Source organism: Xenorhabdus sp. TS4, from assembly GCF_014467265.1.
GTDB classification, from domain to species: Bacteria; Pseudomonadota; Gammaproteobacteria; order Enterobacterales; family Enterobacteriaceae; genus Xenorhabdus; species Xenorhabdus ehlersii.
On sequence record NZ_NKHQ01000006.1, the window covers coordinates 179257 to 236927 of the forward strand.

49 protein-coding genes, 1 other RNA gene and 1 pseudogene (1 of these 51 running past the window's edge) are annotated in these 57671 nt (G+C 41.1%); 18 read left to right on the forward strand and 33 right to left on the reverse strand.

Translation table 11 applies throughout. The features are described 5' to 3' along the window. Nucleotides 1-87 precede the first annotated feature (87 nt). Complete coding sequence (gene suhB / locus Xets_RS05025; protein ID WP_099132111.1) at nucleotides 88-891, forward strand: inositol-1-monophosphatase; 804 nt, start codon at nucleotides 88-90, stop codon at nucleotides 889-891. A 101-nt stretch (nucleotides 892-992) separates the two neighbouring features. Here suhB and Xets_RS05030 read toward each other — a convergent pair whose 3' ends face one another. After that, complete coding sequence (locus Xets_RS05030; RefSeq protein ID WP_099132112.1) at nucleotides 993-2222, reverse strand: 3-phenylpropionate MFS transporter; 1230 nt, start codon at nucleotides 2220-2222, stop codon at nucleotides 993-995. 87 nt (nucleotides 2223-2309) lie between these two features. Further along, nucleotides 2310-3563 (reverse strand): serine hydroxymethyltransferase, encoded by a 1254-nt coding sequence (gene glyA / locus Xets_RS05035; RefSeq protein WP_099132113.1) that lies wholly within the window; start codon nucleotides 3561-3563, stop codon nucleotides 2310-2312. Nucleotides 3564-3923: 360 nt separating this feature from the next. Here glyA and hmpA point away from each other — a divergent pair, with 360 nt between their 5' ends. The 3 genes and pseudogenes from hmpA to Xets_RS05050 all read left to right on the forward strand — a co-directional run bounded on the left by hmpA (nucleotide 3924) and on the right by Xets_RS05050 (nucleotide 6312). Continuing rightward, nucleotides 3924-5114, forward strand: coding sequence for an NO-inducible flavohemoprotein (hmpA, locus tag Xets_RS05040; RefSeq protein ID WP_187651245.1), 1191 nt, complete (start codon nucleotides 3924-3926; stop codon nucleotides 5112-5114). A 108-nt stretch (nucleotides 5115-5222) separates the two neighbouring features. Next, nucleotides 5223-5318, forward strand: a pseudogene (locus Xets_RS05045) (IS982 family transposase); the annotation flags it as partial. Between the two features lie 241 nt (nucleotides 5319-5559). Then, entirely contained in the window at nucleotides 5560-6312 is a 753-nt protein-coding gene (locus Xets_RS05050; protein ID WP_099132115.1) for a M48 family metallopeptidase, read from the forward strand. A 137-nt stretch (nucleotides 6313-6449) separates the two neighbouring features. On the opposite strand, the gene glnB is transcribed toward Xets_RS05050, so the two are convergent. The 6 genes from glnB to purL all read right to left on the reverse strand — a co-directional run bounded on the left by glnB (nucleotide 6450) and on the right by purL (nucleotide 16853). Then, entirely contained in the window at nucleotides 6450-6788 is a 339-nt protein-coding gene (glnB, locus tag Xets_RS05055) for a nitrogen regulatory protein P-II (RefSeq protein ID WP_045971762.1), read from the reverse strand. A 15-nt stretch (nucleotides 6789-6803) separates the two neighbouring features. Continuing rightward, nucleotides 6804-8426 (reverse strand): NAD+ synthase, encoded by a 1623-nt coding sequence (locus Xets_RS05060; RefSeq protein ID WP_187651246.1) that lies wholly within the window; start codon nucleotides 8424-8426, stop codon nucleotides 6804-6806. 173 nt (nucleotides 8427-8599) lie between these two features. Then, nucleotides 8600-9937, reverse strand: coding sequence for a two-component system response regulator GlrR (gene glrR / locus Xets_RS05065; RefSeq protein ID WP_187651247.1), 1338 nt, complete (start codon nucleotides 9935-9937; stop codon nucleotides 8600-8602). A gap of 2 nt (nucleotides 9938-9939) precedes the next feature. Continuing rightward, the gene (qseG, locus tag Xets_RS05070; RefSeq protein WP_244208825.1) at nucleotides 9940-10812 is read right to left on the reverse strand and encodes a two-component system QseEF-associated lipoprotein QseG; all 873 of its coding nucleotides are present in this window, start codon (nucleotides 10810-10812) and stop codon (nucleotides 9940-9942) included. 5 nt (nucleotides 10813-10817) lie between these two features. Next, the gene (locus Xets_RS05075; protein ID WP_187651248.1) at nucleotides 10818-12257 is read right to left on the reverse strand and encodes a sensor histidine kinase KdpD; all 1440 of its coding nucleotides are present in this window, start codon (nucleotides 12255-12257) and stop codon (nucleotides 10818-10820) included. 708 nt (nucleotides 12258-12965) lie between these two features. Continuing rightward, nucleotides 12966-16853 carry a phosphoribosylformylglycinamidine synthase gene (gene purL, locus Xets_RS05080; RefSeq protein WP_187651249.1) on the reverse strand — a complete coding sequence of 1296 codons (3888 nt, stop codon included), beginning with the start codon at nucleotides 16851-16853 and terminating at the stop codon, nucleotides 12966-12968. Nucleotides 16854-17118: 265 nt separating this feature from the next. Here purL and mltF point away from each other — a divergent pair, with 265 nt between their 5' ends. Next, nucleotides 17119-18627 (forward strand): membrane-bound lytic murein transglycosylase MltF, encoded by a 1509-nt coding sequence (gene mltF, locus Xets_RS05085; RefSeq protein ID WP_187651250.1) that lies wholly within the window; start codon nucleotides 17119-17121, stop codon nucleotides 18625-18627. Nucleotides 18628-18697: 70 nt separating this feature from the next. On the opposite strand, the gene Xets_RS05090 is transcribed toward mltF, so the two are convergent. The 3 genes from Xets_RS05090 to Xets_RS05100 form a co-directional block, all read right to left on the reverse strand. Further along, nucleotides 18698-20290 carry an Ig-like domain-containing protein gene (locus tag Xets_RS05090; protein ID WP_187651251.1) on the reverse strand — a complete coding sequence of 531 codons (1593 nt, stop codon included), beginning with the start codon at nucleotides 20288-20290 and terminating at the stop codon, nucleotides 18698-18700. A gap of 13 nt (nucleotides 20291-20303) precedes the next feature. Beyond that, nucleotides 20304-21665, reverse strand: a complete 1362-nt coding sequence (locus tag Xets_RS05095; RefSeq protein ID WP_187651252.1) for a hypothetical protein — start codon at nucleotides 21663-21665, stop codon at nucleotides 20304-20306. 86 nt (nucleotides 21666-21751) lie between these two features. After that, complete coding sequence (locus tag Xets_RS05100; RefSeq protein ID WP_187651253.1) at nucleotides 21752-22000, reverse strand: hypothetical protein; 249 nt, start codon at nucleotides 21998-22000, stop codon at nucleotides 21752-21754. Between the two features lie 487 nt (nucleotides 22001-22487). Here Xets_RS05100 and Xets_RS05105 point away from each other — a divergent pair, with 487 nt between their 5' ends. The 3 genes from Xets_RS05105 to Xets_RS05115 all read left to right on the forward strand — a co-directional run bounded on the left by Xets_RS05105 (nucleotide 22488) and on the right by Xets_RS05115 (nucleotide 30976). Further along, entirely contained in the window at nucleotides 22488-26963 is a 4476-nt protein-coding gene (locus Xets_RS05105) for an inverse autotransporter beta domain-containing protein (protein WP_187651254.1), read from the forward strand. A 265-nt stretch (nucleotides 26964-27228) separates the two neighbouring features. Next, the gene (locus Xets_RS05110) at nucleotides 27229-29178 is read left to right on the forward strand and encodes a hypothetical protein (protein WP_187651255.1); all 1950 of its coding nucleotides are present in this window, start codon (nucleotides 27229-27231) and stop codon (nucleotides 29176-29178) included. A gap of 292 nt (nucleotides 29179-29470) precedes the next feature. Further along, entirely contained in the window at nucleotides 29471-30976 is a 1506-nt protein-coding gene (locus Xets_RS05115; RefSeq protein ID WP_187651256.1) for a hypothetical protein, read from the forward strand. Nucleotides 30977-31114: 138 nt separating this feature from the next. On the opposite strand, the gene tadA is transcribed toward Xets_RS05115, so the two are convergent. From tadA to Xets_RS05135, 4 genes are all read right to left on the reverse strand, one after another. Continuing rightward, complete coding sequence (gene tadA, locus Xets_RS05120) at nucleotides 31115-31609, reverse strand: tRNA adenosine(34) deaminase TadA (protein ID WP_187651257.1); 495 nt, start codon at nucleotides 31607-31609, stop codon at nucleotides 31115-31117. Between the two features lie 48 nt (nucleotides 31610-31657). Continuing rightward, complete coding sequence (locus Xets_RS05125; RefSeq protein ID WP_187651258.1) at nucleotides 31658-32350, reverse strand: HD domain-containing protein; 693 nt, start codon at nucleotides 32348-32350, stop codon at nucleotides 31658-31660. Nucleotides 32351-32415: 65 nt separating this feature from the next. Further along, nucleotides 32416-33237, reverse strand: a complete 822-nt coding sequence (locus tag Xets_RS05130; protein ID WP_244589805.1) for a DNA-3-methyladenine glycosylase — start codon at nucleotides 33235-33237, stop codon at nucleotides 32416-32418. 171 nt (nucleotides 33238-33408) lie between these two features. Then, nucleotides 33409-34056 (reverse strand): hypothetical protein, encoded by a 648-nt coding sequence (locus Xets_RS05135; protein ID WP_099132124.1) that lies wholly within the window; start codon nucleotides 34054-34056, stop codon nucleotides 33409-33411. A 252-nt stretch (nucleotides 34057-34308) separates the two neighbouring features. On the opposite strand from Xets_RS05135, the gene Xets_RS05140 reads away from it, so the two are divergent. After that, nucleotides 34309-34569 carry a YfhL family 4Fe-4S dicluster ferredoxin gene (locus Xets_RS05140; RefSeq protein ID WP_099132125.1) on the forward strand — a complete coding sequence of 87 codons (261 nt, stop codon included), beginning with the start codon at nucleotides 34309-34311 and terminating at the stop codon, nucleotides 34567-34569. A gap of 2 nt (nucleotides 34570-34571) precedes the next feature. On the opposite strand, the gene acpS is transcribed toward Xets_RS05140, so the two are convergent. From acpS to Xets_RS05200, 12 genes are all read right to left on the reverse strand, one after another. After that, nucleotides 34572-34952, reverse strand: a complete 381-nt coding sequence (gene acpS, locus Xets_RS05145) for a holo-ACP synthase (RefSeq protein WP_187651259.1) — start codon at nucleotides 34950-34952, stop codon at nucleotides 34572-34574. Next, nucleotides 34952-35683: a pyridoxine 5'-phosphate synthase gene (pdxJ, locus tag Xets_RS05150; RefSeq protein ID WP_187651260.1), complete on the reverse strand. Its 732-nt coding sequence runs from the start codon at nucleotides 35681-35683 to the stop codon at nucleotides 34952-34954. The genes acpS and pdxJ overlap by 1 nt, the downstream gene beginning before the upstream one ends. A 68-nt stretch (nucleotides 35684-35751) precedes the next feature. Then, complete coding sequence (gene recO / locus Xets_RS05155) at nucleotides 35752-36489, reverse strand: DNA repair protein RecO (RefSeq protein ID WP_187651261.1); 738 nt, start codon at nucleotides 36487-36489, stop codon at nucleotides 35752-35754. 9 nt (nucleotides 36490-36498) lie between these two features. Further along, on the reverse strand, nucleotides 36499-37404 hold the full coding sequence (era, locus tag Xets_RS05160) for a GTPase Era (protein ID WP_099132129.1): 906 nt from the start codon (nucleotides 37402-37404) through the stop codon (nucleotides 36499-36501). Further along, a complete protein-coding gene (gene rnc, locus Xets_RS05165) occupies nucleotides 37401-38081 on the reverse strand; it encodes a ribonuclease III (RefSeq protein WP_099132130.1) in 681 nt (226 codons plus the stop codon). The genes era and rnc overlap by 4 nt, the downstream gene beginning before the upstream one ends. Before the next feature lie 228 nt (nucleotides 38082-38309). Further along, nucleotides 38310-39281 (reverse strand): signal peptidase I, encoded by a 972-nt coding sequence (gene lepB / locus Xets_RS05170; RefSeq protein WP_099132131.1) that lies wholly within the window; start codon nucleotides 39279-39281, stop codon nucleotides 38310-38312. Nucleotides 39282-39303: 22 nt separating this feature from the next. Next, nucleotides 39304-41100, reverse strand: a complete 1797-nt coding sequence (gene lepA / locus Xets_RS05175; RefSeq protein WP_099132132.1) for a translation elongation factor 4 — start codon at nucleotides 41098-41100, stop codon at nucleotides 39304-39306. A 229-nt stretch (nucleotides 41101-41329) separates the two neighbouring features. Continuing rightward, a complete protein-coding gene (gene rseC / locus Xets_RS05180) occupies nucleotides 41330-41794 on the reverse strand; it encodes a SoxR-reducing system protein RseC (RefSeq protein WP_187651262.1) in 465 nt (154 codons plus the stop codon). Beyond that, on the reverse strand, nucleotides 41794-42753 hold the full coding sequence (rseB, locus tag Xets_RS05185; RefSeq protein ID WP_187651263.1) for a sigma-E factor regulatory protein RseB: 960 nt from the start codon (nucleotides 42751-42753) through the stop codon (nucleotides 41794-41796). Before rseB ends, rseC begins: the two co-directional genes overlap by 1 nt. After that, the gene (gene rseA / locus Xets_RS05190; RefSeq protein WP_099132156.1) at nucleotides 42753-43400 is read right to left on the reverse strand and encodes an anti-sigma-E factor RseA; all 648 of its coding nucleotides are present in this window, start codon (nucleotides 43398-43400) and stop codon (nucleotides 42753-42755) included. The genes rseB and rseA overlap by 1 nt, the downstream gene beginning before the upstream one ends. Before the next feature lie 46 nt (nucleotides 43401-43446). Continuing rightward, nucleotides 43447-44022, reverse strand: a complete 576-nt coding sequence (rpoE, locus tag Xets_RS05195; protein WP_099132135.1) for an RNA polymerase sigma factor RpoE — start codon at nucleotides 44020-44022, stop codon at nucleotides 43447-43449. A 279-nt stretch (nucleotides 44023-44301) separates the two neighbouring features. Next, a complete protein-coding gene (locus tag Xets_RS05200; protein ID WP_099132136.1) occupies nucleotides 44302-45069 on the reverse strand; it encodes a tRNA1(Val) (adenine(37)-N6)-methyltransferase in 768 nt (255 codons plus the stop codon). 143 nt (nucleotides 45070-45212) lie between these two features. On the opposite strand from Xets_RS05200, the gene srmB reads away from it, so the two are divergent. Continuing rightward, nucleotides 45213-46553 (forward strand): ATP-dependent RNA helicase SrmB, encoded by a 1341-nt coding sequence (gene srmB, locus Xets_RS05205; protein WP_187651283.1) that lies wholly within the window; start codon nucleotides 45213-45215, stop codon nucleotides 46551-46553. 76 nt (nucleotides 46554-46629) lie between these two features. On the opposite strand, the gene Xets_RS05210 is transcribed toward srmB, so the two are convergent. Further along, nucleotides 46630-47673 (reverse strand): phospholipase, encoded by a 1044-nt coding sequence (locus tag Xets_RS05210; protein WP_244208824.1) that lies wholly within the window; start codon nucleotides 47671-47673, stop codon nucleotides 46630-46632. 184 nt (nucleotides 47674-47857) lie between these two features. Next, nucleotides 47858-48241: an autonomous glycyl radical cofactor GrcA gene (gene grcA / locus Xets_RS05215; protein ID WP_099132138.1), complete on the reverse strand. Its 384-nt coding sequence runs from the start codon at nucleotides 48239-48241 to the stop codon at nucleotides 47858-47860. A 335-nt stretch (nucleotides 48242-48576) separates the two neighbouring features. On the opposite strand from grcA, the gene ung reads away from it, so the two are divergent. Beyond that, the gene (gene ung / locus Xets_RS05220) at nucleotides 48577-49257 is read left to right on the forward strand and encodes a uracil-DNA glycosylase (protein WP_099132139.1); all 681 of its coding nucleotides are present in this window, start codon (nucleotides 48577-48579) and stop codon (nucleotides 49255-49257) included. Between the two features lie 66 nt (nucleotides 49258-49323). On the opposite strand, the gene grpE is transcribed toward ung, so the two are convergent. Then, nucleotides 49324-49905 carry a nucleotide exchange factor GrpE gene (gene grpE, locus Xets_RS05225; protein ID WP_099132140.1) on the reverse strand — a complete coding sequence of 194 codons (582 nt, stop codon included), beginning with the start codon at nucleotides 49903-49905 and terminating at the stop codon, nucleotides 49324-49326. A gap of 124 nt (nucleotides 49906-50029) precedes the next feature. Here grpE and nadK point away from each other — a divergent pair, with 124 nt between their 5' ends. The 3 genes from nadK (at nucleotide 50030) to bamE (ending at nucleotide 53171) form a co-directional block, all read left to right on the forward strand. Continuing rightward, entirely contained in the window at nucleotides 50030-50908 is an 879-nt protein-coding gene (gene nadK, locus Xets_RS05230; RefSeq protein ID WP_099132141.1) for an NAD(+) kinase, read from the forward strand. Between the two features lie 132 nt (nucleotides 50909-51040). Continuing rightward, the gene (gene recN, locus Xets_RS05235; RefSeq protein WP_099132142.1) at nucleotides 51041-52714 is read left to right on the forward strand and encodes a DNA repair protein RecN; all 1674 of its coding nucleotides are present in this window, start codon (nucleotides 51041-51043) and stop codon (nucleotides 52712-52714) included. Between the two features lie 112 nt (nucleotides 52715-52826). Then, nucleotides 52827-53171 carry an outer membrane protein assembly factor BamE gene (gene bamE, locus Xets_RS05240; RefSeq protein ID WP_099132143.1) on the forward strand — a complete coding sequence of 115 codons (345 nt, stop codon included), beginning with the start codon at nucleotides 52827-52829 and terminating at the stop codon, nucleotides 53169-53171. Nucleotides 53172-53222: 51 nt separating this feature from the next. On the opposite strand, the gene Xets_RS05245 is transcribed toward bamE, so the two are convergent. Together Xets_RS05245 and Xets_RS05250 are read right to left on the reverse strand one after the other, a co-directional pair. Continuing rightward, nucleotides 53223-53516, reverse strand: a complete 294-nt coding sequence (locus Xets_RS05245) for an RnfH family protein (protein ID WP_099132144.1) — start codon at nucleotides 53514-53516, stop codon at nucleotides 53223-53225. Next, nucleotides 53509-53943, reverse strand: a complete 435-nt coding sequence (locus Xets_RS05250) for a type II toxin-antitoxin system RatA family toxin (RefSeq protein ID WP_208638605.1) — start codon at nucleotides 53941-53943, stop codon at nucleotides 53509-53511. Before Xets_RS05250 ends, Xets_RS05245 begins: the two co-directional genes overlap by 8 nt. Before the next feature lie 157 nt (nucleotides 53944-54100). Here Xets_RS05250 and smpB point away from each other — a divergent pair, with 157 nt between their 5' ends. The 4 genes from smpB to Xets_RS05270 all read left to right on the forward strand — a co-directional run bounded on the left by smpB (nucleotide 54101) and on the right by Xets_RS05270 (nucleotide 57540). Continuing rightward, on the forward strand, nucleotides 54101-54583 hold the full coding sequence (gene smpB, locus Xets_RS05255; protein WP_047768254.1) for an SsrA-binding protein SmpB: 483 nt from the start codon (nucleotides 54101-54103) through the stop codon (nucleotides 54581-54583). A gap of 50 nt (nucleotides 54584-54633) precedes the next feature. Continuing rightward, nucleotides 54634-54997, forward strand: a transfer-messenger RNA (tmRNA) gene (ssrA, locus tag Xets_RS05260). Between the two features lie 514 nt (nucleotides 54998-55511). Continuing rightward, on the forward strand, nucleotides 55512-56795 hold the full coding sequence (locus tag Xets_RS05265) for an integrase domain-containing protein (protein ID WP_187651264.1): 1284 nt from the start codon (nucleotides 55512-55514) through the stop codon (nucleotides 56793-56795). Next, entirely contained in the window at nucleotides 56785-57540 is a 756-nt protein-coding gene (locus tag Xets_RS05270) for a hypothetical protein (protein ID WP_187651265.1), read from the forward strand. The genes Xets_RS05265 and Xets_RS05270 overlap by 11 nt, the downstream gene beginning before the upstream one ends. Nucleotides 57541-57563: 23 nt before the next feature. Here the strand turns inward: Xets_RS05270 and Xets_RS05275 are convergent, their stop codons facing one another. Next, nucleotides 57564-57671: the 3' end of a DUF927 domain-containing protein gene (locus Xets_RS05275; protein WP_187651266.1), read on the reverse strand. Its footprint extends 2760 nt past the window's final position; the window shows 108 of its 2868 coding nt (coding positions 2761-2868); its start codon lies beyond the right edge, outside the window; the stop codon is at nucleotides 57564-57566.

Sequence of the window (57671 nt, forward strand, 5' to 3'; positions counted from 1 at the left end):
ACACAGCATTAGTCATTTTGACGAACTACTGCTATAATGCGCGCCAATTTATTTCCCGTTCTTTAAAATTCTGGTGGAAGATACCCCATGCATCCGATGCTAAACATCGCTATACGCGCTGCGCGTAAGGCCGGCAACTACATTGCCAAAAGCTACGAAACTCCTGATGCTGTTGAAGCAAGCCAAAAAGGCAGTAATGATTTCGTTACCAATGTTGATCGTGGAGCAGAAAAGCTGATCATTGACATCATCCGTAAATCTTACCCTAAACATACGATTATCACCGAAGAAAGTGGTGATCACATAGGAGAAGAGGATGATTTCCAATGGGTTATCGATCCACTGGATGGCACAACCAACTTTATTAAACGTCTTCCCCATTTTGCTGTTTCCATCGCTGTGCGTATTAAAGGCCGCACAGAAGTATCCGTAGTTTATGATCCAATGCGCAATGAGCTGTTCACTGCAACTCGTGGGCAAGGCGCTCAATTGAACGGCTATCGCCTGCGTGGTACTAATGCTCGCGATCTGGATGGAACGATCATTGCAACGGGTTTCCCATTCAAAGCCAAACAACACACTATCCCTTACATGAATGTACTGGGTAAATTATTTGAGCGCTGTGCAGATTTCCGGCGCACTGGTTCTGCAGCACTGGATATGGCGTATGTCGCTGCCGGACGGGTAGATGGTTTCTTCGAAATTGGCCTGAAGCCATGGGATTTCTTGGGCGGAGAGTTGTTGGTACGTGAATCAGGTTGTATTGTTTCTGATTTCGTTGGTGGCCATAACTATGTCAACTCCGGCAATATCGTTGCAGGTAGCCCACGTATCGTTAAAGACATTCTGTCTGAAATGCGTGAAGAATTGACTGAAGCATTGAAACGTTAATTTGTTATTATTAAATAAATATAATTTGAGCAATGTTGTTTTTAGGGTACCTATCATCAGGTGCCCTTTTTTCTTACCTTCGTTTTTAATTAGCGCGAGAGTCAATGGGCTTCAACTTTTGGTCTCAGGAACAGGGCAGGCAACACAACCAGTGCCATCACCCAAAATATACCATTTCCTATCTGTTCATACATGAAACCAGCAATCATACTCATGACGGCAATACCGCCCCCCATTGCTACAGCAGAGTAAGTCGCCTGCAACCGGATGATTTCGTTTTCTTTTCTGGCGCCAATAAAACGCATCGCAGCCAAATGGCAGACTGTAAAAGTACCACAATGCAGGATTTGAATAATAATCAACACCGATAATTCGGTCGAGATTCCCATGAGCCCCCAGCGAACAACACCACAAATTCCTGACAATAACAGCAGATTACGGGCGCTCCAACGGCGGAATAATTGCTTGCTAAAAGTAAAGATAACAACTTCCGCCACCACGCCCAAAGACCAGAGATAACCAATGGTTGATGAGGAATAACCCGCTTGCGCCCAATAAATGGAGCCAAAACTGTAATACCCCGCATGAGCAGCCTGCAATAAAGTTACACAGAGTAAAAACTGCCACACTGATTTTTCGGATAAGAGTTCTTTAAAAGAAACGGCATTGATATTGGCGGCTTTAATCTTACCTGCCGGCATGATGGAAGGTTTCAACATCATTGCCAATGACATGGCTGTAACACTGAATAACAAAAAAGCAAGAATGATATGGTGTGTGCCAAATAACTCGCGACCGATCCAATGATTTAAACTGTCAAACGATATATTCCAGCCAAAATTCAGGCTGCTGATTGAGAAATTTATCCCATTGGCAGACATCAATATGCCCGCCAATGAAGAACTAATAACAAATGCAATCGAACCCCAAACCCTTACCTTGCCATAATCAAACGTAAACTGCTTTTGCCATGTTCCTGCCAAAGCATCTGATAAGGGAACGAGTGGTGAGAAGAATAAGTTGAAACCAATCATGATAAAGAAAAGCCATGCCCAATGGCTGTCGAATACAAAGCCAATGGTAAAAAGCAATGCCAACAATGAGAGGAGACGTAATGCTTTAATTAATTTAGCGGGGTCTTTTACCGTAGGAGAGATAACCAGACTGCCGACAAAGCGAGCTACCATTCCAACACCTAGCAATATCCCTATCATTGAGGCATCAATACCTTCACCTTTTAACCAGACAGACCAAAAAGGCAAGAATATGCCGTAAGAGAAAAAATAGGTGAAATAGCCCAAGCTCAACCAAAATGTCGATGGAACAACCATCCAAATGCCCCCGTTTTTGATACAAAAAACCCGCTCAAAACTTACGTTATGAGTCGGGCTTATTACTGATACTACATTTTATTTAAATTATGCGTAAACCGGATATTTTGCGCAGATATCCAATACCTTTTGCTTAACACTTTCAATGGTTGCTTCATCATTGATGTTATCCAGCACATCACACATCCAACCAGCCAGTTCACGGGATTCTGTTTCCTTGAAGCCACGGCGGGTAATTGCAGGCGTTCCGATACGGACACCAGAGGTGACGAATGGGCTGCGTGGATCATTAGGTACGCTATTTTTGTTAACAGTGATATTGGCACGCCCCAAGGCCGCATCAGCATCTTTACCCGTAATGTCTTTGTCCACCAGATCCAGCAAGAACAAATGGTTTTCGGTTTCCCCAGAAACCACTTTGTAACCGCGTTGCAGGAATACTTCTACCATTACTTTTGCGTTCTTAGCAACTTGATGTTGGTAGGCTTTGAATTCAGGCTCCATCGCTTCTTTCAATGCAACTGCCTTACCGGCAATAACGTGCATCAACGGGCCGCCCTGAGAACCAGGGAAAACAGAAGAATTCAGTTTCTTGTAAAATTCTTCATCGCCGCCCTTCGCCAAAATCAGGCCACCACGTGGGCCAGCCAATGTTTTGTGCGTTGTTGTTGTCACAACGTGTGCATGAGGAACTGGGTTTGGATAAACCCCTGCTGCAACCAGACCCGCTACGTGAGCCATGTCAACGAACAGATAAGCACCAATTTCATCCGCAATTTCACGCATCTTCGCCCAATCAACAACGCCAGAATAAGCAGAGAAGCCACCAATGATCATTTTAGGCTGATGTTTTTGCGCCTGGATGCGAATATCGTTGTAATCGATCTTACCTTTTTCATCAATACCATAGGGTACGATATTATAAAGTTTACCAGAGAAGTTAACTGGAGAGCCGTGAGTCAGATGGCCACCGTGCGCCAGATTCATCCCTAAAACTGTATCGCCGGGTTTTAGCAGCGTCATATACACCGCAGCATTTGCCTGAGAACCAGAGTGTGGCTGGACATTAGCATAATCTGCACCAAACAGCGCTTTTGCGCGGTCAATCGCAAGCTGTTCAACTACATCGACATACTCACAGCCACCGTAGTAACGTTTACCCGGATAACCTTCCGCATACTTGTTAGTAAGCTGAGAGCCTTGTGCCTGCATTACTCTTGGGCTGGTGTAGTTTTCAGAAGCAATCAATTCAATGTGTTCTTCTTGACGACAAACTTCCTGTTCCATCGCTTGCCACAGTTCGGGATCGTAATTCGCAATATTCATTTCACGCTTTAACATTTGGTTCTCCTGACTCAGCTACATCTCTAAAAAAATACCCCTGAGGGCCAGAATGGCACACAGTGTAAACTCTTTTTATCGAATGAGATAGTCTTGACAAAATAAATTACGCAAACGTTTGCATTACACCTTGGCAGCCTATTAGAAGCTAAATAACCTACTGTTTCGCTAATGATTACGGATTTATTACTGATATTTGTGATCCTGGTCGCGATTCATGGTAATTAAAATTCTATTTTTTTGATTTAAGGAAAGATAATTATCTTTTTTCAATTTGATATATTCCCAAACCCTATAAGTTGCATTTAAAATACAACTTATAGATTCCAGCATTATGTGAGAAAAATTCAGGAGATCCCCATGCTAGACAGTCAGGTTATCGCAACCATAAAATCGACCATTCCATTAATTGTTTCTACAGGTCCTAAGCTCACTGCGCATTTTTACGAACGTATGTTCAAGCATAATCCTGAATTAAAAGATATTTTTAACATGAGTCACCAGATCAACGGTGATCAACGTGAAGCGCTTTTCAATGCCCTTTGCGCTTATGCTGGCAATATCGATAATCTGTCAGCACTCTTACCTGCCGTAGAAAAAATCGCCCATAAACATGCCAGCCTCAGTATCCAACCTGAGCATTATCAAATTGTAGGTAAGCACCTACTGGCAACGATTGATGAAATGTTTCATCCTGGTGACGAAGTTCTTAATGCCTGGGGAAAAGCCTACAACGTATTAGCTAATGTCTTTATCAATCGAGAAGAGGAAATTTATCACAGCGGTGAATCCCTGGAAGGTGGTTGGCGTCATCTACGTCAGTTTCGTGTTAGCCGAAAACAACCACAAAGTGATGTCATCACTAGCTTTGAGTTTGTGCCTGTTGATGGTGGCAAGGTCATGGATTACAAGCCAGGGCAATATTTGGCGATCTATATAGAAGATCCAGCACTTGAAAACCGTGAAATCCGCCAATATTCGCTGACCGCCGCACCAAACGGAACCCGTTACCAAATTGCCGTCAAGCGTGAACCTCAGGGCAAAATTTCAAACCACCTGCACGATAAGGTACAGGAAGGGGATATTGTGATGCTGGCAGCACCACACGGTGATTTCTTCCTTGATGTGCAATCTGATACGCCAGTCACGCTGGTTTCTGCTGGAGTTGGTTTGACTCCGATGATGAGTATGCTGCAACACCTGCATAACCATAATCACGTTGGCTCAGTAAATTGGTTCCATGCCGCAGAGCATGGCGGCCATCATGCTTTTGCAAATAAGGTAAATGAAATTTCCCAATCTATGCCTAATTTGTATTCACAAGTTTGGTATCGTGAACCTAGGGACGTAGATCAGAAAGGCATACATTACCAACATACTGGGCTTATGGATCTATCCCTCGTGGAGAAAGCAATAACGGCAGAAGGAATGCAATTCTATTTCTGTGGACCAGTGGCTTTCATGCAACATATCGCCAAACAATTGCTGGCAATGGGCATTGATGAGCAACATATCCATTATGAATGTTTTGGCCCACATAAAGTCATTTAGTACGGTTTACCTAATACACCCGAATTCTGGATAAGAAATTGAACCAAAAGCCTGTTCCAAGATCAGTATGTTAGACCAATAAAATACCGACCTAAAAAGGAGCAGGTTATGGATAAATTAGTTGAAATTTTCTGTGATATCGATGATTTTTGCCGTTTTTTCCTTCCTCAATGGGAACAATGTTGTCTCGACAACGGGCGTCGTCGGTAAGAGAAAATGAGCTGGCATTTTAAGAACTCATTTAAATAAACGAAAAGCCATTTTGTTAAAATAATTTAAACTAAATTATTTTACTTATGATTTGATTATTTTTTAAAAATGTTACCGCATTCACATAATCATAAATATTAGAGTTTATTCCTATTGTTATTTTTAGCAAAATTCATAGTCTTTTAACGCTTTTAAAAAACTATAGTTGCGTGTATTGCAAAGGAAAAACAATATTATGAAAATTAAAGCTCTTGTTGCAGTCGCTGTTTCTGCTGCAATTCTGACAGGTTGTAAGAATATTGATCAGGGAATGCTGACTCATTCTGGAATGCAATTATTCCAAGCGGCAACACTAAGTGATTCTGATGTCAAACAGTTATCTAACCAAGCATGTAAGGATATGGATGCACAGAATAAAATTGCACCGGCATCCAGCCAATACACTAAGCGTCTGAACAAAATCGCCAAAGCATTAGGTAGCGAAGTTAACGGTACATCGGTTAACTATAAAGTTTATCTGACTAAGGATGTGAATGCATGGGCAATGGCTAACGGTTGTGTGCGTGTATACAGCGGCCTGATGGACATGATGAACGACAATGAAGTAGAAGGCGTTCTGGGCCATGAAATGGGTCACGTTGCACTGGGCCACACCCGTAAAGCAATGCAGGTTGCTTATGCTACAGTTGCTGCACGTACCGCAGCTGCATCAGCCGGCGGTGTCGCCGCGCAACTGAGCGATTCTCAGCTTGCAGCACTGGGTGAAAAACTGATCAACTCGCAGTTCTCGCAGCATCAGGAAAGTCAGGCTGATGACTTCTCTTATGATCTGATGAAAAAACGCAATATCAAAACTGAAGGTTTAGCAACCAGCTTCGAGAAACTGGCTAAACTGGGCAGTGGTGAAACCAGCATGTTTGATTCACACCCACCTTCACAGGAGCGCGCTCAACACGTTCGTGATCGTATCGCAGCAGATAAGAAATAATAAGTTCTGTACAATACAAGTAAGATAAGTGATAACGGATTGAAAATCGGACATCCCCGCACGTCATCTCACATTAGGGTGTGGGCTAACCGATAATATTCCCGTTATCACTTTTTCAGATGATTTTAGTGACTTAATTAAATCGCTTCTTCGTCCTGCTCACCGGTACGGATACGCACAACACGGGCAACATCGAAAACAAAAATTTTGCCATCGCCAATTTTGCCTGTTTGTGCAACCTGCATGATTGTCTCGACGCAGGTATCAACAATATCATCCGGTACGACAATTTCTATTTTTACCTTTGGCAGAAAATCTACCATATATTCTGCGCCACGATACAGTTCAGTATGCCCTTTCTGACGGCCAAATCCTTTCACTTCTGTCACGGTCATACCAGTGATACCCACTTCAGCCAGAGCTTCACGCACATCATCCAGCTTGAAGGGTTTGATAATTGCATCAATCTTTTTCATGAAGTTTTCCTGTAATTACCAATTGTTACGTCCGAAACCGGAAGTTATCGGGTAACGCCGATCTTTACCAAAATCACGCTGCGTAATGCGTGGGCCAATAGGTGCTTGGCGACGTTTATATTCATTAATGTCAACCAGTCGGATCACCTTGCGCACAATGGCTTCATCAAAACCTTCAGATACCAGATCAGCCACTGATTTATCTTTTTCAACATACCCTTCGAGAATCGCATCCAAAATGTCATATGGAGGAAGGCTGTCCTGATCCAGTTGATTTGGTGCCAACTCCGCTGACGGTGGACGATCAATCACACGCTGAGGAATAGCTGGGGATACTGTATTACGATATTTAGCCAATGCAAATACCATCGTTTTAGGGACATCTTTCAAAGCATTAAAGCCACCTGCCATATCACCGTACAGGGTTGAGTACCCTACTGCCGATTCACTTTTGTTACTGGTGGTCAATACCAGGCGACGACGCTTGTTAGACATTGCCATCAAAATAACTGCGCGGCAACGTGCCTGTAAATTCTCTTCTGTCGTATCTTTTTCTGTTCCCGCGAACATGGGTTCAAGCTGTGCCATAAACGCATCAAACATGGGTTCGATGGAAACAACGTCAAATTCAATCCCCAGCAATTCTGCCTGTTCTCTGGCATCGTGGATACTCATTTCTGAGGTATAGCGGAATGGCATCATGACCGCCTGCACGTGATCTTTGCCCAAAGCATCCACAGCAATCGCCAATGTCAATCCGGAATCAATCCCACCTGACAAACCAAGCAAGACGCCTTTAAAACCGTTTTTTTGCACATAATCACGTACAGACAGCACCAGCGCCTTATAAATTTGCGCCAGAGGGGGCAATTGAGGGATCGGATTTGCCATTGGTTCAATCTTCATCTCATTGAAACGGCATTGCTCAACCTGTTCCTCAAATGCCGCCATGCGATGGGTTATTTCACCATTGGCATCAAAGACCTTAGAACAGCCATCAAAGATAAGCTGATCTTGCCCACCCACCTGATTAAGATAGATAATTGGCAAATGAGTACGCTGACAGTGGGACTTAATTAATGTACTGCGGATATTCGGTTTTTCACGATTAAAAGGAGAGGCGTTAATCGACAAGATGATTTCTGCACCAGCCTGTTTCAAGGCATCAATTGGGGCATCAAACCACAAATCTTCACAAATCAACAAACCGAGGTTATAACCCTTGAATGGTATAACACAGTTTTGATCCCCCGCTTTGAAATAACGCTCTTCATCAAAAACGCCATAATTTGGCAGTAACTGTTTGAAGTAACGTGCCACAATTTCCCCTTGCCAAAACAGGGAAAGTGCGTTGTAAAGTTTGCCATCCTGTTGCCACGGATGCCCTACCAAAATACCAACCTGAGCGCTTGCTTGTTGCAAACGTACCAATTGTTCACAACAACGCTGATGTAAATCAGAGCGGAATAACAAATCTTCAGGAAAATAGCCAGACAGCGCCAGCTCAGAAAACATAACCAGATCAGCGCCTTTTGCCTGCTGCTCCCGAACTGTCTGCAACATACGTTCGCTGTTGCCTTCAATGTCTCCTACCAACCAATTTAACTGGGCAAGAGCGATATTAAGAGTACGACTCATAGAATGCGGCTCTCCTGGGCCATAAATCATCTATCTTCTTTACTGGATTTCAGCAGCAAAGCAATTCAATCTCTATACCCGGTGCTTTTCAAGCTGCTTGTATTTCGCAATCTGAAACTTAACGGGGTATATAATTTCCATTCAGTGTAAGAATTTCTGCGGTAGCAGAAAAGTTATTCCTTAAAATCGTTAGCATCCAGTTCGTGGCGTGCCAGCAATTTATAAAATTCTGTCCGGTTACGCCCTGCCATGCGGGCAGCATGGGTCACATTACCTTTGGTTATCTGCAACAATTTACGCAGATAATTCAGTTCAAACTGCCCACGGGCTTCCACGAATGTCGGCAATGCCGTATTTTCCCCTTCCAATGCCTGAGTAACCAGAGCATCACTAATGACCGGAGCCATCGTCAATGCCACACACTGTTCAATGACATTGACTAATTGACGCACATTACCCGGCCAACTTGCTGCCATCAGGCATTTCATGGCCGTGGTAGAAAAGCTGCGAACAAAAGGTTTATGGCGTTTGGCAGCATCACGTAACAGATGATTAGCCAATAGAGGAATATCTTCCGCACGTTCGTTCAAAGCAGGAATTTTCAAATTAACAACGTTTAATCGATAGTAGAGATCTTCCCGAAACTCATTACGCTGCATGGCCTTAGGCAAGTCTCGGTGAGTGGCAGAAATAATTCTGACATCAATATCGACATCCCGATTACTCCCCAATGGGCGAACTTTGCGCTCTTGTAACACTCTCAAGAGCTTAACTTGCAACGCCATCGGCATATCACCGATCTCATCAAGGAATAATGTTCCTCCTTGCGCCGCTAAAAATAGTCCTTCTCGGCTGCTGACAGCGCCCGTAAATGCACCTTTGGCATGGCCAAATAATTCAGATTCAAGCAATTGTTCAGGTAAGGCACCACAGTTAATGGCAATAAAAGGCTTCTTCACTCTGGGACTTACCCGATGAATAGCCTGAGCCAGAACCTCTTTACCAGTTCCACTTTGCCCGTTAATCAGCACACTCACATCGGATTGAGCCACCATCTTTGCCTGTTCCAATAGGCGCAGCATCAGAGGGCTACGGGTAACGATTTTCTCGCTCCATTGTCCATCAATGGCTGGTGTTGATAGTTCCAACGCATCATCAATGGCTTTATAAAGTGCGTCACGATCAACAGGCTTGGTCAGAAAACTAAATACACCTTGCTGCGTTGCTGCCACCGCATCAGGAATAGAACCATGTGCAGTCAGAATAATGACAGGCATACCGGGATGCTGTTTCTGAATTTCCACAAACAGCGCCATACCATCCATTTCATCCATGCGTAAATCACTGATCACTAAATCTACTTTTTCTCTCGCCAGTATGCGTAACGCCTCAAAACCACTCTCTGCGGTCGTGACACGAAAGCCTTCACTGGTCAAACGCATTCCCAATAGTTTTAGCAAGCCAGGATCATCATCAACTAAAAGAAGATGGGCGGAATTGCGTACTGTCATTATTATTCGGCTCCTTTTTCTTCTGATTTTTCTTCTGAAGGATTGGCTTCCGCTTTAGTATCCGCGTTTGTTGCGGGTTTGTCTTTCAGTTCTGCTTTATTATCCGATGAAGTGTTCGCATTAGGAGTAGCAACACTACTTTGTTCTTGTTTACGGGAGGAAAGTTGGCGTTCAATATCGGTCAGATTTTCTAGTTTGCGGGACATTGAATGAAGCTCATATTCTAAACGTGCTCGTGTTTCTTTCAGACGATCAATTTTGCTATCACTGTCAAACTGGAAGCGCTGGAATTTGACTCTTTCTTCAGCAAGATTAATTTTCAGATATTGCTGTTCACGCCACAATTGAAGTAATGGCCGCAAAGCGATAGGAAATTGTGCACTATACCGATTAAAGTATTCCACCGTTTTCCTGCGTTCAGCTAACACAGAAGTCGCCCTGCCAATTAAAATACTTTGCTTAAGCACTTGATGCCAATCAGTCGGAGTCTCTGGGGCAAAACGTTTCGCCGTCTCACGAGCTTCTGCCGAAGACAACCGATCCGTACAATCGATAAATCTCAACCAATAAAGTCCGTTTTCCATCGCCGCTGGCTTCGTGATGTCCCAGATTGAATCACAATCCTTAAGACGATAATCCGTAACACTCTGTTCTGGTAAGATAGACTGCGCCAGGGTTGTCAAATTGTCTGAGCCACTCGTTTTAACACATCCTGCCAGCAAATAGGGAACGAACAATAGCAATATGGCCCGCAAGCGCAGGGTCGAAACACGTGCCAAGATAGATGGCCTGACAGCCATTTTTTTCATTGGGTTAATCACAATATTTTGCTGTTCCGTCTCCGTCATAAAGCGGTAAGTAAACCTGTTATACATATTATTTAGTCATTCTCTGCGGTTAATGGCAGTTCAATTCGAAAACATACATCAGCAAATTCGGATTCTACCAGGCAAAGCTCCCCCTGCATTTGTTTAATGCAATCTTGCGCGATGCTCAAACCAAGACCGCTTCCTTTAACTGCACCTTTTCGTTGAAGTTTTCCTTGGTAAAATGGCTCAAAGATCATACTTTTCTCTAACTCTGGGATAGGCGTTCCTGTATTGGCAATGTCAATTTGAAGGTTTTCCCCCACTTGCCGACTAGAAATCCAAATGTTACCGGATTCAGCGCCATAGTGCACTGCATTGGAATAGAGATTATCAATCACCCGTGTTAATAAACCACGCTCCGCCCAACAATAATCCATATCTAATTGAATTTCTGTATAAATATTTTTTGTCCGTGCTGGCAATTGGTGTGATAATACGACACTATCCACAATTTCTTTTAAAGAAACAATCTGATGTTCGGCTGCGCCATCCGCTAATTTGCGGTTATATTCCAGTAATTGCTCAATAAGCTGCTGTAAATGCCTGCTACTGCTATCCAAGATACTGACAACTTCCCTTTGATCTGCCGTCAGAGGCCCTGCAATTTCGTCAGCCAATAGCTCCGTTCCTTCACGCATACTTGCCAGAGGGGTTTTCAGTTCATGGGAAATATGGCGTAAAAACTCATGACGCTGAGACTCAAGCCAGGATAAACGTTCACTCAGCCAAATAATGCGTTGAGCCAATGATCGTAATTCCCGTGGTCCTTTAAAGGAATCAATCTGATTTTCCAGTGATTGCCCTTCTCCAAGCCGATTGATCATCCGCTCAATGCCTTTTACTGGCCCAATGATCATACGCGTAAACAAGGCTATCAAGAAGGCGCTTAGCAAGAATAAAATAAGGCTCTGCCAACCGAAAAATTGCCCTTTATCGGCGATATCTTTTTGCAGTTGTTCACCACGGCTAAAAATAATATTACGGGTTTCCTGTACCAAAAGATTATTAGCCCTGGAGAATTCTTCAAGTAATTTAGATGAAGCCGCTTCTGGTGCTCCATTACTACAAGAAATTTTGCTCAAACCTGACAGTAATTCATTGAATTTCTTCGTATACTTTGTATTAGCTAACATCGCCATCTGATTACCAAGCATATTCATGTACTGCCGATACTGGCGTTGATAAAGCTTTTCTAGCCGACTATCGCCTAATACACAGTATTGGCGGTAACTACGTTCCATCTCAAGGGCGACTCCAACCATCGCTTCGCTACGGCGGGCATCCACCAGCGTTGAACGATTAATCTCAGCCGCTTGGGTACTAAGCTGATCAAGACTTTGATAAGCCTGATAAGCCAAAACTAATAGTGGCAATAATACCAGCCAGAAAGCCATGACAACCAATTGGCGCAATGAGCGTGGAAATAAACGCCATTTTTTCAAAGAAATCATCTCATAACCTGTAATTACATTGATGCTACAGTTACTTTTATCTTCTTATTGAAAATGGTCAGAATAATAGTTGAAAACAGCGGATAATTGAAATAATCGGTAAATTGGAATATGCAGATGCATACATAAACACAGCGGACAGGAACAATCTGCAATAATGATGGCGGGACAGTAACTTTTTACCATCCCGCCAATGAGGAACCTTCATGCTATTCAATGAACATGTAGGTGGTGCCTCACTCCACGTGTCGCCCTGTGTTTGATAAGGCCCGAAGGCGAGTATCATTAAGTTGGACGGTAGGCACCTTACTTCGGCGTCATTCTGGGCTTTATGTGGATGTTCCCACCTCATTGCGGGCCGACATAAAAAGATGAATGAGCAACTGCTCCATATTATGCATATTACATGCCAACTTGAAAAATTATTTTTAACCAGTTGATATAATTGGAAATAAATAAAAATGTATATTTACTGCATTTTCTTATCGATACTTCTTCATATTTGATATGGATTAGTGTCGCTTATTTATGACATATTACTATCTAAAAATATTTTTCAATTTATATCAAATAATTAAACGTCTCTTTTTTGAGACACCATAAAACACCATTGTCGCAATACAGAGACACTGCCAGAAAAAATGATGAATAACACCAAAGCGTCAGATAAAAAACAGAGGCCCTGATGAATTTTCAGGGCCTTTTCTATTAACCTAACTGTTTGCGGGCATTACGGAAAATACGCATCCACGGGCTATCTTCTCCCCATTCTTTAGGATGCCAAGAGTTGCTAACAGTGCGGAATACCCTTTCAGGATGAGGCATCATCACCGTGACCCTTCCGTCAAGGCTGGTCACAGAAGTAATACCGTTCACAGAACCATTTGGGTTCGCTGGATAGTTTTCTGTCACTGAACCGTAGTTATCCACAAAACGCAATGCAACCTGCTGATGTTTTTCAAGCTCCATCAAACTCAAGTGGTTTCTGAACTCCACCTGTCCTTCACCATGAGCCACTGCGATCGGTAAGCGAGAACCCGCCATATCTTTCAGGAACAATGAAGGGCTGTTTGCCACTTCTACTAAGCTAAAACGGGCTTCATAGCGTTCTGAACGGTTACGGACAAAACGTGGCCAGTGTTCTGTGCCAGGGATCAATTCATGCAGATTAGATATCATCTGACAACCATTACACACACCAAGTGTTAAGGTATCCGGCCTTGCGAAGAAGCTCGCAAAATCATCACGTACCCGTGAATTAAACAGAATGGATTTCGCCCAACCTTCACCCGCGCCAAGCACATCCCCATAGGAGAAGCCACCACAAGCAACCAATGTTTGGAATTGATCTAATGTGATCCGCCCCTCCAATAAGTCACTCATATGAACATCTACCGCCTCAAAGCCTGCTCGGTGGAATGCCGCCGCCATCTCAACATGAGAGTTAACTCCCTGTTCACGCAATACAGCAACGCGCGGACGCACTTGTTTTGCAATATAGCAAGCAGCAATATCTTCCGCGAGGTCGAAAGTTAATTTCACATTCAAGCCAGGATCATTCATATCCTGTTTTGCCTGATGTTCTTGCTCTGCGCACTCAGGGTTATCACGCAGACGCTGCATTTGCCACGTTGTTTCTGCCCACCATAAGCGCAATGTGCTGCGCTTCTGACGATAAACTTCCATATTGCCACTGGAAATCACAAAATCATCGCCCGTCTGGGCCTTACCCAGATAGTGCACACATTCATTTAATCCATAATCTGCCAACAGGTTTTCAATTTGCTCTCTGTCAGTCTCACGAATTTGAATTACCGCACCCAGTTCTTCATTAAACAATGCGGCCAGGATATCTTCATCAAATGCACTGATATCGGCATACAAGCCACAATGGCCTGCAAAAGCCATTTCAGCTAATGTCACCAATAGCCCACCATCTGAACGGTCATGGTAAGCCAGCAATTTTTGTTCTGAAATCAAGTGCTGGATCGCATTAAAGAAACCCGCTAATTGCTCAACGCTGCGAACATCTGCGGTTTTATCCCCAAGTTGGCGATAAACTTGAGCCAATGCCGTTCCACCCAGCGCATTTTGCCCTTTACCCAGATCGATCAGCAGCAACGCATTGTCATCTTCAGTAGATAACTCTGGTGTCACGGTACGGCGCACATCTTCTACTCGCGCAAAGGCACTGATAACCAATGAAAGTGGTGAAGTCATTTCACGCACTTCCTCATTTTGACGCCAGCGGGTTTTCATTGACATCGAATCCTTGCCAACTGGAATGGTCAATCCCAATGCCGGGCACAACTCCTCACCCACTGCCTTGACGGCGGCATACAAACCTGCATCTTCACCTGCATGGCCTGATGCCGACATCCAGTTAGCTGATAACTTCACGCGTTTCAGATCCTGGACATAGGCGGAAGCGATATTGGTCAGTGCTTCACCCACCGCCATACGTGCCGATGCCGCAAAGTCCAATAATGCAATCGGTGCTCGCTCGCCCATTGACATGGCTTCGCCATAATAGCTGTCCAAACTGGCGGTCGTAACAGCACAATCTGCGACTGGAATTTGCCAAGGGCCAACCATTTGGTCACGGGCAACCATACCAGTGATGGAGCGATCTCCAATCGTAATCAGGAATGTTTTTTCCGCCACGGCAGGCAAATGCAAGACACGTTTAACCGCTTCTGCTAGCTCTATGCCCTTGCGATCCAAACTTTGCCCTGGAGCTTGCAAAACCTGCACATTTTTCAGCATCTTTGGCGTCTTACCGAGCAAGACATCCAGCGGCATATCGATTGGCTGATTATCAAAATGAGTGTCATTCAGCAACAAGTGCCGTTCTTCCGTTGCTTCCCCAACCACAGCATAAGGAGCACGTTCACGACGGCATATTTCTTCAAACAGGGCTAACTGCTCTGGTGCTACCGCCAAAACATAACGTTCCTGGGATTCATTGCACCATAACTGCAATGGACTCATGCCGGATTCATCGTTAAGAATATTGCGTAACTCAAAACGCCCGCCTCGACCGCCATCACTGACTAATTCAGGCATGGCATTTGACAAACCACCAGCCCCGACGTCATGGATAAATAAAATCGGATTTTTATCCCCCAATTGCCAGCAACCGTCGATAACTTCCTGACAACGGCGTTCCATCTCCGCATTGTCACGCTGCACAGAGGCAAAATCCAAGTCAGCATCAGACTGACCGGATGTCATTGAAGATGCCGCACCGCCTCCCAAACCGATATTCATGCTTGGCCCACCCAACACAATCAATTTTGCGCCGACCGGAATATCCCCTTTCTGAATATGTTCTTCACGGATATTCCCGATCCCGCCAGCCAACATGATGGGTTTGTGATAACCACGCAATTCTGTACCATTATGGGAACAGACTTTTTCTTCATAGGTTCTGAAATACCCTAGCAATGCTGGACGCCCAAATTCATTATTAAACGCTGCACCGCCTAATGGACCTTCCAGCATGATGTCCAATGCACTGACAATGCGATCAGGTTTACCAAAATCTTCTTCCCACGGCTGTTCAAACCCAGGAATTCTCAAGTTTGAAACCGAAAAACCGACCAGTCCGGCTTTCGGTTTAGCTCCCCGTCCGGTTGCACCTTCATCACGTATTTCGCCACCTGATCCCGTTGCTGCACCAGGCCAAGGTGAAATTGCGGTTGGATGGTTATGAGTTTCCACTTTCATTAAGATATGAGCAGGCTCTTGATGGTAGTCATAAACACCAGTTGTAGAGTCAGGGAAAAAGCGGCCAACATGAGAACCCTCCATAACCGCCGCGTTATCTTTATAAGCAGAAAGCACGTAATCCGGCGTTTGTTCAAACGTGTTTTTGATCATTTTGAACAAAGACTTGGGTTGGGTCTGACCATCAATAACCCAATCTGCATTGAAAATTTTGTGGCGACAATGTTCAGAATTTGCCTGCGCAAACATATACAGCTCAACATCCGTCGGATTGCGTCCCAACGCCTGAAAAGCGCTCATCAGGTAATCAATTTCATCTGTAGCCAGAGCCAGCCCTAATTCAATATTTGCCGATTCCAGTGCTGCCCGCCCCGATTGCAAGATATCAATCTGTTTTAACGGCGCAGGTTGCTGGTGAGAAAACAGGACTTCGGCTTGTTCAAACTGAGTGAACACACTTTCCATCATGCGATCGTGCAATAATGCCGACAACGTTTGCCATTGCCCGTCATCCATATCAATACTCTGAATATAATAGGCGATTCCCTTTTCTAAACGGACAATCTGCTTCAGTCCACAATTGCGGGCGATGTCTGTCGCTTTCGATGACCAAGGGGATATCGTGCCTGGACGAGGTGTGACTAATATTAGTTGTCCTTTAGGCTCAAGTTTGGCCAAAGAGGGGCCATATTTTAATAGCTTATTTAATTTCTCTCGCTCATCTTCCGTAATTGGGGCATTAACTTCTGCAAAATGTACATATTCTGCATAAATGTCGGTAACAGGGAGATGTTGATCTTGACACTGGGAAAGGAGCTTAGTGATACGAAATGCCGATAAAGCGGGTGAGCCACGCAGAATTTCCATAATAATAGGTTCTCTCATCTTAGAAGCAAAGCCTGACTGATGCCTCAGGGAAACAGCAAGCATTATAGAGGAATGTTTCCTCTGACGAAACCGTTTGCGTGGTGATTTATCCACCCAACAATACACTCAATAAAATGCCGAAATGGGTTTAATAGGGTTGCACATCCCCCTTTTGTTGCGCAAAATTCCCGATTACTGGAAATTTAACCATGCTATTATCTTGCACTTCACACGGTTTCCAATCGTTCGGGAAAGAGATAACTACTTGAATAACATAAAGATAAATTATTTTGTTATCGTAATTATCGCGCTCCTCTCTGCTGCCATCATCGGCCTTAATATCAATTGGCCCAATAAACAGCAGGAGCAGATAAACAAAATTCTGGCACGAGGAGAGCTACGGGTTAGTACTATCAGCTCTCCTCTGATCTCTCTTAACAGCAAAAATGAACCAACAGGATTCGACTATGAGTTAATCAAGCGGTTTGCCGATTATCTGGGAGTTAAACTTGTGATTAAGTTTCGTCCCAACATTAAGCAACTTTTTGACGACTTGGAAAACGATAAAACCGATTTCCTGGCTGCTGGGCTTATCTACAATAAAGATAGGCTGGACCAAACACGCACTGGCCCTGCCTACGCTTCAGTCATACAACAACTGGTTTATCGCAAGGGGGCGGCACGTCCACATTCGTTTGGTGATCTAAAAGGCAAACTCATCGTCACGGCAGGTTCAGCCCATGTAAGCGAACTGAAAAAGTGGAAAGAAAAGTCTTATCCTGAGTTAACTTGGGAAGAAACACCCCACAAAAATACACAGCAATTGCTCGAACAACTCTCTGAGGGAAAAATCGACTATACAATCAGTGACTCCCTCAGTTTAGCTTTGCAACAGCGTATTCATCCCAATTTGGCAGTTGCGTTTGATGTCAGTGAAGAGAATCCCCTGACCTGGTATTTAAAGCGCAATAGTGACTATAGTCTCTACTCCGCTATGCTCGATTTTTTCAGTATGTTGACTGAAAACGGTATCATGTCACGGTTACAAGAAAAATATTTCAGCCATATCGGTTCATTCGATTATTTCGATACGATTTCCTTTATTCGCGCCATCAATAATCTCTTACCAACCTATCAGCCAATTTTTCAACAATACGCGGGATCGCTTGATTGGCAATTAGTGGCAGCTATCGCATGGCAAGAGTCACATTGGGATCCACAAGCCACTTCACCCACTGGCGTTCGAGGTTTGATGATGCTCACTCGCCCGACAGCAGAATGGGCTGGAATTCACGATCGGCTGGATCCAGAAGAGAGTGTCAAAGGAGGAATGGCTTATCTGAACTATCTGATGGAGCGTTTGCCAAAAACCATTTCTGAAGATGAACGCATTTGGTTTGCCCTTGCAGCTTATAACATGGGATATGGACACCTTCTTGATGCCCGTAAATTAACTGCTGCGCAAAAAGGTAATCCAGACAGTTGGCTGGATGTTAAAACCCGTCTTCCCCTGCTCAGCAAGAAAAAATACTACGCCAATACAACATATGGTTATGCCCGTGGCTATGAAGCTTATCGCTATGTTGAAAATATCCGGCGTTACTATTTGAGCCTGGAGGGATATCTTAGGGCAAAAGCCAACCGCGAGAAAGCAGAGAGAAGCGAAGCACCAACGGATACCACCATAATCAGCACTCCCCAAACGGAAAATGCTAAAACCGACACGGCTAATACTGAAAATAATAACAAATTTAGCAGTCAAATTGGCGAATGAGAGGCGTTTTACAACTATCACAGACCACACCGATGGCCTGAAAGGTAAAACGCCTTATGAGATACAACACTTAGTGATTAACACTGCTATCAGTATCATTTCCCATGCTAGTATCAGCAAGAACTTCTGTAATGAACCAATAATCTTTACTCTGATCTTGTCTCAAAAAATATTGGTGCCCATCAATGGAAAATGGAACCAGATATTGATAACTCCTATCCCATGGATCTTGATGTTCACTTATTCGATCAGGCACACCTTCATTATATAAATAACTGACAAACCAATAATTATCGTAAAATCTTTGACCTGTGTAATAATAAGTACCGCCAATAAAATATGGAAACTGCGGATAGTAATAATATGCCCAAGTATTAGAATTAGCTAAATTACCTATCTTTCCATTTTCACTGAATTCATAAGTAAAAACAGAAAGATTAGAGCTTGTATGGATGTATATATATTCCTTCCCTTCCATTGAAAAGAAAAATGTCGCCCCGTAGAAATTATCCCAACCATCTTGTTCTATTATTGTTCCCATTTTTCCATTTGGAAGTATTTCTCGTATAATATAAGGAAATTTCCCTTTATTATTTTTATCTTTACTATGGAGATAAATAAATTGCCCTTTACCCATTTTATAGGCAAATCCGACATCATAATCACTATCCCAATAGCCACTATCTATGACTTCTTGGTGTCCTTTTTCATCTAATTTTGCAATTATCCAATAGGAATTATACGTATTTTTTGACGTATTAATAAAATTCTTGGCTAACCCAAAAATATATTGCTCTTTCCCAAGCACAAAAGGAAACATTAAATCATAAAAATTTACCCACTTTTGTCCAGTGGAAGTTTGATCTCCTTGTTGTCCACCTGCCATCAATTGATGCACAGTCACTAGATGGTCACATTTACGCTGACGCAAAAGATACTGTTGATTATTAATGGTATAAGTAAAAATTGTTCTAATATATTTTCCGTCAGCAGGGGGAGAAGCTTCACAATCCAGATTACGTTGAAAATGGATTTGTTTAGTTGCATGAGCTGTTTTGCTGACATCCAAGAAACCAGTGAGTGTTACCGTTTCGCCGTCTTTATTTGTGTCATAAAGTTCAAAACTCACATTTCCTGATGCGTCAGTATGTATAGACGTGTTCTGTACAATGTGGCCTTTCTCAAAAGAAGCTGAGCCTGTAACACTTAAATCCAGCTTACGATTGGCGAGATTTACCCCTGAACCGGTTCCGGTAAGAGTCGCTTTGACTTTATTACTTTGCACACCATCAGCCATCGCATAGTCATTAATAACATGAATAAAATCAAAGTTAAGTGTATAAAATGCCGTAGCGTTGAGATGGTAGGGTTGTACACCAATTTGTCTACCATTATCTTGGAGGGAGACAGTTAACTGGCCATCACCCCCTATTTCTGAGCCTACTATTGAAACAGAGATTTCTCCTATACCATCTGTGGAACAAGACAATTTTTTTTGGCCTGTATCCTGACCATTAACGACAAAGCTACCTAATGAGCATTCAAGAATGAGATTTAATTCAGCCAACTCAACGAATCCTTCATGGACTAAAAGCTGAATATCAATAGCAGATCTTCCTTGATAGAGTTGATAAGATCGAAAAAATTTTACTGAAATATTCATATTATTATTCCACTCAAAGTGTAAGAGGGTCGACAAAAACAATAGTATTTCTAATTTGATCCATAGAAATACCACTAACATTAATAGTAAAACTCGATCGAACAGCTTTCATGGATGTCAACTCATAAACTAATATCTTGCTACTATCAGGATTAGATAATTCTGAAGTATTACTCGCACCATTAATTTTAATATCAGGGCTATCGAAACTCACTGTAATACCCGTAATGTTCTCTGAGAAGAGTTTAATAAGAAGTAAACATTGACAAGTACCATCTGCGACACCATAAGAACTATAGGTATAAGAGAGTTCTTGCCCTGAAGATGACATCCAGTTACCAAAATCCAAAGGAACTTTATGGGCAATAACTGGATCTTCATAGTTAAGAATTAACACACTATTTTTAGTAATATCATCACTATAGATATGCAGATAAGCTACACCATGTTCATCGATCTTATCCACCACTGCATCAGGAGTACCATCAATAAATTTAGCATTTGTTAGTCGAGCATTTATTGGACTGTTATTTGAACCAGTATATATTACTGCGGTTAAAAAAGGCTTTATATCGAGATTGTCACTCAGGGGGATACCAATGTTTTTGGTTGTTTGCACTTTAATGTTTACAGTATCCAAATCATTTATAATGGAAATCTGTGTAGGATTTTCGTTTGTTTTTTTATTAAGAACAGTGAATTTTGCAACAATATTTTTCACTTCTAAAAAATTAACTTGATTTGTTTTAATTGTATGATCCTTATAACTATCATTTATTGCGTCCGAATTTAAATCTATATTATCAGAATGTATAGTTATTAACTCTGTACCATCTTCGCTTAAAAATTTAGCTTCTATGATTATAGTATCACCAACCACAAGATCTTTAAATTTAGCACGAAGCCTAACACCTTCATTAATACTTATTTCGCGCAAGCTTAATATGGAATTTTTAGCATCAAGAAAAATTATTGCATTGTCGGCATTACTCATGTCATTATCTCCTATAATAGTGATACTTGATGTTGGCGAGTCAATATGATTACCATTTAAATCCGTTACCGTATATTTAGCTTCACATAATCCAGATATTTTCATTTCATTAACATGAAACAATAAGAGATAAAAATCATATTCTAATTCTTCATCTGATGTAACATGATAAGTAACACTTTTTACCTTAGCATTCACATTATCTTTTAAATAAATTCCCCCTTCTATTTTATCCAATAATTCTACACCTTCATATTTATTCACCTGCATAACTATATACTTAGTTTGCATTGCTATAATATCGGAAATATTAATTACGTCACTTAAATTTCCTTGAGGAAGTTTAGGTGGCAATAAATTATTTTTACTTTTGTTATTCATAAGAAAACCTTTTAAAAATCAATCTTTGAAATCATAAAAAAATATGATAATAGGTTTATATATCATAGTTCATTAAATATATTTAATTATTTTTCATTTTTTATTATTAGAAAATAGATATAAGAATACTGTGTAAGTCCATTATTACCATAAACAAATAGAATAGTATCTTCATTAAACTGTATATTATTACCATAATTTTTCATTATTATTTTTTTCAATGGAAAAATCAGTTCATCCAAAGTTGATGTGACAACAAAACCCACATACTGACCAGTGACTAAATCTGCGTTATGCAGAATTACAATTTCCATTTTATTGTTCTGACCTGGCATTTTATCACCTCATGTTTTAATTGATATTAGTTATAATTAATGATTAATATATTTTTCTGTTTCAGTGAAAATAAAACCATTAGATTAATTATTTTTTGATGTGAATATTTCAAACTTAATGAAGTAGTAATTCAGTGTTATTATCACTAAAAAATTAGTTTTTTAATGTTGTATTAGAATAAACAGATAGAAACCCAAAAACCAATGATAAAAAATTATCAATTGATAACTTTTTGTTATCAACTATTTTGTATAATAATAAAAGCAATACGGTTATCATTAAAGTAATCCATTGTAAATTCAATCCATTATCTCATTAAGTATAGAAATAAATTCAGCATATTCTGGTGGTTAATTGATAACTATTTTGAATGATACTAATTTCAATTTCTTTACTAAAGTTATAAACGGGAATAAATGTGTTATTTAAAAGATTAAAATTTAAGTGATTATATAAATTGACATGAAACTTTTGAGGTGCCTAGATATGTCATCACATACTAGAAAAATCATTATCTTTTTTATTTTATTCTATGCGTTATTTATTCCTTCTACAGTGATTAATGCTTTAGCGGAAGCTAATGTAAAAACTGATGATAAGCTGTATACTCATTTACAAAAAACTAATGATACCTCGAAGATTAGCTCCCAAAATACCATTATTGGCAATATCCAAACAGCCAGTCATATTTTATCTTCTTCCCCTTCAGAACTCGCGAAACAAGCAAAATCCTATGCTTTGGATAAATTTAATAGCACCCTATCCTCGGAAACTCAAAAATGGTTATCGCAGTTTGGTACTGCCAGAATTAATTTTGGGTTAGATAGGAAATGGACACGGAAAGATAACTCACTTGATATACTATTACCACTTTACGATAACAAAGCAGATTGGCTGTTCTTTTCCCAATTGGGTTATCGTAACAAAGATAACCGAAATACCATGAATCTGGGTTTAGGTGGTCGCTATTTTTACCAGAATTGGATGTATGGCTTAAATACTTTTTATGATCATGACTTTACCGGGAAAAACCAGCGTTTGGGGATGGGAGGAGAAATTTGGGGCGACTATATTAAACTTTCCGCTAATACCTATTATCGTTTAAGTGACTGGCAAAAATCACGAAACTTTCAAGATTATTATGAACGCCCCGCCAACGGTTATGATATTAATGGAGAGTTTTTCTTGCCTGCTTACCCTAATCTGGGAATGAAACTAACCTATGAGCAATATTTTGGTGATAAAGTAACTTTATTTAACCGTGACACCAAACAGAAAAATCCCAGCCAGGCTAAATTAGGTTTGACTTATACCCCGATCCCACTATTCACCATGGGTGTGGACTATAAACAAGGGGAAAGTGGTCATACTGAAACACAGTTTTTGGCAAACTTGAATTATAAATTTGGGGTTCCCTTTAGTGTTCAATTATCACCCGCTAATGTAGCCTCAATGCGGAAATTAGCGGGCAGCCGTTATGATCTGGTGGAAAGAAATAACCACATTATTTTAGATCACTTAAAAAGAGAACAAGAAGTATTGATCGCATTAGAGCCTATTATTGGGTATGGACATCAAGAGATACCAGTTAATGTCCCACTCCCCTCACATGTTGAGATTAAAAAAGTTCGCTGGCTTGTTACAGATAAAGCATTTCTACAGAACAATGGTAAACTTTCTTCTGAATCAGGTCAGAGTATTGTTATTACTCTCCCCAGCTATCAAGAAAACCATAAAAATGATTACATACTTGATATATTATTAGAATATATGACAGATGGTCAGATAAAGACAAAACTTACTCAGGTTCCTATGAAGGTTTTTCCTTTTATCATAGAGGGAAAAGTGAATATCATCTCACCTGAATCACCAGTAGCAACGGGTGAAAAAGAAAATGGATATACATTTAACGCTCCTATTATTACTTATGAAGGTTCACCATCTGGAAAATTTGTTAAGAATGCCAGAATCGATAAGGTTTCCTGGGCAACTGAGCCTGCTTTAAACACTGACTCTGGCTTAAAGTTTCTGTGGAATAATAAACCAGCCCAAACGAATGAAAAGGGTGAATTAACCGATGAAAAAGGGCAATTAACGCCTAATGTTTTAGTCAGTAAAAAACCACACGACAAAGTCGATGTTTATATACAGCTAGACGGTGCTCCACAGCAAAAAATAGGTTCAGTGACGTTTAGCAAAAAGCAACCTCACTACAAAATAAAAGACAATAAATTGAGTGCAACGCCTGACCCCAAAAAAGCACTGGTAGCGGATGGTACACAAAAATATACTTATACAGCAGACATTATCATTGATGGCGGCTTAGCGGCCGATAAAGTTGATAATGTGAGATGGAGTGCTGTCGGCAAAAATTTAGCGGGTGAGGAAATTAAGGACATTTCTGTCGAAGCTCCAACAGGTACGGTGAAGACGGATAACGGGAAATTAAAGGCAACATTAAGCAGTAAAACGCCATTAAAAGATGTTGTGGTGACACTTTCGATTGAAAACAAGGAATCGGCTTCAGCCGAAGCGGTTTCTTTTGTTGCTGATCCGAAAGAATATCGTGTTGATCACATTATGGTTGATAATCAAAGTCCGCTAATCGCAAATACTCAAAATACTTACACCTATACGGCCTATATCGTCGATCAAAGCGGAAATGCTTTGCCGGAAGGTCAGAAAATTTCCAATATTCACTGGGATAAAAACAATGATACCCAAGGACTTAATTTCACTTTTAAAAATGGGGTTGATAGCACGGGGCCTGGTGGAACACTCACGGCAAAACTAAGCAGTATAGCGGTTGTCGATAATGTTGTCGTTTCGCTTTCTGTTGAAAATCAGCACCCCCCCAGTTTAGCTACCCCTGTTGATTTTACCACGGATACAGCCAGTTACCATATTAAGGATGGCCTTACCGTTGACCCCAAAGGCCCCCTGACAGTTGGTGATGGAAAATTCTATACCTTTAAAGCCACTGTTATTGATCGCCAGAAGAGCAAAGTGATTAGTCAGCCTATCGATGGAGTGATATGGCAAGCAAAAGACGATAAAGGGCAGGATGTTAAGTTAACAACACAAAAAACAGAGACAAATGAAAAAGGGGAATTAATCGCCACACTGGATAGCTCAGTGCCATTAAATGGTGTGAAGGTTTCACTGGCTATTGAACACCAGGCTGCCGTTATCGCCGATCCGGTTTCGATTAAGTCTGAAAATATTAATGTGCTCTGTAAAGCTAATGGGGAACACCCTGTATTAGTCACTGAAACCTACACCTGTACAGCAACAGTCACCGATGTGGCTGGTCAAGGCGTAACAGGTAAAATAGTAAATTGGCAGGTTAAAGATCATGTTAACCTTGAATTGACGCCTTCTTCAGAGAAAACCAATGGTGATGGGATAGTAACGGCAACATTAACCAGTCCTACTGAGGCTTCAAATATTGTCGTTATAGCTTCTGTTATTGGCCAATCCAGTCAAGGAGAATCAAAGGAGAAAATTAATTTTAGTTGGCCGGAAATTACCATAGAGACGGCACCAAAAGATCATGATGTCACTATTGGCGGGCAGGAAAAATATTCTCTCACTGCAACTGCATGGCGTGAAAAAAATAAGACAGCCTATAAAGGGCAAGGTATTAGGTTCAGGTGGTCTAAACCTCAAAACCAGAATGGTACAGAGGCGATAGGTGCAACCTTATCGCCATCAACAGATAGCACCCAATCAGTGAACCCCAATGATGGCACGCTGAAAGCGAATGTCGTTAGCAGTAAGGCACAGCAAGTGAAAGCTTGTATTGATATCGACGGTAGAAAACCGGCTTTGCCGACATGTTCAGATATGATGAATTTTGTTGAACCTCCGCCGGAATTCGATATTTCCTGGGTTAAAGTGACGGACTTTGATAAAAACAATCCATTACAAGGTAATGGTACAGATGAATATCACTACAAAGCATTGATCGTAAAAAAAGGGACGACAGAGCCTATTCCTCATTATACGTTCAACAATGTGCAGTGGACACGCGACCATGGCGAAATCGACGAAGCTAAATTCCCTCAGCCTGAAGCTTATTCACCGACAAATGGGAATAAATATACAACAGATAATGATGGACATTTATATGCAAAATTAAAAAGTTCGGTCGGTATTGAAAAGGTCAAAGTAACATTAAAAATGACTGAACCAGATGGTACTGATGTAAAGAATGATGCAGATGAACAAGTGGCATTTAGTCCTGTTCCGAAACCTGCGGTACTATATGTTTATAATAAAAATAATACAGCAGTATTTAAATATTTCGATAATACAGGTGGAAAGGATCATCCACACACTATTTTTCCTTCGCTGCGAGGGGAATTAAGAGAGACAGAAAATTCTGGTTCTTTTTATGATGATAAGAAAATTACCGATATTGTTTATAGCTTACCGGAAGATAAAAATAAATCACCATATAAAGACTTAATGTTAACTTTTTCTGATACTCCTGGCCCTGGTCACGGCCCAATACAATTTAATGAAGTTGGAACTGCTGAAATAAACACACAAATAACGATGAAAAGCGGAGAGATTAAACTATACAAATATGAAATCACTATTAATAAAACAGCAAGCATTAATCAACAAGACAATAACTACGAAACCCTCAATCCAAATATTAGTTGTTTTAGTAGTAACTCAGAATCTCATCAAAATTTATATTTAGATAAGGAAGCATATGATCCTGCTAACCCCACGGATTATTATTCTCTACATAATGAATGGGGTGGGAATTTTAATTTATACGATTGGGGAATATTTGATAACATCCATAATCGGAACCCTGATAAGGCCACGATTATAGTAATAAATACCGGTCCTGATCGTCAGGATAACCCGTTTAGGGTTTATGATTCTAAAAACAATACCTTCGATAAACAGACGGAGGGTATTATTCTTTGTTACGATCATTTATAAAAGAGAAATAAAAACAAAAAATAAAAAATCACCGTGTGAATATAATAAACTATTGTGATAAAAAAAGGTTATCAGACGATAACTTTTTTTCATTAGTTTTTTATTTTTATACAGCTATGTTGAGCATCAAAGTTGAAATGGTTACAAGTTAGGTAATATTAAAATTAATTTCATTTAGTAAATTTATTTTTAAAAACCATTTTAGTAGTAAATTTTTTAAACAGAATTAAATCTATTAATCGTAATAATAATACGAGGTGATAAAATGACAGCTAATACTGATATGAAAATTTCACTTAAACAAACTGATAATTTATTTATAGGTCAGCAAATAAAATTTACAGTAACATTAACATCAGATAAAGTTATTGTTGGTAAATCTATAACAGTAAAAAAAGGCTACAGTGAAAATATAAAATTTGATCAAGATGTTAATAATCCTATTAAACTTGTTTTTGAGAATGGAAGTCACACTGCATCTGCCAATTTGAGTTTTACGGTGCTTAAGACAATAGGAAACAACCCAGTACATGATGGTGATAATATTACATTTGAAATAGATACTGATGCAACATCGAATGGAACTGCATTTAATAAAGTGCCTTTCTCAGGCAAAGCTAAGACAGTAAATAATAATAAAATGGAGATTTCAATTAACCAGAAAGCAGATTTAGTGATAGGCCAAAGCGTGAATTTTACAGTAACATTAAGTGCAGATCAACTTATTACAATGGACAAAACGGTTACCATAAAAAACGCAAATATAAAATTTGATCAAGATATTAATAATCCTATTAATCTTAGTTACATAGACGGTCATAAAAAAGCATTTGCCCAATTAAGTTTTACTGTGGAAGATCCAAGTGGTACGCCTATACAAGATGGTTCTCAAATTATATTTGAGATTCATACTGATGCAGCGACTAGTGAAGGTGACTTCAACTTTATAGGATTTATAGGCAAGGCGAATGAAATTGATGTTGGCTCGTTAGCTCTTTTTGTTGAGAAGCCTTATTTGCAAACACCGCTTATCAGTAATAGCAAACCATTAGAGAATAATTTCACGCCAGTATACACGACTTTGAAAAGTAAATCTGGGAAAAAATTAGTTGGTACGCCTATATTTATTACATCCGTAGCTGCACATAAAATGAACGAGTTTAATTTTAAGGATGCTGGCAATATTGATATTATTCCTGAAAAGATTGGACCTAATGATGGGATAATGCTCACTTCAGATGGTGATGGCTTAGTTAAGTTTTATCTACATCCTAAACTAGCATTGGTAGGTACAGTTGAGTTAAAGGCTATTATTCTGGATAACATTGAATCTTTGGCTAAGAAAATAATCTATATAGTTAATTATATTGAACCAGGTTATATGAATTCTATAGGAACACCTGATATTTTTGGTTATGATCCCAGTGGTATATATGCAAATTCAGGACTACCATACTTTATGACATCAGTAAGTAGTTACGATACAGTATCACCAGGTGATACAATTTTATTTTTTGTTAAAGATTTACAGGCCAATAACCTTAAGTTTACTGGTCATAAGCTGCTTATTTCGAATCCTAAAAAACAGTTAGATCAGTATAATATAAAAATTCCTTATTCAATATTTGAACAACAATCTAAACCATATGAATTTTCTTATTCTGTAGTTAAACCAACAGGGGATACCTTATATTCTGAAACACTACCAGTCACTTATTTAGGTGGTGTATTCTATGAACCTGAGCCAGAAGTTAAGAGAAGCTATGATATGTGCATAGTTCATCCCAGCATTGGTGTTGACCCCAATATTGCTATACCACCTGTTAACAGTATTGGTTATGATAACATTATGAAATATCCTGGGTACACCTATAATGGATTATTTATTGAGATTATACGCTCTCAAAGTAATGATTCTAAAGCGAAATTTAATCCAGTTCCATTAGATATAACAGATATTACTCTAAACATGTATATTAATTCAGATAATAAAAATTTCACTAAATCTTATACCAAACAGATTGATTTAAAAGAAATAGGTGGCCCAGGTAATAAAAACTCTATTTACTTTCATATTCCTTATGATGATATTATTGGTATTAATTGGAGGGGTAATATCAGTTTTGACTATCAATTTTTTAAAGATGAAATTATTCAGTATAGTGCTGTTTGGGACGGATATATTGGTACTACACCACCCCCTGGTTCTAATTAATTGAAATATAAAGCAAGCATAATGTAATTTTATAAAAAAATTAACAAAAATGGCCTTGTATTCTAGTGAATAACTGAACATAAGATAGTTCCTTATTCCTCATATATCGAGGAGTAAGGGAGTGTTTGGTAGTTTTATAAATTTAATTATATCCTTTAGTTTATATACATATTAGACATTGAATTAAATAGCTTTGGTAAGGAAGTTTCTTTCCGATAGCATAAATAATTATGGGGTCTGGCCAGCACAGAAAATAAATAAAAAACATAAAATATATGAGAGGAATAAATATATGTCTAGTGATATGACTTTTTCACTGCCAGAAAAGGGTAATTTAATCATAGGGCAGAGTTTTTTGTTTACAGTGAAATTATTATCTGATGAGATCATAGATAGCAGTTCAACAATTTCATTTTTTAATAATAAAAACATTTCTATACCAACTGAAGATATTACCTTAACTCTGGAGAGTGATAATAAAAAGGCTACGGCAACAGTGACTCTTACTGTAATTAATTCTATAGCAGAAAATGAAGAGATTTATTTTAGTGTAAAAACATCATTGAATGGTGTTCAGCAAAAAACATTGCAATATATCTCAAAAGAAATTTACCCTGAGTCATTGAAATTAATCGTGGATAATGAATTCTTATCAGTGCCAGCGTCATTTAATAGTTCTCAAATAGGTACTGTATCAACTAAAGTACATACAATTATCAAAGATAAAAATGGGAGTCCATTATCAGGAATTCCGATTTTTATAAAAAGTAGGATATTTGATCAGCTAGAAGAAGTATATATTTATGCTAATGATGGAAGAACTAAAATAAATATTCAAAAACTTTCTCTTTATTCTGGTTTTTCTATAAACTCAGATAATGAAGGGAAGGTGGAATTTTACATATCTCCTATTAAGCCATTACCATTAATTATTTATTTGTCTTCAATAATAAAAATACCAAGCGACTTTTCTGTTTCTGATAGCATTATTTTTATCATTATTGATGATGATGTGGGGTATGATCAACAACCACCTGAAGTGGTTACTGCTATTGACGGTAATTTAACATCGGAAGGAGAAAGAAAATTTTGGATAGATATAACGCCATGTAAAAATTATAAAGTTGATGATTTCTTATTGTTTAATGTTAATAGTGAATACAAGTATTACGCTAGAGCCATTGATATAAATGGAGACAATCAATGTTTAATTAAATTGCCATACTTTATTTTTCAGGAAAATAAACCATCACAACTTTCTTATCTTATAATAAGAGGGAATGGAGATACTTTAGCTAAATCCTATCCTGTAAGTGTTACTTATCGAGGAAGACCAAATAAACCGTGGAAAGACATTGATAGAATATATGAATCCTGTAAGGTTTATTCTAGCTTCGATGTGCTTATAGAACAAGATGGCGGTATAAATAATCAAAAAATATCTAACCATACAAATAACCCAGGTGATGCGGGTTTATTTGTCACAATAACAGGAACTAATGATAATAGTGATAATACTAAAGTAAAACTTGGTTCAGAAATTATTCTGACTTTATATATTAACTCTAAAAACAAAACAGTAACTTATCCTTTTAAAAATACAATGCCATATCAACCAGATAATGAATATGAAAAAACAGCAGTATTGAAATTTAATATACCTTATGACCTATTAAATAATAATTTGGCATTTCCTGAACATGATGGAGAAATCTTCTTTGATTATCAGGTTGGTGATGATAATGATAGAGATGTGACATATGGTGGTATTTGGTCCGGTCATATTGTTACATTTTAAAATATAATAATGTGGAAACGATATTTAAAAAAAGAATTCAATAAAATTAATTATTGAATTCTTTATTTGTATTAGTCGCGACTTGATCTGTCAGTCGAAGCCAGAGCACTCACATATAACTGACTATGGCATTTCCTGTTACTGAGATTTCAATTTTTTCAATGCCTTATGCTGCTCCCTACGCTGTTTAAAAAAAGAACTCAGCATAGTGGAGCACTCTTCCGCCAGCACACCGCCGGTAATTTCAATTTGGTGATTCATGCCTGGATGACGCAAGATATCAATCAATGATCCCGCTGCTCCCGTTTTCATATCGCTAGCACCATAAACTAACCGTTGTATCCGGCTGTGTACCATTGCACCTGCGCACATGATACAAGGCTCTAAAGTGACATACAGTGTTGTATTCAACAGACGATAATTCTGCAATTGTTCCCCGCCCCGCCGTAACGCAAGAATTTCTGCATGGGCGGTGGGATCGTGGTCAGTGATTGGATGGTTAAATCCCTCAGCAATCACCTTATTATCTGCTACCAATACAGCACCAACTGGAATTTCGCCCTTTGCTTGCGCTTGCATTGCTAAATCTATTGCCCGACGCATCCAATATTCATCACTAAAATTTTCTGTCACTGCCCATTCTCTTACTTATAAAAATTTCGCCTATTATACCCAGTCCTCTCAATCCGCTACTTCAACCTGAATCTCATCAAGAAAATCATCAAGGAACATTTTCATTCGCTCAGTCCTTTCACTCGCCATTTTTCTACCTGATACAGTCTGAAATCCTGATTCAATTTTAAACAACTTAGTAAAGAAATGATCGATAGTATAAGCCTTATCATTATATTCGCGCTGCTTTGCCAGTGGATCATAAAAGTCATACAATGAAGAACCCATACGGCCAGCGGTATAAAAACAACGCCCAACACCAACCATGCCAATGGAATCCAGCCGATCCGCATCTTGCACGATTTTTGCTTCCAACGTTTTGGGGGTTAGGCCTGCTGAAAAACTATGCGCTTCAATGGCATGGCAGGTGGCATTAATCTCCTTCTCGTTCCATGCCAAATCTTTCAGTATCAATGCTGCTTTTTCTGCTGCCATGCGCGAAGCAAGGTGTCGGTTTGGCGCATTTTTTTCAACACTCACACAATCATGCAATAGCACAGCGACAAACACTAATCGCAAGTTGCCAGATTCCGCCTCACAAATTTGTTTCGCATTTCTCCATACTCGGTGAAGATGAGCAATATCATGAGCACCATCATCACCTTCTATTGCCATGGGTAAAATCTGTAGAGCCAAATCTTCAAACGGTGAAAAAGATGATATAGCCAAAATTTCTCCTGTTTCTCCAAACTTGTAATCCATTTGGTTCTCTTGCCAATCGTCTTGAAGTTTTACGAAAAGCACCTGACAAAGAAGTTAGAACGGTATTAATATCCACTACTGGATTGCTGTTGCCATAAATGCGCTCCCACCAACGCTTTCCAGGGAGAAAAATCTGCCAACCATTTTTCTGCCTGTTCCGCACTCACTTTGTTTTCCTGGCTGAGCAAATATTGGAGATTACGCCTGACGGCAACATCGCCATGCAGTGAACCATCCAGGTAACTGAATCCTCGTAGCAAGGCATAATTAACGGTCCACATACCAATGCCCTTGATAGCAAGCAAGCTATCCGTCAGCCGTTTCACTCCATTTTCTCCTTCTGGAATATTTAGTTGCAATAGTCCAGAATCAATAAGTTGACAAACATTCAATAAGGCATTGGCTTTACCCACAGAAAAACCACACTGACGGAGATCATGCTGCGAATATTGCATCACCTGCTTATAATTCGGGAAACACAGTAACCCAGAAGAGTGCTGAAGCCCCACCGCCTGAATAAAACGCCGTCTAATGGAAATTGCTGCACTTAAACTAATTTGTTGCCCGATAATCGCCCAACTAAGCGCTTCAAAAGGTGTCGCGGACTGATAAATGCGTAAGCCGGTTTGTCTGTTAACCAATTCTCCAATAACAGGATGATCTTGATAGATAGATTCAAATACATCAACAGGTTGTTTCAAACCAAGCATATGGGAAGCTAGCGTCGATAACGCTTTATGTTGTGAAGAACAATCTTTATTACCATCAATATCAAGCTGTATTTTTGCCCTACTCTTTTCCATTGTGATTGTCAAAAGGGCCGGATTTTCATACCAAATAATCCCTTTTTTAATTTGATTATGTTGTACGATTTCAGAAACGCCCATTTCATCCCTCTGATGAAAAGCCAAAAAATCTCTCGTGTGATAATTATTAGGTAATATGATTTCCGTTAAGCAGCTTGATTTCATTGGGATAGCTCCAAAAGACACGCAGAATTAATCTCACTATCTAACAGACTTTAAGTTTAGATACAATAGCAACTCAACCAACACAATTTATAAAGTAACATTATCAATTTTATATTTAATTAATTCCTCATTTAATTTTCTTATTTGATATTTTGACGGGCTTAACATTAATAGATAAATACCAATCGCCATAAGTAAAATCATACTTAACATGACTAAAAAGAAATCTAAAGCACTCCCGATAGTATTACTCAAGGCATCAACTTTGAATAAAAAAACAACCAACACAACAAATGCTAAAGTGAAAAAATAAGTTGAAAATATCTTTTCAAAACAATAAGCAAAATAATAGTAAGAACTGACATTGATTTGAATCACGCCAGAATTTAAAATAAGGTATGTTTTCAACTTCTTAAGAAGATCTATATATTCAGGACTCAATCCATCTTGTTTCAGCTTGATAAATATATTCCTAAATTTATCAGATTTTATCTTTGTAACATCAAACATTATCTCAGATGCAATTTCATATTTAATATAGTCTTTACTCAAATCATCTAAATAAATATTGTACTCATTGAGATATTTAATATATTTTTTTGCCTTTCTCTCTCTAAACACACACACATCGGCATAAAGCTTCTTTAATACGGACAGAATAATACCAACAAAAGTCCCGATAGATCCCAAGACTTTCACGATATCATTACCATGTTTTACGATGTATTCAAGCATGTTTTCACTCTAAAGAATTTAAAACATACTTAAGTATATACTATGATAAATGTACTGGACTGCTTTCTGATGTGTTAACATATGCCTCAGATAGTTTTTCTTTGCATAATACATTTAGTTGTAATCATTTCTTTGTAAGATACATTTTCTATAAAAAATATTGTATGAAATAACAAGGGGTGATCGAGAGCAACAAATCAGGAGGAAAATTAAGCCTTTAATTAAAAGACTTAATTTATGTAAGAGGTTGAAATGGCACTACTAATTACCAAACGCTGCATTAATTGTGATATGTGTGAACCCGAATGCCCTAATCAGGCCATCACAATGGGTGCAGAGATCTACGAAATTGAGCCTGAACGCTGTACCGAGTGTATCGGGCACTACGAAAAGCCAACTTGCCAATCTGTCTGCCCAATTACGAACACCATTATCCTTGACCCTAACCATCAGGAAACTGAAGAGCAGTTATGGGATAAGTTTGTGCTTTTACATCATGCTGATAAGATCTGAATTTAATTTTCCAATATCACCGTCGCACAGGCATAACGCCGTTCATCTGCTAGTGTGACATGCATGGATTTTACCCTCAGTTTGTTAGCCAGCACTTCGGCCTCTCCATGAAGTTTTAACGTTGGTTTTCCCAGTGGATCATTAATCACTTCAAATTGATTAAAGGCCAGTCCATTACGGATACCTGTTCCAAAAGCTTTAGCTGCCGCTTCCTTGACAGCAAACCGTTTTGCCAGGAAGCGGACAGGCTGGTTATGTTGTTGATATTGCCGCCATTCCCCATCACTCAGAACACGCCTTGCCAGACGTTCACCTGAACGTCCGACAATTTCTTCAATGCGGGATATTTCAACAATATCTGTGCCTAATCCAAGAATGGCCATTAACGGCGTGCTTCCCGCAATAAAGTTTTCATATCCGCAACAGCCGCAGGTAAGCCACTGAATACAGCACGGCCAATAATGGCATGCCCTATATTCAATTCATAAATTTCAGGTAAGGCTGCAATACGCTGCACATTGTGATAGGTCAAGCCGTGACCTGCATTGACTTTAAGCCCTTTAGCGGCTGCGTAAGTTGCGGCCTCTTTGATACGCTGAAATTCTTTTTCCTGCTGTATCTCATTCCCTGCATCTGCATACGCACCCGTGTGAATTTCAATAAATGGCGCTCCAACTTCGACAGCAGCATCAATTTGTTGATGATCCGCATCAATGAACAAAGACACTAAAATCCCCGCTTCTGATAAAGCCTTAACAGCCACAGCAATGTGCTCTTTTTGCCCAAACACATCCAATCCACCTTCGGTTGTGACCTCCTGACGCTTTTCAGGTACTAAACAACAGAAAGCAGGTTTGATTTGGCAAGCAATCCTCACCATCTCATCTGTGACCGCCATTTCAAGGTTCATACGGGTTTGGATTGTATTTTTTAATAATTGGACATCTCTGTCAGTAATATGGCGTCGATCTTCACGGAGGTGAACCGTTATACCCTCTGCACCCGCTTGCTCTGCAACAAATGCTGCCTGAACGGGATCAGGATATTGTGTCCCGCGGGCATTACGTAAGGTTGCAATGTGATCAATGTTGATACCTAACAATACCTCAGCCATTTTTAGCTCCTGCAATAACATAAGATTCAGTAAAGTCTACACTCTTCATTATGAAAAAGTGGCTTACTTTAGTTTTCATTTTTCTTGTCGGGATTATCAGTTTTTTTACGTACGAATTGACGAAATAGCTCACGGCTTTTTAACGGTTTCCCCCCCAGATAAGGTTTCAAGGCAATGCGAGTAAAACGCTTTGCCGCTTTCAAGGTCACCTGATCGGGAAATTCGCTATTTGCCAACGCCTTGAGTTCATAACCTGTAAAACTGTAATGATCCACAACCAAACTGGCGATAAACCCTTTTTCTTCACGATAATGGTAAGTCATGGTATCCGATACAGGTTCACCACTTCCTGCACAGTGAAGATAATCTACTCCGTATCCCATATTGGTTAGTAGCGCTAATTCAAAACGACGCAATGCACATTCTGGTGTGTGTTCACTCGCTGCAATCGCTTGCAAACATTGGAGGTAATCAAAAAAAAGCGAGGGATATGCCGTTCCTTGCTCAAGGAGTTTGGACAAGAGTTCATTCACATACAAGCCGCTGTAGAGCACACTTCCCGTTAAGGGGAGAGCCAATGAGATAGGCTCTGCGTCTCTTAATGTCTTGATTTCACCCCGCCCACTCCAACGAATAAGCAGCGGGGTGAAAGGTTGCAAGCAACCTTTTAGATTGGAGCGACGGCTGCGTGCCCCTTTCGCTAAAACACGTACCCGCCCTTCATTTTCAGTAAAAAAATCCAGCAATAAACTGGTTTCACTGTAAGGGCGCCCGTGAAGCACAAAGGCTCTCTGCCAGCCGTCCACAAATCAGCCTTATAAGTCGTCGACGTAACCGAGGCTACGCAGCGCCCGTTCGTCATCAGCCCAACCGGATTTCACTTTTACCCACAATTCCAAGTGAACTTTCATGTCAAACAGCTTTTCCATATCTTGACGGGCTTCTATACCAATCTTCTTGATTTTACTGCCTTTATTACCAATCACCATTTTCTTCTGGCCATCACGCTCTACCAGAATCAAACCGTGGATTGTATAGCCTCCACGCTCATTGGTAACAAATTGCTCAATTTCCACTGTCACGGAATAGGGGAGTTCATCACCCAAAAAACGCATCAGTTTTTCACGGATGATTTCTGACGCCATAAAACGCTGTGAGCGATCAGTAATGTAATCTTCAGGGAAGTGATGATCCGCCTGTGGTATATGATCACGCACTATGTTGGCAATAGTATCAACATTCATGCCTTTTTCAGCACTAATCGGCACAACATCGATAAAATTCATCTGTTGGCTAAGAAAACCGATATGTGGCAGAAGAATGGTTTTATCCGTCACATTGTCCACTTTATTGATAGCCAGTAAGACAGGACAACGCAAATGACGTAACTTATTTACCACCATTTCATCATCGGGTGTCCAGTGCGTACCTTCCACAACAAAAATAACCAGTTCGACATCACCAATGGAGCTGCTCGCCGCACGGTTCATCAGGCGGTTGATCGCCCGCTTTTCTTCAATATGAAGGCCCGGTGTATCAACATAGATGGTTTGGTAAGCCCCTTCCGTATGAATCCCCATGATGCGATGCCGCGTCGTTTGAGGTTTACGGGAAGTGATGGATACTTTTTGGCCCAATAACTGATTCAATAATGTTGACTTACCAACATTGGGCCGACCGACTATTGCAACGAATCCGCAATAGTTTTTTTCTTCGCTCATTCAAGCTCCAGTTGTTTTAATGCTTGTTCCGCAGCCGCCTGCTCTGCCTTGCGGCGACTGGAACCGACTCCTCTGACAGGTTGTTCAAATCCACTGACCTGACAGTGAATTGTAAATTCCTGATCGTGGGCTTCCCCACGAACTTGAACAACCAGATATGTAGGCAACGGCAGATGACGCCCTTGCAAATATTCTTGTAAACGTGTTTTAGGATCTTTTTGCTTATCGCCCGGGCTAATTTCATTCAAACGGGTTTCATACCAATTCAGGATAATCTTTTCGACCGTCTGAATATCGCTATCAAGAAAAATAGCGCCGATTAAGGCTTCAATGCTATCCGCTAAAATGGATTCGCGACGATGTCCTCCACTCTTTAACTCACCCGGCCCCAAACGCAGACATTCACCTAAATCGAATTCCCTGGCTAGCTCCGCCAGAGTATTACCACGAACCAATGTTGCCCGCATGCGGCTCATGTCCCCTTCATCAACACGGGGAAAACGATGGTAAAGGGCATTAGCAATGACAAAACTCAGAATTGAGTCACCTAGAAATTCCAAACGTTCATTATGCTTACTGCTGGCACTGCGGTGAGTCAATGCTTGAAGCAACAAATCGTGCTGTTTAAAGCTATATCCTAGCTTATGTTGTAACCGGTTCGTTATTATGGGATTCATGTGCTACCAATTCAGTTAGAATTCATCAAATAAAAAGCACACGCAACAGACCTGTGAGGCAATACCAACCAGCAATTTACCTTGGGAACATTTTTTGCGGTATGCCTTACAAAACTGTTGCGTTTGCACTAGCTCCCAACGTATTCATTCTCTTCAGGAGCCAGTCATCTCGTTTGAAAGAATATTCTACACTGGGAGATAAATTAATGCTGCGCTAATATATAAATATTAGTGAATTCCACCAATTCGACTGAAACGCACGCCAGTAGGCCATTCACCTTCCTGTTTTTCAAAGCTCATCCAAATGGCGGTTGCACGACCTACCAGATTTTTCTCCGGTACAAATCCCCATGAACGACTATCATCACTATTGTCACGGTTATCACCCATGGCAAAATATTGCCCCTTAGGAACAACCCAAGTCCCCATAGGCAAGCCTTCTTGAGAGAAACCCGGGAAACGCTGTATGACAGGAATAGTCAAAATATGGTGTGACACATTACCTAACGTTTCAACTCTTTCGTCCTGGCGAAAAGCGTATGGCCCTACTGGTTCATCAACAGGAACTTGATAAACACCACTTATACGAACGCCTTCTGGTGTCACCTCTTCTTTTATTGTCCATTCACTTGGGAACACATTCCGATAAGTAACAGGTAAATTACCCTTACATTCCGTATTCCAACCACAGCCAGGGTAAACCTGAAGCTCTTTATTGACGTAATCGTAAACGATCTTATCTCCAGGCAAGCCAATAATTCGTTTTACAAAATCTATGCTTGGGTTCTTCGGATATTTGAAAACTGCAATATCTCCACGCTTAGGCTCGCCTGTTTTAATTAAGGTTGTTTGCGTAATTGGATCTTTTAAACCATAAGCAAATTTTTCAACCAGAATGAAATCCCCGATCAACAATGTCGGCATCATTGAACCAGAAGGGATCTGAAAAGGTTCATAAACGAAAGAGCGCAGAACCAACACAATGGCTAACACTGGAAAGACAGATGCAAGTGTTTCAACCCATGAAGGTTTGTTAAGTCCTTTAGCCAAAGCTTCCTGAGCTTCTGCTCCTGTCGCCTGTTCCTGAATATGAGCAAGTTTTTTCTTACGTTCAGGTGCGAACTTAAATCGCTCTATGCACCAGAGAATACCGGTGATTAACGTTGCTAACGTTAATATCAAGGCAAAAGTGTTAGCCATTTGAACTCCTTACGACCTTGTGTTAATTATCTTTGCCAACATGCAGAATTGCTAAGAAGGCTTCCTGCGGCAGTTCAACATTACCGACCTGCTTCATGCGTTTTTTACCTTCTTTCTGTTTCTGCAATAGCTTTTTCTTACGGCTGACGTCACCACCATAACATTTCGCCAATACGTTTTTACGTAATTGCTTAACGGTAGAACGCGCAATAATGTGAGTTCCTATGGCAGCCTGAATGGCAATGTCAAATTGCTGGCGTGGGATCAGCTCTTTCATTTTTTCCACCAGCTCACGTCCACGGTACTGGGAATTGTCACGGTGAGTAATCAACGCCAGGGCATCAACACGCTCACCGTTAATCAAGACATCCACACGAACCATGTCTGAGTCCTGGAAGCGGATAAAATTGTAATCCAGCGAGGCGTAACCACGGGATGTTGATTTCAAGCGATCAAAGAAATCCAGAACCACTTCAGCCATTGGAATTTCATAAGTCAGCGCAACCTGATTACCGTGATAAACCATATTTGTCTGCACACCGCGTTTTTCCACGCAAAGTGTAATAACGTTACCAAGGTACTCTTTCGGCAACAACATGTGACATTCTGCAATCGGTTCACGCAGTTCCTCAATATTGTTTAATGGCGGCAACTTGGATGGACTATCAACATAGATAATATCACCACTGGTTGTCTCAACTTCATAAACAACTGTTGGAGCCGTTGTGATCAAATCGAGATCATATTCACGTTCCAGGCGTTCCTGAATGATTTCCATATGCAGCAAGCCGAGGAAGCCACAGCGGAAACCGAAGCCCAACGCAGTCGAACTTTCTGGTTCGTAGAATAATGACGCATCATTTAAGCTCAGTTTGCCCAACGCATCACGGAATGCTTCATAGTCATCAGAACTTACCGGGAACAGACCAGCATAAACTTGCGGTTTGACCTTTTTAAAACCAGGCAGGGCTTTTTCCGCAGGCTGACGGGCCGTTGTCAGTGTATCCCCAACTGGTGCCCCCAGAATATCTTTGATGGCACAGACCAACCAGCCTACTTCACCACAATTCAATACATCACGATCAATACGTTTCGGTGTGAAAATCCCCAATCGGTCAGCGTTGTATACCTGTCCGGTGCTCATTACCTTAATTTTGTCACCTTTACGCAACGTACCGTTTTTAATACGGACAAGTGAAACAACACCAAGGTAATTATCAAACCATGAGTCAATAATCAGGGCCTGTAATGGAGCATCAGGATCGCCTTCTGGTGACGGTATCTCTTTCACCAGACGTTCAATGACATCCTGTACGCCCACCCCCGTTTTTGCAGAACAACGAACAGCATTTGTTGCATCAATACCCACAATGTCTTCGATTTCTTCAGCGACACGCTCTGGTTCAGCCGCAGGGAGGTCAATTTTGTTCAGAACCGGAACAACTTCCAGATCCATTTCAATGGCGGTATAACAGTTGGCCAATGTCTGGGCTTCAACCCCCTGACCTGCATCAACAACCAACAATGCACCTTCACAAGCAGCCAGTGAGCGGGAAACTTCGTAAGAGAAGTCAACATGCCCTGGCGTATCGATAAAGTTTAATTGGTAGACTTGCCCGTCATTCGCCTTGTAATCAAGGGTTACACTTTGTGCTTTGATCGTGATCCCACGTTCACGTTCAAGATCCATTGAATCCAGTACTTGTGCTGCCATTTCGCGATCAGACAAACCACCACAGATTTGAATAATCCGGTCAGAGAGCGTGGACTTACCGTGGTCAATGTGGGCGATAATGGAGAAATTTCTTATTTGCTTCATTATTAAATCTTTTTTGCCTTAATATTTCTGAATCATTCGCCTATGGACACATTGATGGACATAAAGCGACAGTTTATTGGTTCGGCCACTGGCCTGAGGAGCTGTATTCTACATGCCAAGCCCGTGAAAACCAAACCCGTGAAAATTTCGCCATGCCTGTCGTTTTCAATATGACTCAGTCGTTTTCAGTAATGATAAATTAAAGTTGAAACTCGTAGGGTAAAACAGATTATTCTTGCTGTAGAACCTTAATCGAATCAGGAGGTAAACCAATTTGTAACACAACAGGCTGGTACGCTTGCAAATTATCCCAATACGCAGCAATCTGACGAGCAATGAAGAAACCAGCAATCCCACCACCAATCCCTCCTAAACAGATCCATAATTGACCAGTCGTCCAAAATTGGAAAATCACTGCCCCCAAAAACAAACCCAACAATGGTGTCAAATAAACTAGCATAGCTGAGCGTAGCAGGCTGCTTTCAGGAATGCCTACTTCAACCTTTTGACCCGGTTGGAGTGGTTGAGAAATTTCCAGTTCCAACTGATGGATGCTTTCTGGCCCTATCTTTTCCAGTAAATAAGAACCACAGGCTGTTTTGGTTTGGCAGCTACCACAGCCTGAAGATGAGCCATAACGTAATAATGCCCGGCCTTTGTGCCAACGGACAACAGTTGCCCACTCTTTAACCATCAGTTTTCTCCCGTAAATGTCACACTTGCTGCAATTTGTTCGGCTGTTGCGAAAGGCAGCTCACCAATGACTGTTATGCTGTTTTTGCCTTTGACCAAAGTATAAACCGTTCTTCTGCCTTGTCGAAATGGTTGTTCATCAACAACCTTTTTATCTGAGTTCACAACATTTACAGAAAAATTAAACAATCCATCGTTATACATGATGGATTCTAACCATTCGGTCTCTGATAGCTTCCGGCTGTTACGTGAAATTTCTTTGAAGCCGTCAGGCATTTTTCCAACCAGCCAATTGAATTTCAATTTATCAGCAGGAGGAATGAGTAACATAGGCGGTAATTTCAAATCAGTAATCATATTCAATTCCATTTTAATATAGTCATTCACAGTTGATGACACGACACGGAATTGCTCAATGACTGTTTTATTATCTTTATCTAATAGGTCAATCAGCAGAGGGATATGACTTTTCTCATCAATCAGAAGGTTATAGTTATAGCGGGATTTATCTTTCGATATGATGCGTACAAAACTCACAGGATGATCGCCAACATTCGTGCTGCCTGCATCAATAAGACGATAAAATTTTTGCAATTGGGCAAAATCAGCAAAGATGATCGGTGGAAGATAATCGATAATATGAGAACCACGGATACTAAATGAGTCTAATCCAGGTTCGTAATAGCTGATTTGGTCACCGCGCTGGATAATTTCTCTACGTGAGCCATCCATTTGGATGATTTGAGCAATAACCTGCCCATCAATAATGGCATGACGGTAACGCAAGGGGATGAGAAATTGCTGCTCTAAAATGATGAAGCCAAGCTCATAATCCAGCGTTTGCACTGCCTTACTCATATCCACTAACAAAGCCTCAGCGTTGCTTTGTTGCGCTGAGGCCTTTAGAGGATTTATCAGGCTACTCGCCAATAAAAAAACGACACCCCAAATACGTTTCATCACTGTTGTTGTGACTGTTGGGGCGCTTGCTCTTCAGGAACCTGATTAGCCTGAGTGACACCATAATTTTTTTCAAAGTGAATGCGCCGGGCGAGTTCATATTGCTGCAACATCGCATCAATTCGTTTATTGCTTTCTCGCACTTGCATACTCAAATCACCACCGAAAGTTTCTTCTTCAGCAGGGGTTGCTAAGCCAACTGTTGAGGCTGTTCCCATCACAGGCAATGTGTTAAAAGCTGGCGCCTCAAATTGGTTATCTGTTTCAACACTGCTATTACTATTATACTGCTGGACACCGATAATCACGGTCAGCGATACACAGGCCGCAACACCAATTTGTGCAATTTGACTCTTCCAGACGCGAATTTTATGCCAGAATGGCATGTTAGCCCATATTTCAGGTTTTGGCTGAGATTCCAGAACAACCGCTGAATTAATATGAATGGGTTCTTTTTCAAGCGCCAACGCGACTTGACTTGCAATATCCAAATGCAATACATCCCCCACATCGCCACGCAGCACATCACGCACCAGGTGATAGCGTTCCCACTGTTTCTGCATGACCGCATCTTCAGAGACCAAATGAACTACTTCACTATCAAGAGCTTCTCCATCCATTAATGCGGAAAGTTTTTCTCTTTGCATGCCAAAGTACCCTTCAATATTGTTTTGTCCCACTGTTTTCCACTATTTATTGTTGGATAAGTGGTTGAACTTTATTATCAATTGCTTCCCTTGCCCGAAAAATTCGTGAGCGCACGGTGCCTACAGGACATTCCATGATGTCGGCTATCTCTTCATAGCTCAATCCATCCAACTCCCTCAACGTGATCGCTATCCTCAAATCTTCTGGAAGCGATTCAATAGTGCGGAAAACCACTTCCTTTAATTCTTCAGACAACATTAAGTTCTCAGGGTTCGAAATTTCTTTTAATGAACTTGACGTATCATAATTTTCTGCATCGTTGGCATCCAGATCATTGGATGGTGGACGGCGCCCCTGAGCAACCAAATAATTTTTCGCAGTATTAACGGCAATACGGTACAGCCATGTATAAAATGCACTATCACCCCGGAAAGAAGAAAGTGCCCGATAAGTCTTAATGAAAACCTCCTGAGCAACATCGGGAACGTCGCTTTGAGGTACGTAACGAGCAATCAGGCTCGCTACTTTATGCTGGTATCTCATCACCAGCAAATTAAATGCCTTTTGGTCGCCCTTCTGGACGCGTTCAATCAGCATTTGATCCGTTAACTGCTCGCTCATCCGAGGTTCACTCTCCTGAGGTAAAACTCCACATTTATACTTAAATTAAACCAATATGATGTTCTGATTTCCCGAACAAGCATGACTTTGAGTATCAGTTCACTGTGAAGTTCAACTTTAGTTGTAATTTTGATTACAACCACCTGTTATTTTCGTATTGCACTTTTCTAAATCATAGCCGCTATTTCACAGGACACGCGATTTTAAACTGAGAAAAAGAAAACCTTTGTTTTATTATACCGAAAAATCCAATTTGCCATCTCAATAGTGCTAACATCATCAATAATAAAGATAAAAATCTGTTATTAACTGACGAAAGTCGTCTGAATATGTGTCATCAGAGGAACGAATCGTTAATTCACTCACCTGGATGTCCTGTTCTTGCCGTGACAATCCCAGTAATAGACGATGCAACGGCTTATCTTGCCTGTCACGAATATTGACGCGGAAATGGGTAAACCATCCCAAATCTGACGCCATTTTTTCAAATTGTTCACCAATTTCATAAGGGAGTACCAGGCAAAATAACCCTGTCGGCGTAATCAATGCCCCTACACACGCCAATAACCCCTGATGCGTCAATGACTCCGTATAGCGAGCCTGATTGCGAGCTTCATTTCGACATGCAATAGCCGGCTCAAAGTAAGGAGGATTACTAACAATCAAATCGTATTGAAAGTTAATTTTCCGCAATTCATTTTGTTGCACATGTTGTCGCACGAAATCATGAATATCCTGCTGATATACCCTAATACGGGAAGGCCACGGTGATTGCTGTACATTATCCACTGCCTGCATTGCAGCAAAGCCATCCAGCTCCACCGCATCAATAACGGTATCTTCGTTTGTACGTTGGGCTATCATCAACGCAATCAAACCACTGCCACATCCAATATCCAGACATCTTTTCCTGTTATATACTGGCGCCCAGGTTCCCAACAACACACCATCCGTTCCGACTTTCATCGCACATTTATCATGTCCAACAAAAAACTGTTTAAATGTAAAACCACCGCGGCGAAAAACGGGTTTCTGTATCGATGCCATGACCTATATCTGCTGAAATTAGAATTTGTCATAGCATAAATCTTATGGCCGACGGATAAAAGCAACCTACTTATTAGATGCTTTTATAGGATGAAGAATGCGCCTAACCTGTTTATAATCGGCGCCCCAAACAGAGGTATATGATGACTGCGACAAATTTTTCCGAATTCGAACTTGATGAATCCCTGCTTGAAGCACTGAACGACAAAGGCTACGAACGCCCGACCGCCATTCAGGCAACAGCCATTCCTGCGGCTATGGACGGCCGTGATGTATTAGGCTCAGCGCCAACAGGTACCGGTAAGACCGCTGCTTACCTACTGCCAGTACTGCAACATTTACTGGATTTTCCTCGCAAAAAATCGGGGCCTCCACGTATCCTGATTTTGACGCCAACCCGTGAACTGGCAATGCAGGTTGCAGAACAGGCAAAAGAACTGGCGGCCCATACACATTTGGACATCGCCACAATCACTGGTGGTGTTGCCTATATGAATCACGCGGAAGTATTCAGTGAGAATCAGGATATTGTTGTCGCAACGACAGGGCGTCTGTTGCAATACATCAAAGAAGAAAATTTCGACTGCCGTGCAGTGGAAACGCTGATCCTTGATGAAGCTGATCGCATGTTGGATATGGGATTCGCCAACGATGTCGAAACGATTGCAGGTGAAACCCGCTGGCGTAAACAAACGTTGTTATTCTCCGCAACCCTGGAAGGGGAATCCATCCGTGATTTTGCCGAGCGCCTGTTAACTGATCCTGTTGAGATCGATGCCGAACCTTCTCGCCGTGAGCGCAAGAAAATTCAGCAATTTTACTATCGGGCTGATTCGTTAGAACATAAAACAGCTGTGCTGTGTCACCTTCTCCAGCAACCTGAAGTGACGAAATCTATTGTTTTCGTGCGCAAACGAGAGCGTGTCCGCGAACTTGTCGATTGGCTGAACCAGGCGGGCATTCAAGCGGGTTTCCTTGAAGGTGAAATGGTGCAAGCCAAGCGTACCGATGCCGTAAAACGCTTGAATGATGGTAAAGTCAAAGTCCTGGTCGCAACCGACGTTGCTTCCCGTGGATTGGATATCGAGGATGTCAGCCACGTTTTTAACTTCGATTTGCCTCGTACCGCGGATGTTTACTTGCATCGTATTGGTCGTACTGCTCGCGCAGGTCGTAAAGGAACAGCCATTGCTCTGGTTGAAGCACACGATCACCCACTTTTGGGCAAAATCAGCCGTTACCTCAGCGAACCTTTGAAAATACGAGTAGTTGATGAGCTTCGCCCACAAACCAAAGCGCCAAGCGATAAAAAGGGCTATAAACCATCCAAAAAAGTGTTAGCAAAACGCAAAGAGAAGAAGAAAACAGACGAAACGAAGAAAAACCGTGTGAAAGTTCGTCATCGCGACAAAAAAAATATCGGTAAACGTCGTGCTGTTTCTAGTAATCCTAGACCAGAATTAACTGAATCTAGCAACGATTAACTAATAACCAATTGTAGAATATGGGCGAAGCCATACAATGAATTCGCCCATGTTTCAGCAGACTGAGCGCTAAATATTACACAGCATAATGCTGCTCACTTTGCTGCGATGTCATATCTGTATCTGTAACATCCGTGGACGCCAACATGGTATTGCTATTATTCAACCAAGGCTTTTGCTCCGCCATCAATTCGAGGACAGCTTCCAAAAAATGCGCCTTAAAAGTATGGAAGCCATATCGATTAGGCAACACAACATCCCATATGCTCTCCAATTCATATTCATATTTAAGCTCTATTCCGTGCCCCATCGGTTGACGAATTGGCAATGTTTTTTGTAAGTTCCCCAGCCAATCATGCTGGACGGTATAATGGCGAATCAAGCCACTGTCAGCCAATTCACGAGCGACTTCGGGTGATACCCCCATATGTTTCAATGTAGCGTCAGAAACACTAACAGAATTATAAATAACTGCTGGTTTTCCAGTTGCCAATGCAGCCACGGTTGCTAATCCTCCTCCCAATGAATGCCCGGTGAAAATGACATTTTCACCAAATACTTCTAACGCCTTATGTGCCAATTCCACGGCTTGATTATATTGCTTTTCATTGTAACCAAGCCCTTGACGAATACTTACCATAAAATCCTTTAATTCATTCGATCCTGTGAAAGAGACAATATATAAGCCTTTATTATGGTATACACCGGCCTGAAATCCTGTTGAATAATCATTCAGAGTGTCAGGATCAATGCCCAATTTTGATAAGTCCTCATCAGACAGGCGCACATAATCACCAATTCCTAAACTACTTTGTCGATAAACATCACGGGTAACCAGCGTCAAGGTATAATCAACCAGTTTAGATTGTTTTCCCGCAATATCATTGGCTTTCAATTCAGGGGCTGCCATCGCACTGGCATTTAAGTTATTAACCAATGATTGATAGAGCGCATTAGCCTGCTTGGTATTTTCTGAAAGTGAAATGCTCGGGGAAGAAATGTGATCAACTTTGTCAGGTGGTGACTGAGCTGAAGAATTAGATTGAGGTTGTAGCGCATTTTCTTGTGATGAATAGATCCCTAGGCCACTGAAAAAATCGGTATTAACTGATAAAATCATAAAATTCCCCTACAGATTATTTAAATTTGGTGGTTTAAAAGCCCAAACTCTCTATCGGCAGAATTTTTAACAATATTAAAACAAATTTAATCTTTAATTAACAAAATAAATTCACATAATAAAAACATGGAAATAAAAAAGGGAGTATCACTTCTCCCTTTAGAGGTTTTGCTTGATACAAGAATTACAAGCTTTCTGTAAAAGTACGCGCAATAACATCACGTTGCTGTTCTGGAGTCAGTGAGTTAAAACGTACAGCATAACCAGATACACGAATAGTGAGTTGAGGATACTTTTCGGGGTGTTTTACTGCATCTTCCAACGTTTCGCGGCGCAGTACATTAATATTCAGATGTTGCCCGCCTTCTACACGTACAGCCGGCTTAACCTCCAGCGGGATCTCGCGATATTCAAATTGCCCCAACTCCTCTTTGGCAACAATCTGGCCTTCATCGTAATCTGTTTTGGCACAGATGCAACGCGCTTCATTTTTTTCATCATCCAACAGCCAAAAAGAATTCATCAATGCAGCGTTATCAGATTGGGTAATTTGAATCCCAGTAATCATTTATACCTCCAACATCATCAACTTAGTTATTCAGTCAAACCATAATTTAATCAACCATCGTTCCTGATTTCCTGTATACCAGTACAAATGAGAAGATTCTTTGATTGTAATCAACTAATTTCATAAGGTTATTGATAATAAATTCATAACTTTATGTTTTAAATCATCTTTTACAACAGGATTGAATGAAATTATTTTCATGTTTTTTCAAAAAAATTTATAAAAATAGATTTTCATCCTGAGAATTAAGCTCAGATTGGGATCTGAGGGTTTCCCTATCCCAAGGGAATCGGTAAGCTTAAGTCATCTGATAATCATTTAGAAAGGGATTGGCTATGTCCGCACCTCTCACATGGCACGATGTCATCGGCAATGAAAAGAAACAGCCTTATTTTGTTGATACATTGGCTTATGTTGCCAATGAACGTCAGGCTGGAAAAACCATTTATCCGCCTCAAACAGATGTTTTTAACGCATTCCGCTATACCGAATTGGCTGATGTAAAAGTCGTGATTTTAGGACAAGATCCTTACCACGGCCCGAATCAGGCCCACGGTTTGGCTTTCTCTGTACAGCCGGGTATTCCTGCACCGCCTTCTCTCGTCAATATGTACAAAGAACTGGAATCGGACATTGCTGGATTTACTCGCCCAAATCACGGTTGCTTGATAAGCTGGGCAAAACAGGGAATATTATTGCTCAATACCGTACTCACCGTTGAGCGCGGTAACGCACATTCTCATGCTCATTTGGGCTGGGAAACGTTCACTGACAAAGTTATTGCAGCAATCAATGAACATCGCAACGGAGTCATTTTCTTGCTTTGGGGATCTCATGCCCAGAAAAAAGGCCATTTCATTGATATCCGACGCCATCATGTATTAAAAGCCCCTCATCCTTCACCTTTGTCTGCCCATCGTGGTTTCTTAGGTTGTAAACATTTTTCACAGGCCAACAACTTATTGGAATCACAAGGGTTATCTCCAATAGATTGGGAACCTCAATTGCCCCAATAACCGATCTCTGCCTACAAAAATGCCGCCTTTCTAATGGCGGCATTGCATCACGAGAGACCGTAACCTTTATTTAGAAACAGCAACCATTGCAGGACGCAATAGACGACCATTCAAGGTATAACCTTTCTGCATCACCAACATAACCTGATTAGGTTCATGCTGATCTGATTCCATCATGGTCATCGCCTGATGCACTTCTGGATTGAAAGGCACATTGGTGTCACAGACCACTTCAACGCCAAACTTACCCACTGAATCGATAAAAGATTTCAGAGTCAGTTCAATACCTTCAATCATTGGCAATAGCGCTTCATTGGTACGATCAGCCGCATCTAATGCACGTTCCAGATTGTCGATGACCGGCAGAAGTTCATTGACGAATTTTTCCAATGCAAATTTATGTGCTTTTTCTACATCCTGCTCAGTACGACGGCGAATGTTTTCGATTTCAGCACGTGCACGCAACAAAGCATCACGTTCATTAGCCTGAGCCTGTTTCAGTTGTTCTTCCAACTCAGCAACACGCGGATCAACAACGTTTTCAGTCTCTGGCGCATCTGCCTGTTCCGCATTTATTTGTTGCTCTAATACATTTTCTGTATTTTCTGCGACTTGCCCGTCAGGTACTTTTTGGTCTTTACTACTCATGAATATCTCCGCGTATTTTGTATTATCTTCGCCATTTGAGCTTATTATGGGGATCAAAACGCGGGATTCAAGGGAACAATCATTATTGTGAGGGCAAAACCATATGCTGAAGGAAATAACAGCAATGAATAATGAATTCAAATGCATCGGTATTGTCGGTCGTCCACGTCACCCGGAAGCGCTGGCTACCCACGAAATGCTGTATCACTGGCTGGTATCTAAAGGTTATTGTGTCATTGTGGATAGACAGGTTGCGAAAGACATTAATTTAAAAGGTGCTCAGACTGGAGGATTGACAGAAATTGGTAAAACTGCCGATCTTGTGATTGTTGTCGGTGGTGATGGCAATATGCTCGGTGCAACCAGAGTATTATCACGTTATAACATCAAAGTCATTGGTATCAACCGAGGCAATTTGGGCTTTTTAACGGATTTAGATCCCGATAATGCTTTACAGCAACTATCCGAAGTCTTAGATGGCAAATATCGAGACGAAAAACGTTTTCTGCTTGAGGCACAAGTGACAAAAACCGGGCATAAATCCCGCCGTAGTACTGCATTAAATGAAGTCGTACTACATCCAGGAAAAGTTGCCCACATGATTGAATTCGAAGTATATATTGATGAACGTTTTGCTTTTTCTCAACGTTCAGACGGCTTAATCATAGCAACACCCACTGGCTCTACGGCCTATTCACTGTCTGCCGGAGGGCCTATATTAACCCCAAACTTAGATGCTATCGTGCTAGTGCCGATGTTTCCACATACGCTTTCGGCACGCCCTCTCGTTATCAGCAGCGAAAGCAGCATTCGCCTGAAATTTGCCCAAAATAGCAATGACTACGAAGTCAGTTGTGACAGCCAGATCGTCCTGCCAATCCAAGATAGTGAAGAAGTAATCATCAAACGCAGTGACTATAATCTGCACTTAATTCACCCAAAAGATTACAACTACTTCAATACACTGAGCACGAAACTGGGTTGGTCGAAAAAAATGTTCTAAAAACGAACTCACCTACTTTACTGTATAAAAAACCAGTTTATACTGTATGGAAGCACAGACATGTTTTTATGCACAGGAACATGTTCTTATACAGTAACGTGTTTATATACAGTAAAAAGAAGGAGGAGCACGATGCTGACTCAATTAACCATCAGTAACTTTGCTATCGTTCGCGAACTTGAAATTGATTTCCGCCCAGGGATGACAGCAATCACAGGTGAAACCGGAGCTGGTAAATCCATCGCGATTGATGCATTAGGTTTATGTCTTGGCAATCGTGGCGAAGCTAACATGGTTCGCCCGGGTGCTCCGCGTACCGATCTTTGTGCCTGTTTTTCACTGGCTGATGCGCCTTCTGCCCGCAAATGGCTTATAGACCACCAGCTTGATGGAAGTTTTGATGATGACAATGAGTGCCTGCTGCGCCGTACAATTACCGCTGATGGGCGCTCTCGCGGTTTTATCAATGGCACTGCTGTACCACTTTCTCAATTACGTGAACTAGGTTCTCATCTAATTCAAATTCACGGGCAACATGCCCACCAATTGTTATTAGAAAATCGTCACCAAAGGCGCTTACTGGATATTTACACGGGCGATTTCGAACTTCAGCAAGAAATGAAACAGGCTTACCAGCAATGGCGCCAAAGCTGCCAGGCTCTCTCCCAATTCCAACAACAAGCTCTTGAACGTCGCTCACGTCAACAATTGCTGGAATATCACCTGAAAGAACTGGACGAATTGTCACCACAGCCAGGTAATTATCAAGAACAGGATAGTGAATACAAACGGCTAGCAAATTGCGGGCAATTTTTGTCTGTTAGCCAAAATATCCTCCAGATTTTAAGTGATAATGATGAGCAGAACATTGTCAGCCTCCTCAGCTATGCCCGTAGTGAACTGACAGAACTTGCCAGCATGGATCACAAACTCAGTGGCCTGCTTAACATGCTGGAAGAAGCTGCTATCCAAATCAATGAAGTTAGTGATGAGTTACGTCATTACAGTGACCAACTGGAACTGGACCCCAATCGTTTATTTGAACTGGAACAGAAAATATCCCAACAAATCAGCATGGCCCGTAAACACCATGTTGCGCCAGAAGAGTTACCTGCATTACATCAACAGTTGTTGGAAGAGCAATATCAGTTATCCCAGCAGGAAAATGATTGTGCGCATCTTAGTGAACTTGTCAGTTTGCATTACCAGCAAGCCCTGACTGTGGCAGAAAAATTGCACCATATTCGCCAGAAATATGCCGCAGAATTGGGCCAACTGATAACGAACAGTATGCACCAACTTTCTATGCCTCATGGCCGTTTTACCATTGATGTTGCCTTTGAAGCGGAGCATTTAAATATTGATGGAGCCAGCAAAGTTGAATTCAATGTCACAACTAACCCCGGCCAACCTCATCAACCATTAGCAAAAGTGGCATCAGGTGGTGAACTTTCCCGTATTGCACTGGCAATCCAGGTTATTACGGCGAAAAAAATGGAAACCCCTGCGCTGATTTTCGATGAAGTTGATGTAGGTATCAGCGGTCCAACAGCGGCAATTGTTGGGCGTTTGCTACGTGAATTGGGGGAATCGACCCAAGTTATGTGTGTCACCCACTTACCTCAAGTCGCAGGATGCGGGCATCAGCATTTTTATGTCAGCAAGCAAACAGACGGCGAAGAAACAGAAACTCAAATGCAGCTATTGGATAAAAAAGCACGACTTCAAGAACTCGCGCGGCTTTTGGCGGGGAGTGAAGTTACAAAAAATACTTTGGCTAACGCAAAAGAACTGTTAGCGGCATAAATTGAGACAACTTTCTTGTATAATTACAGTCATAGGTAAATGCGTAGAGGTTTTCAATCTCTTCAATGTTTATTATTATCGACGACCTAAATCCTAAAGGAATGTAATTACTATGCGCTGTAAATTATTGACTGCCGCTGCTGTATCACTTGTTATGCTGACTGCGGGTTGCTCCATGTTTGAGCGAATTGTTTATCGTCCTGATATTAATCAAGGGAACTACCTTACGCCGGCTGCGGTATCAAAAATCCATAAAGGAATGACTCAGCAGCAAGTTTCTTACACTTTGGGAACACCAATGCTGACCGATCCGTTTGGGAGTCAAACTTGGTATTACGTATTCCGCCAACAACCAGGCCACGGGAAAACAACTCAGGAAACCCTGACACTTACCTTTGATAGCCAAGGTGTGCTAACTGATATCAAGGATGAAAAATCACTGCCAGAGAATCAGTGAGATGTGTGTTTTATTTATTCGCCAGTAGAGAACCTGGCGAATAAATAGACATTATCGCGCATTGTTTTTCGCGCGCTCTGCTCGTTTACGGCGCATTTCTTTTGGATCAGCAACCAGAGGGCGATAAATTTCTACACGATCTCCCTCTTCCAGCTTATCAGTCAGTTTGGCAGGACGGCTATAAATACCAACTTTATTTTTAGCCAAATCGATATCATTACGTAATGTCAAAAGGCCGGACGTTACAATCGCCTGTTCGACGGTTGCTCCTTGCGGTACTTTCACATTACGCAGATATTGCCGTTCAGGCAGAGCATAAACGACTTCGATATTCATCTCAGACACTATACACCTCACGTGCACGTTGAGTAAAAGCCTGAACCATATTCCCAGCCAGCTCTTTAAATACCTTGCCAAAGGCCAATTCAATCAACTTGTTGGTAAATTCAAAATCGAGATGCAACTCAACCTTACAAGCATCTTCACTTAACGGAGTAAAATGCCACCCTCCCATCAACTTACGGAAAGGCCCATCAACAAGTTGCATACTGATGCGTTGATTATCAAATAGCGTATTGCGCGTTACGAACGTCTTACTGATCCCTGCTTTAGCAACCTCAACGGAAGCCGTCATTTCATTATTGCTACTGCTTAGTACACGGCTACCCACACATCCCGGTAAAAAATCCGGATAAGATGTCACATCGTTGACCAATTTATACATTTGTTCCACGCTGTAAGGCACTAGCGCAGAGCGACTAATCTGTGGCATATCATTTCCTGTAAAACATAACAGCGCTAAATAGTATCACTTAAACATGGTTAAATAAAAACCTGACGACATTTAGAACAATAAATACGCACTTATCGCTAAATATCATACAGAAGAGATTTCTTTCACTAACGCATACAGTATAATACAACGCATTATGACAAAGAAAAAAGCATACAAACCCGGTTCGGCAACAATTGCCATGAATAAGCGAGCCCGCCACGAATACTTCATTGAGGAAGAATTCGAAGCAGGCTTATCCCTACAAGGTTGGGAAGTTAAATCACTACGCGCTGGCAAGGCTAACATCAGTGAGAGTTATGTTTTGCTCAAAGATGGTGATGCTTATCTTTTTGGTGCCACGATTACGCCATTAAACGTTGCTTCTTCCCACGTAGTTTGTGATCCGACACGGTCACGCAAGCTACTACTTAACAAACGCGAGCTTGATTCACTGTATGGTCGAATCAATCGAGAAGGTTACACCATCGTCGCACTTTCCATGTATTGGAAAAATGCTTGGTGCAAAATCAAAATTGGCGTGGCAAAAGGTAAAAAAGCGCACGATAAGCGTTCAGACATCAAAGAACGTGAATGGAAATTAGACAAAGCGAGAATTATGAAGAATTCTGGGCGTTAATCACTGGCATTATCACTCAATATTCTGATATACTTGCTCTTAATACGCTTGGGGCTGATTCTGGATTCGACGGGATTCGCGAAACCCAAGGTGCATGCCGAGGGGCGGTTGGCCTCGTAAAAAGCCGCAAAACAATAGTCGCAAACGACGAAAACTACGCACTGGCAGCTTAATAACCTGCGCAGAGCCCTCTCTCCCTAGCCTCCGCTCTTAGGACGGGGATCAAGAGAGGTCAAACCCAAAAGAGATCGCGTGGATGCCCTGCCTGGGGTTGAAGCGTTAAATCCAATCAGGCTAGTTTGTTAGTGGCGTGTCTATCCGCAGCTGGCAAGCGAATGTAAAGATCAGACTAAGCATGTAGTACCAAGGATGTAGGAATTTCGGACGCGGGTTCAACTCCCGCCAGCTCCACCATTTTTGTATTCGGAAATCATCGGAATACACCGAAAACCCAAGAAAAAGCCCTAACTCATAATGAGTTAGGGCTTTTTTATTGCCCGTTAGTATTCGTTTAGTATCGTTATAACTCGATAGTTTTGGTAGTATGTTTGGTAGTAAGTCGGCTACACTACAAAAACACTTACTACCAAAACGTAAATACCCAAGTGTCCAAGAGAAACTCATATATATAGTTAAGTTTTTGCAAAAAAATGATGTCCCGCTGTCCCGAAACACTTAACAATATGATTTATAAATATTAAATGGCGGGACGAGCCTGTCCCATACATATTTTCTCACACGTCCCAAAACTTAAAAAATCACCATTAACTAATTGATTTAAATATAAAAATACAAAATGGACGCTTAGGCACTGAGGGACGCAGTACAAGGTTAAAGAGGTAAAAAGTGAGTAGTAACAGCCCAGCTACACCGATAAACGCTTACTACTACCCCATAGAACACTTACTACTACGGTTAGAGGTGCCCGATGCCTAAGAAGATAACGCCGCTTTCCCCTACAACGGTATCTAATGCCAAAGCCAAACTTGATAGCAAAACAGGTAAGCCCAAAGACACGATCTACCGTGACGGGGATAATTTAGAACTCCTCGTAAAAGCATCAGGCATTAAGCTCTGGTATTTCCGGTACTACAAGCCATTCACCCAAAAGCGCACGATGATTGCATTTGGTGAATACCCCTCTATTAAGCTGGCTGACGCTCGCCGACTCAAAGACGAAGCAAAAGCGATGCTGGCTAAAGATATTGATCCTGTTGATTGGCGTAAACAGCAAGCAGCGGCAATACAGGAAGAGAACAGCAACACCTTACGGAATATTGCTACCCGCTGGTTTGAAGTGAAGAAAACCACTGTCAGTGAAGATTACGCCAAAGATATCTGGCGCTCACTGGAAAAAGATATTTTCCCCAAACTCGGGGATGTACCGATATCAAGCCTCAAAGCACCTATGCTGGTGGAAGTGCTCAAGCCGATTGAAGCACGGGGCAATCTGGAAACGATTAAACGCCTGACGCAAAGAACGGTAGAGATCATCGACTATGCCATGAATTTAGGCGTTATTGATGCTAACCCTTTTACCACTGTCAGCAAGGCATTTCCTAAACCAAAGAAAAAACATAACCCTACCATTCGACCCGAAGAACTCCCCGGATTAATGCAAGCACTCTCCGTTGCACAGGTAGAACGGCAAACACGTTTGGTCATTGAGTGGCAGCTATTAACGGCTGTACGCCCGGGGGAAGCAGTAAAAGCGCGTTGGTCAGAAATAGACTTTGATAACAGGCTCTGGAATGTGCCCGCGGAAACGATGAAGATGGATCGCCCTCACACAGTACCTTTATGCCAACCGGCTTTAGACATTCTTGAAGTGATGAAGCCTATCAGCGGGCATAGAGAATTTGTCTTTCCTCATAGATCCACCCCAAATACCCATATGAGCAGCCAGACGGCAAATATGGCACTAAAGCGCATGGGATACCAAGATACCCTTACGGCTCATGGTATCCGCTCAATCATCAGCACAGCATTAAATGAGCAGGGCTTTATGCCCGATGCTATAGAAGCTGTGCTGGCTCACGGGGAAAAGAACTCTGTCCGTGCAGCGTATAACCGAGCCACTTATTTAGAACAACGCCGGGTTATGATGGATTGGTGGGGGCTATATGTAAAAGGCGCAGCAACGGGTGATTTAACGGTAGCTGGAAGTGTCAAAGGATTACGCATCGTAGGAAGTGATTACTATGTCGGATGATATTTTTATTCTTGAGAATGTAAACGCAGCACTCAAACATTACTCTATTGGTAATGGTATCGAAAACGGTTTATACCCCCACTCCCCGGCCTATTGGTGTGCTGAGCAAGTATCCAAATTAACCGATGATGAACGAAAAGAGGCACTGTTCAGGTTAAGTGTATGGGATTTGATTGATGTTGCTACTGTAACCATAAAAAAACTCTGTCAGTCTGGCAGTGATGCTTGGCACTATTCTATCGTCGAAACACTGGCAGACAGCAGTAAGAATGACTTACTGGTCAGCGCATGTGCTATATGGGGATGGGGGCTAACCATGGAGTCTGATAGTACCTCATATCACCTAGCGGCCTCTAATCTCGTCTTTGCGGTTTTGGCACAAGAGCAATATGACAGTGATACATTGAATGAATTTGAAAATCTGGACATCAAAAATGCCCGGCGGAAAGCGGGAAAGATCCGCAGTGAACAACGAGACGGTGCGCTTAAAGATCAATGCATAAAATGGGCAGAAGATATTACCAAAGCAAAAGACTACATCGTTGGTAAAGAAGAGCTAGCCGAATCAGTTTATGACAAATATGTTACTTTTATTATCGAGAACCCTAAAGGCACTGATAATTACACTCTCCTACACCCCATAGATAAACGTGGTACACACAGACCACAAATGGAAGATTACAGAACCATCTATAAATGGGTATCACACCTTACTCTGGGGAAACGGGCGAGGAAAAAGAAATAAGCCGGATTGCTCCGGCTCTCTTATCACTCAAATAGCTTACCTGCGTCTATCCTGTAAAATCGGCGCTGGTCTTTATAACCAAGCGGATCACGTTTCTTAGGGTTATAAACGGTACGAGGTTTACCGTTCTT

What these genes read in the sequence shown, in the direction of transcription:
- suhB (WP_099132111.1), top strand. Translation starts at nt 88, where the DNA reads ATGCATCCGATGCTAAACATCGCTATACGCGCTGCGCGTAAGGCCGGC.
- Xets_RS05030 (WP_099132112.1), bottom strand. Translation starts at nt 2,222, where the DNA reads ATGGTTGTTCCATCGACATTTTGGTTGAGCTTGGGCTATTTCACCTAT.
- glyA (WP_099132113.1), bottom strand. Translation starts at nt 3,563, where the DNA reads ATGTTAAAGCGTGAAATGAATATTGCGAATTACGATCCCGAACTGTGG.
- hmpA (WP_187651245.1), top strand. Translation starts at nt 3,924, where the DNA reads ATGCTAGACAGTCAGGTTATCGCAACCATAAAATCGACCATTCCATTA.
- Xets_RS05050 (WP_099132115.1), top strand. Translation starts at nt 5,560, where the DNA reads ATGAAAATTAAAGCTCTTGTTGCAGTCGCTGTTTCTGCTGCAATTCTG.
- glnB (WP_045971762.1), bottom strand. Translation starts at nt 6,788, where the DNA reads ATGAAAAAGATTGATGCAATTATCAAACCCTTCAAGCTGGATGATGTG.
- Xets_RS05060 (WP_187651246.1), bottom strand. Translation starts at nt 8,426, where the DNA reads ATGAGTCGTACTCTTAATATCGCTCTTGCCCAGTTAAATTGGTTGGTA.
- glrR (WP_187651247.1), bottom strand. Translation starts at nt 9,937, where the DNA reads ATGACAGTACGCAATTCCGCCCATCTTCTTTTAGTTGATGATGATCCT.
- qseG (WP_244208825.1), bottom strand. Translation starts at nt 10,812, where the DNA reads ATGTATAACAGGTTTACTTACCGCTTTATGACGGAGACGGAACAGCAA.
- Xets_RS05075 (WP_187651248.1), bottom strand. Translation starts at nt 12,257, where the DNA reads ATGATTTCTTTGAAAAAATGGCGTTTATTTCCACGCTCATTGCGCCAA.
- purL (WP_187651249.1), bottom strand. Translation starts at nt 16,853, where the DNA reads ATGGAAATTCTGCGTGGCTCACCCGCTTTATCGGCATTTCGTATCACT.
- Xets_RS05090 (WP_187651251.1), bottom strand. Translation starts at nt 20,290, where the DNA reads ATGAATATTTCAGTAAAATTTTTTCGATCTTATCAACTCTATCAAGGA.
- Xets_RS05095 (WP_187651252.1), bottom strand. Translation starts at nt 21,665, where the DNA reads ATGAATAACAAAAGTAAAAATAATTTATTGCCACCTAAACTTCCTCAA.
- Xets_RS05100 (WP_187651253.1), bottom strand. Translation starts at nt 22,000, where the DNA reads ATGCCAGGTCAGAACAATAAAATGGAAATTGTAATTCTGCATAACGCA.
- Xets_RS05105 (WP_187651254.1), top strand. Translation starts at nt 22,488, where the DNA reads ATGTCATCACATACTAGAAAAATCATTATCTTTTTTATTTTATTCTAT.
- Xets_RS05110 (WP_187651255.1), top strand. Translation starts at nt 27,229, where the DNA reads ATGACAGCTAATACTGATATGAAAATTTCACTTAAACAAACTGATAAT.
- Xets_RS05115 (WP_187651256.1), top strand. Translation starts at nt 29,471, where the DNA reads ATGTCTAGTGATATGACTTTTTCACTGCCAGAAAAGGGTAATTTAATC.
- Xets_RS05125 (WP_187651258.1), bottom strand. Translation starts at nt 32,350, where the DNA reads ATGGATTACAAGTTTGGAGAAACAGGAGAAATTTTGGCTATATCATCT.
- Xets_RS05130 (WP_244589805.1), bottom strand. Translation starts at nt 33,237, where the DNA reads ATGGGCGTTTCTGAAATCGTACAACATAATCAAATTAAAAAAGGGATT.
- Xets_RS05135 (WP_099132124.1), bottom strand. Translation starts at nt 34,056, where the DNA reads ATGCTTGAATACATCGTAAAACATGGTAATGATATCGTGAAAGTCTTG.
- Xets_RS05140 (WP_099132125.1), top strand. Translation starts at nt 34,309, where the DNA reads ATGGCACTACTAATTACCAAACGCTGCATTAATTGTGATATGTGTGAA.
- acpS (WP_187651259.1), bottom strand. Translation starts at nt 34,952, where the DNA reads ATGGCCATTCTTGGATTAGGCACAGATATTGTTGAAATATCCCGCATT.
- pdxJ (WP_187651260.1), bottom strand. Translation starts at nt 35,683, where the DNA reads ATGGCTGAGGTATTGTTAGGTATCAACATTGATCACATTGCAACCTTA.
- era (WP_099132129.1), bottom strand. Translation starts at nt 37,404, where the DNA reads ATGAGCGAAGAAAAAAACTATTGCGGATTCGTTGCAATAGTCGGTCGG.
- rnc (WP_099132130.1), bottom strand. Translation starts at nt 38,081, where the DNA reads ATGAATCCCATAATAACGAACCGGTTACAACATAAGCTAGGATATAGC.
- lepB (WP_099132131.1), bottom strand. Translation starts at nt 39,281, where the DNA reads ATGGCTAACACTTTTGCCTTGATATTAACGTTAGCAACGTTAATCACC.
- lepA (WP_099132132.1), bottom strand. Translation starts at nt 41,100, where the DNA reads ATGAAGCAAATAAGAAATTTCTCCATTATCGCCCACATTGACCACGGT.
- rseC (WP_187651262.1), bottom strand. Translation starts at nt 41,794, where the DNA reads ATGGTTAAAGAGTGGGCAACTGTTGTCCGTTGGCACAAAGGCCGGGCA.
- rseB (WP_187651263.1), bottom strand. Translation starts at nt 42,753, where the DNA reads ATGAAACGTATTTGGGGTGTCGTTTTTTTATTGGCGAGTAGCCTGATA.
- rseA (WP_099132156.1), bottom strand. Translation starts at nt 43,400, where the DNA reads ATGCAAAGAGAAAAACTTTCCGCATTAATGGATGGAGAAGCTCTTGAT.
- rpoE (WP_099132135.1), bottom strand. Translation starts at nt 44,022, where the DNA reads ATGAGCGAGCAGTTAACGGATCAAATGCTGATTGAACGCGTCCAGAAG.
- Xets_RS05200 (WP_099132136.1), bottom strand. Translation starts at nt 45,069, where the DNA reads ATGGCATCGATACAGAAACCCGTTTTTCGCCGCGGTGGTTTTACATTT.
- srmB (WP_187651283.1), top strand. Translation starts at nt 45,213, where the DNA reads ATGACTGCGACAAATTTTTCCGAATTCGAACTTGATGAATCCCTGCTT.
- Xets_RS05210 (WP_244208824.1), bottom strand. Translation starts at nt 47,673, where the DNA reads ATGATTTTATCAGTTAATACCGATTTTTTCAGTGGCCTAGGGATCTAT.
- grcA (WP_099132138.1), bottom strand. Translation starts at nt 48,241, where the DNA reads ATGATTACTGGGATTCAAATTACCCAATCTGATAACGCTGCATTGATG.
- ung (WP_099132139.1), top strand. Translation starts at nt 48,577, where the DNA reads ATGTCCGCACCTCTCACATGGCACGATGTCATCGGCAATGAAAAGAAA.
- grpE (WP_099132140.1), bottom strand. Translation starts at nt 49,905, where the DNA reads ATGAGTAGTAAAGACCAAAAAGTACCTGACGGGCAAGTCGCAGAAAAT.
- nadK (WP_099132141.1), top strand. Translation starts at nt 50,030, where the DNA reads ATGAATAATGAATTCAAATGCATCGGTATTGTCGGTCGTCCACGTCAC.
- recN (WP_099132142.1), top strand. Translation starts at nt 51,041, where the DNA reads ATGCTGACTCAATTAACCATCAGTAACTTTGCTATCGTTCGCGAACTT.
- bamE (WP_099132143.1), top strand. Translation starts at nt 52,827, where the DNA reads ATGCGCTGTAAATTATTGACTGCCGCTGCTGTATCACTTGTTATGCTG.
- Xets_RS05250 (WP_208638605.1), bottom strand. Translation starts at nt 53,943, where the DNA reads ATGCCACAGATTAGTCGCTCTGCGCTAGTGCCTTACAGCGTGGAACAA.
- smpB (WP_047768254.1), top strand. Translation starts at nt 54,101, where the DNA reads ATGACAAAGAAAAAAGCATACAAACCCGGTTCGGCAACAATTGCCATG.
- Xets_RS05265 (WP_187651264.1), top strand. Translation starts at nt 55,512, where the DNA reads ATGCCTAAGAAGATAACGCCGCTTTCCCCTACAACGGTATCTAATGCC.
- Xets_RS05270 (WP_187651265.1), top strand. Translation starts at nt 56,785, where the DNA reads ATGTCGGATGATATTTTTATTCTTGAGAATGTAAACGCAGCACTCAAA.